Genomic DNA, 50,609 nt, shown 5'->3' with positions numbered 1-50,609 from the left:
ACCCGCCCCCACCCGCGCGGCCCGGCCCCCGCACCCGACACCGCCACCCCCGCCCCCGCGGACGCGGAACCGAGCGCGCCACGAGCCGGCACCCTCCCGGAACCGTCAGCCCTGCCCGCCGGGACTCCGGCGCCCGCGGCCGACGCGCCGGTGGACGCCGCACCCGGTACCGGGGCTCCCGCGGCCGGCCCCGCCGCCACCCGCGCCCCGGACGACGGCCCGGCCCGGCCGCGCTCACCCGGCGACAACGGCCGCCACGGCCCCCCGTCACCGTTGCCGCCGCGCGGCAGCGATCACCCCGCACCCTCGACACCGGTCCGACCCCCCGACACCCGGCCCCCACGCCCGGCCCCGGTCCCGCAGGCCGAGGGCAGCCCTGCCCGGCCGCCGGCCCCCGGGGGCCCGGAGCGCAACGGCAGCCCCGGGTCGCGGTCCTCCGTGCCTCCGGCAGCCCGCACCGCGCCGGGACTCCGTATCGAGGGGCTCCTCCTCGGTCTCGCCTCGGGCGACGCCGCCGGGTGGCCCGCCGCCCGTCACCGCGCCGCCCGCATGCCCGAGTGGACCCGCCGCCTCACCCGCGAGCTGGACACCTTCGCCGAGCAGAACGCCACCACCACCCTCCCGGTCCCCATCGCCCTCAACCAGCCACCGGAGCCCCTTCGGCTCGGCCCCTCCGACGACGCCGAGTGGGCGGTCTTCACCGCGGAGACCCTGCTGACCGCGGCCGGAGACCTCTTCCGTGCGCTCCCTCCCGCACGGCGCATGTGCGCGGCCGTCGATCTGGCCTGGAACTCCCTCGCCGCCGAGATCGCCGCCGCCGCCGACCGCGCGCCGGAGGTCGAGTCCGCCGTGCTCCCGCTGCGCGCCCGCATCTCGGTGCGTGCCGGGCTCGGCAACCTCGCCACCGGACTGCGCCCGCCCGCCACCGGCCACGACAACCCGCACTACTTCGACGACGCCGCCTGCGTCCGCGCCGCCGTCCTCGCCGTCGCCCACCCCGGGGACCCCCGCGCCGCCGCCGAACTCGCCGAGTTCGACGCCCGCTACACCCAGGACGGCGACGGCGTGCACGGCGCCCGCGCGATGGCCGCCGCCGTCGCCGCGGCCCTGGGCGGCGCACCGGTCGGCGACGCCGTGGAGGCCGCGCTCGGCCAGCTCCCGGACGCGACCGAGATCGGCCGCAACGCCCGGCATGCCACCCGGCTGGCCCGTGCCGCCGGCACCGCTTTCGAGCTGGTGCCGCTGCTGGAGCACCAGATCGTCGACCATGTCTACAGCTACGGCATCGCCGCCGCCGAGACCGTGCCGGTCGCGCTCGCCCTCGCCCTCGCCGCCGGCGGCGAGGTCACCGCGGCGGTGCCGGCCGCCGCGTGCCTGTCGCGGGTGGCCGACTCCGCCCCCGCCCTCGCGGGGGCGCTGACCGGTGCGCTCACCGGAGGCGACGGAGTTCCGGCCACCTGGCGCGACGCCTGCCGCACCCTCGCCGGCTGCGCGCTCCCCCGTCTCGCGGGCACGGACCTGGTGGAACTCGCCGAGCGGCTCGCACACACGGGACTCGCCACCCCGGGTGGACAATTCCGACATGACGACCTTTCCGACCTCACCGACGCCTCCGACCTCGCCGACGTCCCGGAGCACACCGACGTCCCGGACCGGCCCCGCGGCGACGGCCTCGCCCACGCCGCCCACGCTCACGCTCGAGGACCGGATCACCGGTAGCCTCGTCGGGGCCGCCGTCGGTGACGCGCTCGGCGGGCCCGTCGAGGGCTACACCCCCGAGCAGATCGCGGAACGCCACTTCGGCCGCGTCACCGGCATCGTCGGCCCGTGGCACGGCGACGCCTGGCGCACCGCCCGGCCCCTCGCCCCGTACCACAAGGGCGACGGGCACGTCACCGACGACACCCTGATGACGCACGCGCTGATCCGGGTGTACGAAACGGTCCGCGACCACCTCGACGCGTACGCCGTCGCCGACCACCTCGTCCCCGACCTGATCTCCCACCCCCGCTGGATCCCGGAGCTGGAGGCCGAGGCACTGCCGCTGCAGCGGATCTTCCTCGCCGAGAAGTGGCTGGTCACCCGCCTCCACTACGGCCACGCCGACCCGCGCGAGGCCGGTAACGGAAACATCGTCAACTGCGGTGCCGCGATGTACATGGCGCCGGTCGGCCTGGTCAACGCCGCCAACCCGGCCGCCGCCTACGCCGAGGCCCTCGACATCGCCGGCGCCCACCAGTCCTCGTACGGCCGCGAGGCCGCGGGCGTCTTCGCCGCCGCGGTCGCCGAAGCGTGCCGGCCCACCGCGACGCCCGCCACGGTCGTCGACGCGGCGCTCGCCCTCGCGAAGGACGGCACCCGCGCGGCCATCGAAGCCGTATGCGAAGTGGCCGCGCGCCACACCGACTTCGAGGCGGCGCTGCGTCCGCTGCGCGACGCCGTGGCACCCTTCGACACGGTCGGCCCCGACTACCGCTCCCCCTCCCTGGCGGCGCGGCGCCCCTCCCGGCTGCACTCCGTCGAGGAGCTCCCCATCGCCCTCGGCATGCTGCTGGTCGGCGAGGGCGACTACCGCCGTACGGTGCTGGGCGCCGTCAACTACGGCCGCGACTGCGACTCGATCGCCACCATGGCGGGCGCGATCGTGGGCGCGCTGGGCGGCGAGACCGCGGTGCCGGCGCCCTGGGCGAATCAGGTGGCCGAGGCCAGCCGCCTCGACCTGCACGCTCCGGCCGCGGCGCTGGCCGAGGTCACCCGGGAGATCTTCATGCGGGACACGGCCCTGCGCCGCGTCCACGAGACCGCGTTCATCGCGCTCTCGCCCAAGCCCGAGGTGACCCTGTGAGCGTGCGCCTCACCTGGGTCCAGCCGGAGGACCTGATCGGCCACGAACTGCGCCAAGCCGCGGAGGACGGCCGCAACGCCTCGGCCGTCGAGGCGCGCTGGTTCGCGGCCGGCGGCGCCCCGGCGCCGGTCGCGGCGGGTGCCTCCGCGAGCCCGGCGCCCCCGCACCTGCGCGCCCTGGCGGAGCGCCTGCTGGACGAACTGGCCGCGCAGCCGAGCCCGTTGGTCCTGGCAGAACCCACCTCCCTCGCTCTCATCAAGCGCGCCTGCCCCCACTGGCCGGAGCCCTCCTCCGCGCCCAGTCCGGCCCCGCCCGGCACGGCGCCGGGCCCCGCCGCACCATCCGCCGCCCACACCCCCGGCCCGCTGCGGCAGCGCGCCACGCGATCGGGCAAGGCCCCCCGCCCGGACGCCCGCGCCACCCCGGACCAGGGCGCCACCGACCGCGCCGCCATCCCCGGGCTCGGTGAACGGCTGCATGCCGCCTGGCTCGGCCGTGCCGCCGGGTGCCTGCTCGGCAAGCCCGTCGAGAAGCTCCCCCTCCCGGCCATCCGGGCCCTCGCCCGCGCCACCGGCAACTGGCCGCTGACCACCTGGTTCACCGCCAAGGGCGTGCCCCCGGCGCTCGCCGCGGCCCACCCCTGGAACCGCCGGTCCGCCGCCACCTCCCTCGCCGAGAACATCGACGGCATGCCCGAGGACGACGACCTCGACCACGCCCTGCTCGCCCTGCTGCTGCTCAAGCGGTACGGCCCCGGCTTCACCACCGCGGACGTCGCCCGCCTCTGGCTGGACGAACTGCCCGCCGGCCGCGCCTTCACCGCGGAACGCGTCGCCTACCGCAACCTCCTCTCCGGTCTCGAACCGCCGCTCACCGCCACCCACCGCAATCCGTTCCGCGAGTGGATCGGCGCCCGGATCCGCGCGGACGTCCACGGCTGGACCCATCCGGGCGACCCGGCCGCCGCCGCCGAGCAGGTCCACCGGGACGCCACCCTCACGCACACCGCCAACGGCGTGTACGCGGCGATGTTCACCGCGGCGGTCCTCGCCGCCGCGGCCTCCGGCAGCTGTGACGTCCACCAGTCGCTCGCCACCGGCCTGACCGTCGTCCCGCCCGACTCACGCCTCGCCCGGGCCGTCCGCTTCGGGATCGCCACGGCACGCGCCCACGCCGACTTCGACACCGTCACCGACCGCCTCCACACCGCATACGGCGCCTACCACTGGGTACATGCGGTCCCGAACGCCGCCCTCCTCTCCGCCGCCCTCACCCACGCCGACGGCGATTTCACCCTGTCCATCTGCCGAGCCGTCTCCGGCGGCTGGGACACCGACTCCAACGGCGCCACCGCCGGCTCCGTCGCCGGACTGCTCGCCGGACACCCGGACCGGATCCGGGAACGCTGGACCTCCCCCCTGAAGAACCGGCTCGCCACCTCCGTCCGCTCCTTCGACGGTACCGGCTTCGACACCCTCGCCGCCCTCACCCACGACCTCGTCCACCACCCCGACCCCCAGGAGGCACACCGCCCATGACACACATCGCGGTGCTCGGCAGCACCAACATGGACCTGGTCGCCTATGTGCCACGCGCGCCCAAGCTCGGCGAGACGGTCACGGGACGCGAGTTCCGTACGGTCCCCGGCGGCAAGGGCGCCAACCAGGCCGTCGCCGCCGCCCGCGCCGGGGCCGAGGTGTCGATGATCGGCGCCGTAGGCTCCGACGACTTCGGCGCCCGCCTCCGCGCCGCGCTCGAGGGCGCGGGCGTGGACACCGACCTCCTGCGCACCGTCGAGGGGCCCTCGGGAACCGCCCACATCGTCGTGGACGACGAGGGCGACAACGCCATCGTCGTCATCCCCGGCGCGAACGGCACCGTCACCTCCCTCCTCCCCGGCGACGACGCCCTCATCGCCACCGCGGACGCCCTGCTGCTCCAGCTGGAACTCCCCCTCTCCGCCGTCGTCGCGGGCGCCGAAGCGGCACGCCGCCACGGCGTCCGCACGCTCCTCACCCCCGCCCCCGCGCAGCCGCTGCCGCCCGGACTCCTCGCGGCCACCGATCTGCTGCTGCCCAACGAGCACGAGGCCGCGTCCCTCACCGGTGTCGCCGACCCGCACGCCGCCGCGGCCGAACTGCTGCGGCACGTCCCCGAGGTGGTCATCACCCTGGGCGCGGCCGGCAGCCTCTACGCGGCCCGGGGCGCCGCCCCCGTCACCGTCCCGGCCCCGCAGGTCCGGGCCGTCGACACCACCGCCGCGGGCGACACGTTCGCCGGCGCCCTGGCCGTGGCGCTCGGCGAGGGCCGGCCCGTACCGGACGCCCTGGCCTGGGCGTCGTCGGCCGCGGCGCTCTCGGTCCAGCGCCCCGGTGCCTCCTCATCGATGCCGTACCGCCCGGAGATCGACGCCGTATGACCACCACACCTCCCCTCGCGGGTCTCCGCGTCCTCGACCTCGCCACCCTCTTCGCAGGCCCGCTCGCGGCGACCATGCTCGGTGACTTCGGTGCCGACGTCATCAAGGTCGAGCACCCCCGCAAGCCCGACCCGTCCCGGGGCCACGGTCCCGCGAAGGACGGCGTGGGCCTGTGGTGGAAGCTGCTCGGACGCAACAAGCGCACCATCACCCTGGACCTGTCCACCCCCGGCGGCCGCGACACCCTGCTCCGCCTCGCCGCCGCCTCCGACGTGATCATCGAGAACTTCCGCCCCGGCACCCTGGAGCACTGGGGCCTGGGCTGGCCCGAATTGTCGGCCGTCAACGACCGGCTGGTGCTGGCCCGGGTCACCGGCTTCGGCCAGGACGGTCCGTACGCACGCCGCCCCGGCTTCGGCACCCTGGCCGAGGCGATGAGCGGCTTCGCCGCCATCACCGGCGAACCCGACGGCCCGCCCACGCTCCCTCCCTTCGGCCTGGCCGACTCGATCGCCGCCCTGGCCACCTCCTACGCCGTGATGACGGCTCTGCACGCCCGGGCCGCCACCGGTCGCGGCCAGGTCGTGGACATGGCGATCATCGAGCCGATCCTCACGGTGCTGGGCCCCCAGCCGCTCTGGTACGACCAGCTCGGCTACGTCCAGCCCCGTACCGGCAACCGCTCCCGGAACAACGCCCCCCGCAACACCTACCGCGCCGCCGACGGCTCCTGGCTGGCCGTCTCCACCTCCGCGCAGTCGGTCGCCGAACGTGTGATGCGCCTGGTCGGCCGCCCCGACCTGATCGACGAGCCCTGGTTCGCCGACGGCACCACCCGCGCCGAGCACGCCGACGAACTCGATGAGGCGGTGGGCGCCTGGATCGCCCGGCACACCCGCGACGAGGCCATGGCCGCCTTCGAGAAGGCCGAGGCCGCGATCGCCCCGATCTACGACATCCGCGACGTCATGAACGACCCGCAGTACCAGGCGCTGGGGACGCTCGCCGATGTCCCGGACCCGGACTTCGGCACCATCCGTATGCAGAACGTGCTCTTCCGGCTCTCCGAGACCCCCGGCTCCATCCGCTGGTCCGGCCGCCCGCACGGCGCGGACACCGACACCGTCCTCAGCCAGGCCGGCCTGACCCCGGCCGAGATCGGTGCCCTGCGCGCCGAGGGCGCCGTATGACGTCCGGCCCCTCCGCGCCCCTGACCCTGCTGTACGCACCGGGCGACCGCCCGGAGGTGGTGGCCAAGGCCCTGCGGTCCGGCGCCGATGCCGTGATCGTCGACCTGGAGGACGCGGTGGCGCCGGAGCGCAAGGCGTACGCCCTGGACGCCACCGTCGACCTCCTCTCCTCCCCGCAGCCCGTACCCGTCCATGTCCGCCTCCCCGGTGCGCACGACACCGCGCACGACAACGCAGCCATCGCTTCGCTGGCCCCCCTCCCCGGTCTCGCAGCTCTGCGTGTTCCCAAGGTGACACACGGCACTGACATCCACCGGATCGCGGCTCTCGCCCCCGGCGTCCCGCTGTACGCGCTGCTGGAGTCCGCGCTCGGCATCGAGCGTGCCCACGCCGTCGCCACCGCCCACCCGGCCGTCCGCGGCATCGCGATCGGGGAGGCGGACCTCCGCGCCGACCTGGGCGTACGGGACGACCACGGCCTCGACTGGTCGCGCAGCCGGGTGGTGGTCGCCGCCCGCGCCGCCGGGCTGCCGCCGCCCGCGCAGTCCATCCACCCCGACATCCGCGACCTCGACGGCCTGGCGGCGTCCTGCGCCCACGGCCGCGCCCTCGGTTTCCTGGGCCGCGCCGCGATCCATCCGCGCCAGCTCCCCGTCATCGAACGCGCTTACCTGCCCACTTCCACGGAGATCGCGGCCGCGGAGGAGATCGTCGAAGCCGCCGCCACCGGCACCGGCGCGCTCGCCCTGCCGGACGGCCGCTTCGTCGACGCGGCGATCGTCGCGGCGGCCCAACGGACCCTGTCCCTCGCCCGGCGGAGCTGACCGCGTGCACCCGGCCGGCCCGGACCCACCGCACACGCTCGGACCCGGACACGCACGGAGACGGCCGCACACGCACGGAGGCGGCCGCCGGAACCCCCTGGTCCCGGCGGCCGCCTCACCGTGCCGCGCGTCAGCGCTGTCGTGCCGGCCCGTGGCCGGTCAGGCGTCGGCCGCTTCGGCCGCGCCCGGCTTCCGCAACCTGTCGCCCGGCGCCGTGTCCCCGGCCGAATCCACCGGAACGGAACCGGCCGGGTCCGCGGAGTCCGCGGACTCCTGCGCGGTCGTGTCGGCCGTCCCACCGGACTCGTCGCCCTTGGAGCCACCGCCCGCAGTGACCGCCGCCGGCTCCACGACCTCCTCGCGCCCGGGCCGTACCCGGGACGAGACGACGATGTACGCCACGGCCGCGAGGAAGACCAGGATCGCGGTCCACACGTTGAGCCGGACGCCCAGGATGTGGTGCGCCTCGTCGACCCGCATGTACTCGATCCAGCCGCGCCCGGCGCAGTACGCCGCCACATAGAGGGCGAAGGCCCGCCCGTGGCCCAGGGTGAACCGCCGGTCCGCCCAGACGACGAGGAGCGCCACGCCCACGCACCACAGCGACTCGTACAGGAAGGTTGGGTGGTAGAGCCCCGCCTCGCGGTTCACGCCCTCGCTGATCTTCAGCGCCCAGGGCAGGTCGGTCGGCTTGCCGTACAGCTCCTGGTTGAACCAGTTGCCCCAGCGGCCGATGGCCTGGGCGAAGGCGATGCCGGGCGCGATGGCGTCCGCGTAGGCCGGCAGCGGGATGCCGCGGCGCCGGCAGCCGATCCAGGCGCCGACCGCGCCGAGCGCGATCGCGCCCCAGATACCGAGGCCGCCTTCCCAGATCTTGAAGGCGTCGACCCAGTCCTCGCCCTCGCTGAAGTACAGCTGGTAGTCGGTGATGACGTGGTAGAGCCGGCCGCCCACGAGGCCGAAGGGCACCGCCCAGACGGCGATGTCGGCCACGGTGCCGGCTTTGCCGCCCCGGGCGAGCCAGCGCTTGTTGCCGTACCAGACGGCGACGAAGACACCGATGATGATGCAGAAGGCATAGCCGCGCAGTGGGAGCGGTCCGAGGTGGATCACGCCGGTCGACGGGCTCGGGATGTAGGCAAGGTCCATGGCAGGACCGACGCTACCGTGCCGGGCGGGAGACAGGGCGTCCCGCCCGGCAAAGACTCCATAACGAGCCGGTGCCCGGTGGCGCAGGCGGTGACTAGGAGGTGGCCGGCGACGGGGAGGCCGGGGCCGGCGGGGAGGCGGGAGGGGAGGGGAAGGCGGTGCCGGGCTTCTTGCCCTTGTTCGCCTCGGCCACCCACTTCTTCAGGTTCTCCACGGAGATCTGCTCCTTGCCCTTGGTCGGGAAGATCGATTCTCCGTTGAGCAGCACGGTCGGCGTGCCGCGGAAGCCGCCCTCGCTGAACGCCTGGTTCGACTTGTTCACCCAGCTGTCGTGCGTGCCGTCCGACACGCACGAGCGGAAGGCCGGCGTGTCGAGCCCGGGCACCTTCCCGGCCAGCTCGAACAGCTTGTCGTCGTCGGCGAAGGCGTCGTCCGGCTCCGGCGGCTGGTTCTGGTAGAGGACGTCGTGGTACGCCACGAACTTGCCGGCGTCCTGGGCACAGGCCGCGGCGTTCGCCGCGTTCAGCGAGCCGCTGCCGCCCATGTTCCCGTCGATGATCGTGGCCAGGTGGTACTCGACCTTGATCTGTCCGGAGTCGGTCAGTCCGTGGATCGTGTCCCGGACGGCGTTCTCGAACTGGGCGCAGGCCGGACAGCGGAAGTCCTCCCAGATCGTGAGCGTGGACGGGGCGTCGGTGGCACCGACGGGGATGGCCAGCTGGTCCTTGCCGGCCGCGCCGGTGGGCGCCGCGACGGGCCCGGCGCCGGAGCCTTCGCCGTCGTCGCCGGTGTTGGCGGCGATGACACCGGCCACCGCGGCGAGGCCGAGCACTCCGACGACGGCCGCCGACACGAGCAGGGTGCGCCTGCGACGCTCCCGGGACTTCTGCTGCTCGCGTTCGATCTGGAGCCGTTCTCGCGCGCTCCGCTTGCCTGCACTGTTCTTCTCGCTCACGCCCACAGCAACGAACCGGGGAGGCGCGGGCGCGCCTCCCCGGTCCAGATCCACCCGTTCGAGCGACGAACGCCTTATGAGCGCTTCACTCCGCGGGCGAGTTCGCCCGCGAGGTTCCGTACGGCGGCGATGCCGGCCGCGTGGTCGCCGGCGTCGAGCATCCGCTTGACGAACGCCGATCCGACGATGACGCCGTCGGCGAAGGCGGCCACCTCGGCGGCCTGTTCGGCGTTCGACACGCCGAGGCCGACGCACACCGGCAGCTCGGTGGTGGCGCGGGTGCGCCGTACCAGGTCGGCGGCCTCGGCGCCGACGGACTCACGGGTGCCGGTGACGCCCATCAGGGAGGCGGCGTACACGAAGCCGGATCCGGCGCTCGTGATGGTGGCCAGCCGCTCGTCCTTGCTGCTGGGGGCGACGACGAAGACGGTGGCCAGGCCGTGCTTCCCGGCGTGCTCGCGCCACAGGGCCGACTCCTGGACCGGCAGGTCGGGCAGGATGCAGCCGGCGCCGCCCGCCTCGGCCAGTTCGGCGGTGAAGCGCTCGACGCCGTACCGGTCGATGGGGTTCCAGTACGTCATCACCAGGACCGGCTTGCCGGTCGCCTCGTGGGCTTCGCGGACGGTGCGCATCACGTCGGCGATCTTCACCCCGCCGCGCAGGGCGATGTCGTCGGCGGTCTGGATGACCGGCCCGTCGAGCACCGGGTCGCTGTGCGGCAGTCCGACCTCGACGATGTCCGCGCCGCCGTCGAGGACGGCCTTGACGGCCTCGATCCCGCCGTCGACGCTCGGGAAGCCGGCCGGCAGGTACGCGATGAGGGCGGCCCGGTTCTCCGCCTTGGCCCGCTCCAGGGTGTCGCTCAGCAGCTGGATGTTCCCGCTCACTTGGTCTCCCCCCGGGTCTCGGTGCCCCGCTGGATGTCGGTGTCCCGCTGGATCTCCGCGGCGCCGTCCTCGGCGGAGGCGTCGGCCTCGACGGGGGCGGCGTCGGTCTCGTACAGGCCGAAGTAGCGCGCGGCGGTGTCCATGTCCTTGTCGCCGCGGCCGGAGAGGTTGACGACGATCAGGCCGTCCTCGCCGAGCTCCCGCCCGAGCTCCAGGGCGCCGGCCAGCGCGTGCGCCGACTCGATCGCCGGGATGATGCCCTCCGTGCGGGACAGCAGGCGCAGGGCCTGCATCGCCGCGTCGTCGGTCACCGCGCGGTACTCGCCGCGCCCGCTGTCCTTGAGGTACGCGTGCTCCGGGCCGATGCCCGGGTAGTCGAGGCCCGCGGAGATCGAGTACGGCTCGGTGATCTGGCCCTCCTCGTCCTGCAGGACGTAGGAGCGCGAGCCGTGCAGGATGCCGGGCTCGCCGGCGGTGAGGGTGGCGGCGTGCTCACCGGTCTCGACGCCGTGCCCGGCCGGCTCGCAGCCCACCAGGCGTACGGAGGCGTCCGGGATGAAGGCGTGGAACAGGCCGATGGCGTTGGAGCCGCCGCCGACGCAGGCGACGACGGCATCGGGCAGGCGGCCCGCCCGCTCCAGGATCTGGCGGCGCGCCTCGACGCCGATGACGCGGTGGAAGTCGCGCACCATGGCCGGGAAGGGGTGCGGTCCGGCGACCGTGCCGAAGAGGTAGTGCGTGCGGTCGACGTTGGCGACCCAGTCGCGGAACGCCTCGTTGATGGCGTCCTTCAGGGTGCGGCTGCCGGACTTCACGGGGACGACCTCGGCGCCGAGCATGCGCATCCGGGCGACGTTCAGCGCCTGGCGCCGGGTGTCGATCTCGCCCATGTAGATGGTGCATTCGAGGCCGAACAGGGCGCAGGCGGTGGCGGTGGCGACGCCGTGCTGGCCGGCGCCGGTCTCGGCGATGACCCGGGTCTTGCCCATGCGCTTGGTGAGCAGGGCCTGGCCGAGCACGTTGTTGATCTTGTGCGAGCCGGTGTGGTTGAGGTCCTCGCGCTTGAGGAAGACCCGTGCGCCGCCCGCGTGCCGGGCGAACCGGGGCACCTCCGTGAGGGCGGAGGGGCGGCCGGTGTAGTGCACGAGCAGGTCGTCGAGCTCGGCCGCGAAGGCCGGGTCGGCCTTGGCCTTGTCGTACTCGACGGCGACCTCGTCGACGGCGGCGACGAGCGCCTCGGGGATGAACTTGCCGCCGTAGGCACCGAACCAGCCGTCCGCGCTGGGGACCTGGGCGTCGGGGTCGGGGATGAAGAACTCGCTGGGCATGCGACTGCTCCTCACGGGGGCGGGCGCCCCCGGGATGTCTGGGTCAACGGTGGTCACGGTGTGCGCCGACGCCACCGCCTCCGCCCCGTCGCGGGAGCCCCTCACCGGCGTCACCCGGAGCCGGGTGCGCGGAAGTGGTCCCGCCGCACCGGAGGACGTCCGGTGCGGCCCGTCGAGGAGGACGGGCTAGCGGTGGTGCAGGTGGCGCGCGGTGCGCGCACGCCATCGCATGCCGTTGACCTGGCCCGGCTCGTCCCCGATGACGTACCGGACGCGGCGTCCATGCACACGCCGTGCCGGGGCCCGGCAGCCACGCGGTCGGCAGCCGCGGGCGAGCCGGGCGTACGCGTCCGGGAGGGCGCGGGCGGCGCCCGGGAGAACGGTCGCGTACGGCGGGAGCGCGGGGTGCGCGGTCGTGGAGCTCACCGGGCTCGTGCCGGTCCCGGCGTCCGGGCACGCGCGCGTGGCGGCGGCCGGGTCCGCGGTGGCCGTGCAGCCGTCGGCCCGCCGGCGCACCGCACCGGCCGACGGCACCGGGCGCGCGAGCGCGGGGTGCGGTGTCGGCGTGAAGGCGCGGGCGGCGGCGGTCATGGCGGGGTCAGCCCCGTCCGTGCCGCAGGGCGGGGTGGGCGCCGGCGGCGACCAGGTCGGCCACCGCGGCCTTGGGGTCGCGGCCGGTGACGAGCGACTCGCCGACCAGGACGGCGTCGGCGCCCGCGTTGGCGTAGGCGATCAGGTCGTGCGGGCCGCGGATGCCGGACTCGGCGATCTTGACGATGCCCGCCGGGATCTCCGGGACGACCCGCTCGAAGGTGGAGCGGTCCACCTTGAGGGTCTTGAGGTTGCGCGCGTTGACGCCGATGACCCGGGCGCCCGCGTCGACGGCCCGCTCGACCTCTTCCTCGTCGTGGACCTCGACCAGCGGGGTCAGGCCGATGGACTCGGCGCGCTCGATGAGGGATTCCAGGGCGGGCTGGTCCAGGGCGGCGACGATCAGCAGGGCGAGGTCGGCGCCGTACGCCCGGGCCTCCCACAGCTGGTAGGCGGTGACGATGAAGTCCTTGCGCAGGACCGGGATGTCGACCCGGGCGCGAACGGCCTCCAGGTCGGCGAGGGAGCCGCCGAAGCGGCGCTGCTCGGTCAGCACGGAGATGACGGCCGCGCCGCCCGCTTCGTAGTCCGCGGCGAGACCGGCCGGGTCCGCGATCGCGGCGAGCGCGCCCTTGGACGGGCTGGAGCGCTTCACCTCGCAGATCACCTGGACGCCGTCGCCGCGCAGTGCGGCCGCGCCGTCCTTCGCCTGGGGCGCCTTCGCCGCCCGCTCCTTGAGCTCGTCGAGGGAGACCCGCGCCTGCCGCTCTGCGAGGTCGGCGCGTACGCCCTCGATGATCTCGTCGAGCACACTCACGCGAGAGGCCCCCTTCCGGGAGGGTGATGGTGAAGCCGGATCAGTCACCTCGATGGTATCCGGAGGTGGCCCGAGTCTCCGCATCCGGTTGTCGCCACCGCGCTGACCAGTGGCTTCACGGCGCCAGCCCGGAACCGAACGGCAAGTTCCGGACAATGGCGAAAAGCGCCAGGACAGCGCCCAGGGCCCACCCCCAGAAGGGCCCGACGGTGACGCGCACGGGCAGGTCGCGCGCGGCCCGGACCAGCCAGAGGACGATCACGACGGCGAAGACCAGATAGCCGGTGACGGCGAGGGCGTTGGCGCCGAAGGCGGCCGCGAGGTCGCCGTGGACGAAGGCGTGGGCACTGCGCAGGCCGCCGCAGCCGGGGCAGTACAGGCCGGTGAAGCGCAGCAGGGGGCAGACCGGGTAGTGCCCGGGCTCGTTGGGGTCGACGGCGCCCACGTACGCGAAGGCCGCGACGACCGCGGCGAGGGTGCCCAGGGGCGGTGCGAGCCGGCGTACGAGCGGAGGCCGGCCGCGCGACGGCACGTGCCCGGGTGCCGGGGGTGCGCCTCCCGCCGGTGCGCCCGCCGGTGCCGGTCCGGCGGGCGGAGGCCCACCATGTGCGGCAGGGGCTGCGGGCACGGTCCGCGCGGCAGGTCCGGCCTGGGCGGGTTCCGGGCCTTCGGGGGCAGGGTTCGGCATGGCGTCCACTCGGGGATTGTCGCGGGTGGAACGGAAAGGCGCAGCCCGGCCGTGCCGGACCGCGCCTCGTGTCGCGGCTGCCCCCGAACGGGTCAGGAGCGGGCGGCGTGGGCGGTCTCCGGGGTGTGGTCCCTGCGGGCCGCCTCCTCGCGGGCGCGCTCGAGTTCGGGCGACGGCTTCTGGCCGAGTCCGGCGAGCTTCATGGCGCCACCGACGACGCCGCCGAGCAGGATGAGGGCGCTGCCCGCCCAGAAGCCCAGCGGGTTGTTCGCCACCATGAAGGCACCGGCGACGCAGAAGCCGATGAAGGAGATGGTGACACCGGTCCAGGCGGCCGGGGTGTGTCCGTGGTCGCTGCCCGCCATGAATTGCTCCTCGTTGATGTTGCTCTGGTACGGCCCCGCCGGGTGCGGACGCTCTCGCGACATTGTCGCGCACGCGCGCGTGCCGGGTGATCCGGGGTCACCCTCGGGGGCCGGGGCCGGGGCCGGGGCCGGGGTGGCGCTGGGGCCGTGCGCCGGGTGGGGCGGGACGCGTCAGGCGGTGCCGGTCGGGTCCTCGCCGCGGTCCAGGGCCTTCCACAGGTCCTCCGGCCGGTCCGGGTCCGCGGCGGATCGGGCGCCGCGGGCACGCGGGCTGCCGTCGCGCTCGTACCGCCCGGACATGGCGGGCCAGGTCCGGCCGTAGCGCAGCGCCAGCAGTCCGGCGAGCAGGAGCAGCAGCCCGCCGGCAGCCGTGACGTACGGCCAGGCGGTGTGGGTGAGCTCCGCGACGCGGGCCGCGGCGTCGCCGGTGGTCCTCGCGGCCTCGGCGTCGAGCGCCGAACCGTCGGAGGCGCCCAGGTACGAGGCGGCGGCAGCGCCCGCGCCGCTCAGGGCGAGCAGCAGCGAGACGAGGAGCCGGCCCGCCCTGCGTACGGCGAAGACGGCCACCAGGGCCGCCAGGCCCACTATGGCGAGGGCGGTCGGCACACCCGTGACGTCGCCGCCCGCGGCGTCCAGCGGCACGCTGCCGCCGCCCACCGCGACGGTGCCCTCGGACCACGTCTGCCCCGACGCGAGCAGCACGACGGCCGCTCCGACGGCACCGAGGAACAGGGCGGCGGCGAGACTGCGACGGCCGCCGGGGGCGGCCGTCGTCTCGTTCGCGCGCGTGGCACGGGGCTGGGGTACGGATGCGGCACTCACGTACTCCACTATCCCTTACGCCGTCATGCGCCGTTCATCCGGTTCGCGGTGTGCACGGCCCGGAGCACGGCGGCCGCCTTGTTGCGGCACTCGGTGTCCTCGGCGACCGGGTCGGAGTCCGCGACGACACCGGCTCCGGCCTGCACGTACGCGGTGCCGTCGCGCAGGAGGGCGGTACGGATGGCGATGGCGGTGTCGGAGTCGCCGGCGAAGTCGAGGTAGCCGACGCAGCCGCCGTACAGGCCGCGGCGGGAGGGCTCCAGCTCCTCGATGATCTGCATGGCCCGCGGCTTGGGCGCGCCGGACAGGGTGCCGGCGGGGAAGCAGGCGGTCAGCACGTCGAAGGCGGTGCGGCCGGCGGCGACGCGGCCGGTGACGGTGGAGACGATGTGCATGACGTGCGAGTACCGCTCGATCGACATGAAGTCGACGACCTCGACGGAGCCCGGTTCGCAGACGCGGCCGAGGTCGTTGCGGCCGAGGTCGACCAGCATGAGGTGCTCGGCGCGCTCCTTGGGGTCGGCGATGAGCTCGTCGGCCAGCGCCTGGTCCTCCTGGGGGGTGGCTCCGCGCGGGCGGGTCCCGGCGATGGGGTGCACCATCGCGCGGCCGTCCTCGACCTTGACCAGCGCCTCGGGGCTGGATCCCACGACGTCGAAACCGTCGAAGCGGAAGAGGTACATGTAGGGGGACGGGTTGGTGGCCCGCAGGACGCGGTAGACGTCGAGGGCGCTCGCCGTGCAGGGGGTCTCGAACCGCTGCGAGGGCACCACCTGGAAGGCCTCACCGGCCCGGATGCGCTCCTTGATGTCCTCGACGGCTCCCTGGTACGCCTCTCCGCCCCACAGGGCGGTGTACGGCGGCAGCTCGGAGGGCGGCAGGGTGGCGGGCTCGGTGGCCAGGGGCTCGGCGAGGTCGGCGGCCATGGCGTCGAGGCGGGCGACGGCGTCCGCGTAGGCCTCGTCCACACCGGTGTCCAGGTCGTTGTGGTTGATCGCGTTGGCGATCAGCAGGACCGTGCCGTCCCAGTGGTCGAGCACGGCCAGGTCGGAGGTGAGGAGCATGGTCAGCTCGGGCAGCCGCAGGTCGTCGGTGCCGTGCTCGCCGATCCGCTCCAGGCGGCGCACGACGTCGTACCCCAGGTACCCGACCATGCCGCCGGTGAAGGGCGGGAGCTCCGCGGCCAGGTCGCGGGGGGTGTGCAGGGTCCCGACGGTGGCGCGCAGCGCCTCGAGGGGGTCGCCGTCGACGGGTACGCCGACGGGCGGGGTGCCGAGCCAGTGGGCCTGCCCGTCGCGCGCGGTGAGGGTGGCGGCGCTGCGGACACCGATGAACGAGTACCGCGACCAGGACCGGCCGTTCTCCGCGGACTCCAGGAGGAAGGTGCCGGGGCGCTCGGCGGCGAGCTTCCGGTAGAGCCCGACCGGGGTGTCGCCGTCCGCGAGCAGGCGGCGGCTGACGGGGATGACGCGGCGGTCGGCCGCCAGCTTGCGGAAGGTCTCGAGATCCATGGCGCCAGACCCTACTTGCCGAGGGGCAGCACGTCGTCGTCGAAGCAGGTACGGGCGCCCGTGTGGCAGGCGGCCCCCACCTGGTCGACCTTGACCAGGACGGTGTCGGCGTCGCAGTCCAGGGCGACGGACTTGACGTGCTGGACGTGGCCGGAGGTGTCGCCCTTGACCCAGTACTCCCGGCGGCTGCGGGACCAGTAGGTGCAGCGGCCGGTGGTGAGGGTGCGGTGCAGGGCCTCGTCGTCCATCCAGCCCAGCATGAGCACCTCGCCGGTGTCGTACTGCTGGGCGATGGCCGGGACCAGCCCGTCGGGGCTGCGCTTGAGACGGGCGGCGATGGCCGGGTCAAGGTTGCTGGTCATGTCGCCATTGTGCCGTGGTCGCGGCGTCTTCCCGGAGGTGCGTCCACTGGGCGGACCGGCCCCCGCCCCCGTAGGCTGGCGGACATGTCGACCCATGCCAAGCGTGAACGACTTCTGCTCGCCGATCTGTTGGAGGCGGCGGGCCCGGACGCCCTGACCCTGTGCGAGGGGTGGAAGACCCGTGACCTGGCGGCGCACGTGGTGGTGCGGGAGCGCCGCCCGGACGCCGCGGCGGGGATCCTCATCGGGGCACTGCGCGGGCGTCTGGAGCAGGTCCAGGCGGAGTTCGCCTCCAAGCCGTACGAGGAGCTGGTCCAGCTGATCCGTACGGGGCCGCCGCGGATGTCCCCGTACGCGATCAAGCAGGTCGACGAGGGCGCGAACACGGTGGAGTTCTATGTGCACGCCGAGGACGTGCGGCGGGCGCAGCCGGGCTGGACGCCGCGCGAGCTGGACCCGGTCTTCGCGGACGCGCTCTGGTCCCGCCTGGACAAGGCGGCGCGGATGCTGTGCCGCAAGGTCCCGGTGGGCCTGGTGCTGCGGCGGCCGAACGGCCAGACGACGGTGGCGCGGCGGGGCACCCCGGTGGTGACCGTGACCGGGGAGCCGGGCGAACTGACGATGTTCGCGTTCGGGCGGCAGGACTCCGCGCGCGTGGAGGTGGAGGGCGGCAAGGAGGCCGTGGAGCGGCTTCACGGGGCCGGCCAGCTGGGCCTGTGACGGCTGCGGCCGCGCGGCGGCCTCGTCGGGCCCCGGGTCCTCTCCCCAGGGGGCTCGCTCCGTAGCGGCCTCTCCGCCGGGGACCTCCTTCACCGCCCTCGGGGCAGCTCCGCGCGGCGCAGGGGTGCGGAGCTCAGGCCGAGGACGGCTCCTGCCGCGCAGATCGCCGCGCTCGCCGTGAACACGGGCCCGGGGCCCCACAGACCGATGGCCGCGCCGGTGAGCGGGAAGGTCAGCGGGGCGACGCCGAGGCTGAAGACGTGGGCGACGGAGGTGATCCGGCCCAGATGAGCCGGGTCCGCTTCGGTCTGGAGGAGCGCGGAGCACAGGGCGCCGCTGAGCCCGGTGAGCAGACCGATCGCGAGGGCGGTCACCACCGCGGTCTCCAGACGGGGTACGAACGCGAGGGCGGCGATCGCGACCGACCCGGCGGCGAGGGTCCAGGCCAGTACGGAGCCCGCGCGGGGCACCCGGCCCCGCACGGCCAGCAGCAGGGACGCGGCGGCGGAGCCGGTGCCGAACCCCGCGAGGATCCAGCCGATGCCGGCGGCGCCCCAGCCGCGCGCCTCGGCGAGGAGGGCGAGGCCGACGTTCAGCGGCCCGACGAAGCCCAGGTCGCTGAGGGCGATGACGACGACCAGCGGGGCGAGGACACGGTGCCGCCGCAGGGCGCGCAGTCCGTCGGCGAGGTCGCGCGGCACGGTGGTGGAAGGGCGGTCCGCGTCCCCGGGGAGCGGAGCGACGCGGAGGCACGCCAGGAGGGGCAGGGAGAGGGCGAACAGCGCCCCGGCCACGGCGAAGGCGGCGGCGGAGCCGCCCACGGCCACCGCGAGACCGCCCAAGGGGGCGCCGAGGACGAGGGCCACCCGGTGGGCGAGGCCTCGCATGCCCTGGACTCGGGCGAGCTGCCCGGCCGGGGCGATCCGGGGCGGCAGGGCGCCGACGGCCGGCATGAAGAGGGCGTCCACGATGCCGAAGAGCACGGCGAGGGCGGTGAGCGGCCAGAGGCCCGGGGTGGTGAGGAACAGCAGGGCGGCGACGCCGAGCGTGCTCAGGCAACGCGCCGTGTCGCTGAGCAGGACCACGCGGCGGGGCCCGAACCGGTCGGCGACGACTCCCCCGCCCAGCATGAGCAGGGCGCGCGGCAGGGCGCTGACCGCCATGACGACGCCCGCCTGGGCGGGGGTTCCGCTGCGGACCGCGGCCCAGGAGAGGGCCAGGTAGTAGACGCTGTCGCCGAGGGTCGAGGCGGTGTAGGCGCTGATCCAGCGCAGGACGTTGCCGTCACGGTGGGCGGGCGGCCGCGGGCCGGTCGCGGCCGGTCCGGCCGCGGCGGCGCGGCTCGCGGGGCTTTCCGGCACGGGGCCGCCACCGGCGGCACGGCCGGCCGCCACGGAGGTACCGGCGGGACTCTCCGGCGCGGAGCCACCGACGGCGGCGGGGCAGGCCGAGGCGGACGCACCAGCAGCCGGGACACCCGTCGCGGAGGCATCGGTGTCAGGGGATCGGGTCACGGGGCGGTGCCCCGGGCCCGGACCGGGAAGCCGTGGAGGCGCGGGGCGGAGTTCCCGCGCCCTTCGGTGCCGGCGGTCTCCTCGACGGCGCGGTCGCTGATCCGGCGCGGCGCTGGGCTGCTCATGCTGCGGGACCGTAGATCCGCCGGGGAAGGCGCGCAACATCTTTTGCGCTCGGCACGGACCTCTCCGGGTGCACTGGGGAAGGCGCCTCGTGGAGGGCGAGTGAGCCGAAGGGGCGCGGCGGTGTCGAAAGGGAGAACGCCAGGCTGTGAGGAACGAGCAGCCGAGCACGATCGGCCGTCGACACCGACTCGGGCGCCCCGGAGGCGAACCGGGCCTTGGAACCGCCGGTGGGGCGGAGCACCATCGGACGTACGCAGGCCGACCGGAGGACGCACCATGATCAGAATTGCGATGACCAGCGTGTACGTCGACGACGAGGAGAAGGCGCACGTCTTCTACCGGGACGTGCTCGGCTTCGAGACCCGCACGGACCTGGACCTCGGCGGGGCGCGGTTCATCACGGTCGCCGCGCCGGGTCAGGACGTCGAGCTGCTGCTGGAACCCGGGGACAGTCCGCTCGCGCAGCAGTACCGGGCGGGACTGCGCGCGGCCGGGCTGCCGTGCCTCGTGCTCGGGGTCGACGACCTGCGAGCGGAGTACGAGCGGCTGGGCGGCCTGGGTGTGCGGTTCACCCAGGCGCCCACGAAGCAGGGTCCGCTGCTGACGGCCGTGCTGGACGACACCGTCGGCAACCTCGTGCAGCTCGCGCAGCCGGCCGCCTGATCCCCGCGGCCGGCGGCGCGGACGTCAGCGGACCGGGTGGCCGGCCTCGCGCAGCGCGTCCTTGACCTCGGAGATGCGCAGATCGCCGAAGTGGAACACCGACGCCGCCAGGACCGCGTCGGCGCCCGCCGCGATGGCGGGCGGGAAGTCGGCGAGCCTGCCGGCCCCGCCGGAGGCGATCACCGGGACCGTGACGTGCTTGCGCACGGCGGCGATCATCTCGGTGTCGTAGCCGTCCTTGGTGCCGTCGGCGTCCATCGAGTTGAGGAGGATCTCCCCCGCGCCCAGCTCGGCGGCCCGGTGGGCCCACTCCACGGCGTCGATGCCGGTGCCGCGGCGGCCGCCGTGGGTGGTGACCTCGAACGTGCCCTCGGGGGTGCGGCGGGCGTCGACCGACAGGACCAGCACCTGGCGGCCGAAGCGCTCGGCGATCTCCTGGATGAGCTCCGGGCGGGCGATCGCCGCGGTGTTGACGCCCACCTTGTCGGCGCCGGCGCGCAGCAGCTTGTCGACGTCGTCGGCGCTGCGGACGCCACCGCCGACGGTCAGCGGGATGAAGACCTGCTCGGCGGTGCGGCGGACCACGTCGTAGGTGGTCTCCCGGTTGCCGGACGAGGCGGTGATGTCGAGGAAGGTGAGCTCGTCGGCGCCTTCGGCGTCGTACAGCTTGGCCATCTCGACGGGGTCGCCGGCGTCGCGCAGGTTCTGGAAGTTGACGCCCTTGACGACCCGGCCGTTGTCGACGTCCAGGCACGGGATGACTCGGACCGCGAGGGTCATGACGCGGCACCTCCTCGGTACGCCTCGACCTCGACCTCGACGACCAGGCTCGGGTCGACGAAGCCGGAGACGATGATCATCGATGCGGCGGGGCGGACGTCGTCGAACAGCTCCTTGTGGGCGCGGCCCACCTCGTCCACGTCCCGGGCGTGGGTGATGTACATCCGGGTGCGGACGACGTCGGCCGGGCCCAGGCCGAGCTGCTTCAGCGCGGCGAAGGCCACGTTGAAGGAGTTGACCGCCTGCTCGTAGGGGCCGCCGCCGGCGATCTCGCCGTCGACGATGGAGGTGCAGCCGGAGACGAGGACCAGGCCGTTGGGCAGTTCCACGGCGCGGGAGTAGCCGAACTGCTCCTCCCACGGGGCGCCGGTCACCACCTTGCGCACGGACGCGCTCTGTTCGGCCGCGGTCATTCCGCCACCGCCGCGACGGCCGCGAGGGCCTCTTCGAGGGTGAACGCCTTCGCGTACAGCGCCTTGCCGACGATCGCTCCCTCGACGCCCTCGGGGACGAGACCCGCGAGCGCCCGCAGGTCGTCGAGCGAGGAGACACCGCCGGAGGCGACCACCGGCTTGTCGGTGGCGGCGCAGACGTTGCGCAGCAACTCCAGGTTGGGGCCCTGCAGGGTGCCGTCCTTGGCGATGTCGGTGACGACGTAGCGCGCGCAGCCCTCGGAGTCGAGGCGGGCCAGCGTCTCGTACAGGTCGCCGCCGTCGCGGGTCCAGCCGCGGCCGCGCAGCGTGGTGCCGCGGACGTCCAGGCCGACCGCGATCTTGTCGCCGTGCTCGGCGATGACCTTGGCGACCCACTCGGGGGTCTCCAGGGCGGCCGTGCCCAGGTTGACCCGGGTGCAGCCGGTGGCGAGCGCGGCGGCCAGGGAGGCGTCGTCGCGGATGCCGCCGGACAGCTCGACCTTGATGTCCATGGCCCTGGCCACCTCGGCGATCAGCTCGCGGTTGTCCCCGGTGCCGAAGGCGGCGTCGAGGTCGACGAGATGCAGCCACTCGGCGCCCGCCCGCTGCCAGGTCAGGGCCGCCTCCAGGGGAGAGCCGTACGACGTCTCCGTGCCGGACTCGCCATGGACGAGCCGTACGGCCTGGCCGTCCCGGACGTCGACGGCGGGGAGGAGTTCGAGCTTGCTCATCTCAGCTAATCCTCGGTAGGGAGTGGAAGGAGCTAGGGAGCCGGGAAGGGGAGCTGCGGAAGCCGGGCGGCTAGAAGGAGTTCAGCCAGTTGGTCAGCAGCTGGGCGCCGGCGTCGCCGGACTTCTCGGGGTGGAACTGCGTCGCCCACAGGGCGCCGTTCTCGACGGCGGCCACGAACCGCTCGCCGTGCGTGGACCAGGTCACCTTGGGTGCGCGCATGGCGGGGTTGGTGATCTCCAGGCTCCAGTCGCGCACGGCGTAGGAGTGCACGAAGTAGAACCGGCTGTCGGCGTCGAGGCCGGCGAAGAGCTCGCTGTCCCCGGGCGCCTCGACGGTGTTCCAGCCCATGTGGGGCACGACGGGTGCCTTCAGCGGGCCGACCGTGCCGGGCCACTCGTCGAGGCCCTCGGTCTCCACGCCGTGCTCGATGCCGCGGGCGAAGAGGATCTGCATGCCGACGCAGATGCCCATGACGGGGCGGCCGCCGGAGAGCCGGCGCTCCACGATCCAGTCGCCGCGGGCTTCCTTGAGTCCGGTCATGCAGGCGGAGAAGGCGCCCACGCCGGGGACCAGGAGGCCGTCGGCGTTCATGGCGCGGTCGTAGTCGCGGGTGATCTCGACGTCGGCGCCGACGTGGGCGAGGGCCCGCTCGGCGGAGCGGACGTTGCCGAATCCGTAGTCGAAGACCACGACCTTCTTCGAGGTGCTCATCGCGCTCACTCCCAGATCCCCTGGATGCGCAGGACGCCCGCGGCCAGGCACATCGCGGAGGCGATGGCCAGCAGGACGATGACGCTCCTGGGCATCTTCTGCTTGCTGAAGGAGTACACGCCTCCCGCCAGGAAGAGGCCGACCACGATCAGGATGGTCGAGAGGCCCGTCACAGCGCGCCCTTCGTGGACGGAAGGATCCCGGCCGCACGCGGGTCACGCTCGGAGGCGTACCGCAGGGCGCGGGCGAGGGCCTTGAACTGGCACTCCACGATGTGGTGGGCGTTGCGTCCGTACGGCACGTGGACGTGCAGCGCGATCTGGGCCTGCGCGACGAACGACTCCAGGATGTGCCGGGTCATCGTCGTGTCGTAGGAGCCGATCATCGGCGCCATGTTCTCCGGCTCGGTGTGCACCAGGTAGGGGCGGCCGGACAGGTCGACGGTGACCTGGGCGAGGGACTCGTCCAGCGGCACCGTGCAGTTGCCGAACCGGTAGATGCCCACCTTGTCGCCGAGGGCCTGCTTGAAGGCGGCGCCCAGCGCGAGGGCGGTGTCCTCGATGGTGTGGTGCGAGTCGATGTGCAGGTCGCCGTCGGTCTTGACGGTGAGGTCGAACAGACCGTGGCGGCCGAGCTGGTCGAGCATGTGGTCGTAGAACCCGACACCGGTCGACACGTCGACCTTGCCGGTCCCGTCGAGGTCCATCTCGACGACGACGGACGTCTCCTTGGTGGTGCGCTCGACCCGTCCTACGCGGCTCATGAGCTCTGCTCCTTCTTCAGTGCGCGAACCGCATCCAGGAACGCGTCGTTCTCTTCGGGGGTGCCGGCGGTGACCCGCAGCCACCCCGGTACGCCGTTGTCACGGACGAGGACGCCCCGGTCGAGGATCCGCTGCCACACGGCGTGCGCGTCCTCGAACCGTCCGAACTGGACGAAGTTGGCGTCGGACTCGGTCACCTCGTAGCCGGTGGCGCGCAGCTCGGCGACGAGCCGGTCGCGTTCGGCCTTGAGCTGCTCGACGTACCCCAGCAGCGTATCGGTGTGCTCCAGCGCGGCGAGCGCGGTGGCCTGGGTGATCGCCGACAGGTGGTACGGCAGGCGCACCAGCTGTACGGCGTCGACCACGGCCCGGTGCGCGGCGAGGTAGCCCAGGCGCAGCCCGGCGGCGCCGAACGCCTTGGACATGGTGCGGGAGACCACCAGGTTGGGGCGGCCCTCGATCAGCGGCAGGAGCGAGGGGCGGTGGCTGAATTCCACGTACGCCTCGTCGACCACGACCAGGGACGGCCGGGCGGCCTGGGCCGCCTCGTACAGCGTCACCACGGTCTCCGCCTCGACGGCGGTGCCCGTGGGGTTGTTGGGCGAGGTGATGAAGACGACGTCGGGGCAGTGCCGTTCGATGGCGTGCGCGGCGGAGGCGACGTCGATGGTGAAGTCGTCGTTGCGGGGCCCGGAGATCCAGCCCGTGCCCGTCCCGCGCGAGATCAGGCCGTGCATCGAGTACGAGGGCTCGAAGCCGATCGCGAGGCGCCCCGGTCCGGCGAAGGTCTGCAGCAGCTGCTGGATGACCTCGTTGGAGCCGTTGGCGGCCCAGACGTTGGCCCGGCCGACCTCGTACCCGGTGGTCCGGGTGAGGTAGGCGGCCAGTTCCGAGCGCAGCTCGACGGCGTCCCGGTCGGGGTAGCGGTTGAGCGTGCGGGCGGCCTCCCGGACGCGCTCGGCGATGCGTTCGACGAGCGGTTCGGGCAGCGGGTAGGGGTTCTCGTTGGTGTTGAGGCGTACGGGCACGTCGAGCTGCGGCGCGCCGTAGGGGGACTTGCCGCGCAGCTCGTCGCGGATGGGCAGGTCGTCGATGCCGATGGTGTCGGGGGTCACTGCTGCGGCACCTTCCACCCGAACCGGGCCTTGACAGCGGCGCCGTGCGCCGGGAGGTCCTCCGCCTCGGCGAGCGTCACCACGTGGTGGGCGACCTCGGCCAGCGCGTCGCGCGTGTAGTCCACGATGTGGATGCCGCGCAGGAACGACTGGACGGACAGGCCGGAGGAGTGGCAGGCGCAACCGCCGGTGGGAAGGACGTGGTTGGAGCCCGCGCAGTAGTCGCCCAGCGAGACGGGCGCCCACGGGCCGACGAAGACGGCGCCCGCGTTGCGGACGCGCTGGGCCACGGCCGCGGCGTCGGCGGTCTGGATCTCCAGGTGCTCGGCGCCGTACGCGTCGACCACGCGCAGGCCCTCCTCCAGGCCGTCGACCAGCACGATCGCGGACTGCTTGCCGCGCAGCGCGGGCACGATCCGGTCCTCGACGTGCTTGGTGGCGGCGACCTGCGGCTCCAGTTCCTTCTCGACGGCCTCGGCCAGCTCGGCGGAGTCGGTGACGAGGACCGCGGCGGCGAGCGGGTCGTGCTCGGCCTGGCTGATGAGGTCGGCGGCGATGTGCACCGGGTCGGCGGTGTCGTCGGCGAGGACGGCGATCTCCGTCGGGCCGGCCTCGGTGTCGATGCCGATCCGGCCGGTGAAGTACCGCTTTGCCGCGGCGACCCAGATGTTGCCGGGGCCGGTGACCATGTCGGCCGGAGCGCAGGACTCGGTGCCGTACGCGAACATGGCGACGGCCTGGGCGCCCCCGGCCGCGTACACCTCGTCGACGCCGAGCAGGGCGCAGGCGGCGAGGATCGTGGGGTGCGGCAGGCCGCCGTGCTCCTTCTGCGGCGGGGAGGCGAGGGCGATCGACTCGACGCCCGCCTCCTGCGCCGGGACGGCGTTCATGATCACGGACGAGGGGTAGACGGAGCGGCCGCCGGGCGCGTACAGCCCGACGCGCTGGACCGGAACCCACTTCTCGGTCACCGTGCCGCCGGGCACCACCTGGGTGGTGTGCTGGCCGCGGCGCTGCTCGCGGTGGACGATCCTGGTCCGCCGGATCGACTCCTCCAGACCGGCGCGGACGGCCGGGTCCAGCTCCTCCAGCGCGCGCGTGAGCGCGGCGGCCGGGACGCGGACGCGGTCGAGGACCACGCCGTCGAACTTCTCCGCGTAGTCGATCAGCGCCGCGTCGCCCCGATGATGCACGGCCTCGCAGATGGGCCGCACCTTCTCCAGGGCGGCTTCCACGTCGAACTCGGCACGGGGCAGCAGGTCGCGCAGGGCGCCGCCCTTCGGCAGGGCGTCACCACGCAGATCGATTCGTGAGATCACAGGTCAATTCTCGCAGACGGCGTCGCGGAGCCGGACGTCCGTATCACTGGCTGATACACGCCGCAGTGGCGTCTTGTTGTCACACCTGACCGTTAGCGTTCGGTCCGTCACACAGCGGGAAGAACACTCGTACGAAACACGGGGAAGCGGAGGGGGCGGCAGTGACCGAGCCGCACGACGACGATGTGCCGGGCGACCTCAGTCCGACCGAGCTGGGGATGTGGCAGGCGTTCCGGATCGGTGCGACCTACGACCTGACCGTGGGCAACGCACTGCTGGACGATCCGTTCTCGCCTCGCGACTGGCCGCCGGAGCGCAGCGTCCGGGCCCGGGTGGTCGCGCTGCTGCTGCTGGACGGGCCACCGGCGCTGGCCGGGCGGGTCTCGGCGCTGAAGCTGCGCGGGGTGCAGATCACCGGGCGGCTGGATCTGGCGGGCGGCACGATCGCGCCGTACGTGGAGCTGCAGGGCTGCCGGTTCCAGGAGGAGGTGGTGCTGCCCGAGTCCCGGTTCGGCACGCTGCGCATGGTGGGCTGCGCGATACCGCGGCTGGAGGCGGCCCGGCTGCACACGGAGGGCGATCTGCACCTGCCGCGCTGCCGGGTCGAGCGGGGCGTGCGGCTCACGGACGCCCAGATCGGCACGGACCTGCTGATCAACCAGATACACGTCCGGCCGGACTCCCGGGGCCGGGCGATCGTCGCGGACGGCATGTCGGTCGCCCAGGACCTGCAGGCCGAGCTGATCGAGACGTACGGGGAGTTCTCGCTGCGCGGGGCCAAGGTCGGCGTGTCGCTCAGCCTGCGCGGCAGCCGGCTGCGCGGGGCGGAGGGCCGGCGGGCGCTGAACGCGCCGCAACTGAGCGTGGAGCGCACGCTCTACATGACGTACGCGTGGGTGAGCGACTCGACGGGGAACGTGGCGGGCGCTACCCCGCCGGGCGGGCTGGCCACCTTCAACACGCCGATGCGCGGGACCCGCATCCAGCCCTTCGAGTGCCGCGGCGGGGTGCGGCTGGACGACGGCCGGTTCGGTGACGCCGTCGACTTCCACCACGCGCGCTTCCTGCTGTCGTCGGAGCGGAGGGAAGAGCTGTCGCTGCGCCGGATCGTCACCCCGGAGCTGCGGTTCAACAGCGAGCGCCCGGAGGAGGGCCGGGTGGTGCTGAACGGCGCGAAGGTCGTCACGCTGATCGACCTGTCCACCAGCTGGCCGGGCCCGGGCGGGCTGGCGATGGGCGGCTTCGTGTACGAGAACCTCGTACCGTACGGGCACTTCCCGCTCGCCCGCCGTCTGGAGTGGGTGGCGGCGGCGACCCCCGAGTTCGCACCCGAGCCGTACGAGCGCCTGGCGGCGGTGCTGCGCAACAGCGGGGAGGACGCGGACGCCCGGGAGGTGCTGCTCGCCAAGCAGCGCCGGCGGCGCGAGACGCTGCCGCTGGCGGCGAAGCTGTGGGGCTACCTGCAGGACTGGACGGTGGCGTACGGGTACCGGCCGGGGAGGGCGGCGCTGTGGATGGCGGTGCTGTGGGCGGCGGGCACGCTGGCGTTCTCCCGGTGCGACCCGACGGCCATCAAGACGGACGAGCACCCGAACTGGAACGCGGCGCTGTACGCGCTGGACCTGCTGCTGCCGGTGATCAACCTCGGGCAGGACGGGTACTGGCGGCTGGAGGGCCTGTGGCAGTGGGCGTCCGCGGTGCTGATCCTGCTGGGGTGGGTCCTGGCCACCACGGTCGCGGCGGGCGCCTCACGCCTCCTCAGACGCAGCTGATCCGTCGCACGAACAGCCGGTCCACCGTTTTCTTTACGCGGTCTTGGCATTGGGCGGTGCAACCATTCCGCCGCCACCAAAGCTTCACAGCGGCCCTCTGGCCGCGGTTCCCACCTGCGGTTTTCAATGGTCCGCACCATGTCATTGCTCCGTGCCCTGCTCAGCACCGCCCGCGCGGTCCGGCACACCCCGCAGCTCGTCGACGGGCTGCCGCCGGACCACGCCGTGCTGCTCGACGCACCGGACGAGCGGCTCGGCCCGGCGCTGGTCGCCGCCGCCCTGGGCGACCACGCACCGGCCGCCGCGCTCCTCGCCGCCACGCGCGAGGCGGCCGAGTGGGAGAGCCGCGACCGGTACGTGGTGCGGCTGGCCGCGTTCGCGCACCGCCGCGACGCCTGGCTGGGGGGCTGGCTGGCCGACGCGCCGCAGGACCCGGACGCCCTGCTCGTCCGGGCCGAGCTTGCGGTGCGCAGGGCCTGGGAGTCGCCCGCCCGCGCCGAGCGGCTGCGCGAGCTCGGGCCGATGATCGAAGCGGTGGCCGCGGCCGCGCCGCGCGACCCGGTGCCGTGGCGCCTCGCGCTGGACCACGCCCGCGGGACGCAGGCCGCGCCCGCGGCGTTCGAGGCGCTGTGGGAGCAGGCGGTGCGCCGCTCCGCGCACCACTACGGCTGCCATGTGGCGGCGCTCGAGTACCTGTCGGCACAGTGCTGCGCCCGGCGTGACTCGACGCCCGCCGCCCGCCGCTGCGCGTACCGCGAGTGCTTCGACTTCGCCGAGCAGGCCGCCGCCGACGCCCTCCCGGGGTCGCTGATACGGGCGTTGCCGGTACGGGCCGCCTGCACGCAGTTGCTGGCCGGCGGCGGCGCGTCCGCCCCGGCCGAGCGGATCGACGCGGCCGCGGACCTGGCCGCGGAGCTGTCCGCGCGGTACGCGCCGGGCGATCCCTGGCCGGCCGAGGTGCGCAACGTGCTGGCGTACGTGCTGGTCGAGCGTGGGCGGTGGGCCGCGGCACTGGAGCAGTTCCGGCTGATCGGGCCGCACGCCACGTCGTTCCCCTGGGCTTCGTCCGGGGACGATCCGCTCGGCCGGTTCCTCGACGCGCGCGACGGTGCGCGCCGCGAACTGGCTCCGGCCGTCCCTTTGCGCGGACGGGCCGGTCGGGGCCGGAGCGGTGACCATTAGGCTTGGCCGTTGTGACCACCGCTCGCCTGCCCCTCTTCCCGCTGAACGCGGTGCTGTTCCCCGGCCTCGTGCTGCCGCTCAACGTCTTCGAGGAGCGCTATCGCGCCATGATGCGTGAGCTGCTGAAGACCGACGAGTCCGAACCGCGCCGCTTCGCCGTCGTCGCCATCCGCGACGGGCGCGAGGTCGCACCGACCGCGCCCGGCATGCCGGACCAGACCGGGCTGCCGGAGAAGGGGCCCGCCGCCGGGTTCGGCCCCGACCCGATCCAGGCGTTCCACCGGGTGGGGTGCATCGCGGACGCGGCCACCATCCGGGAGCGGTCCGACGGCAGCTTCGAGGTGCTGGCGACCGGCACGCGGCGTGTGAAGGTGTTGTCGGTCGACGCGGACGGTCCGTTCCTGACCGCCGAGCTGGAGGAGCTGGAGGAGGAGCCCGGCGAGGGCGCGGGCGCGCTCGCCGAAGGTGTCCTGCGCGCCTTCCGCACCTATCAGAAGCGGCTCGCGGGCGCCCGTGAGCGCTCGCTGGCGACCGGCGTGGAACTGCCCGACGAGCCGTCGGTCGTCTCGTACCTGGTGGCCGCGGCGGCGGTGCTGGACACGCCCGCCAAGCAGCGGCTGCTCCAGGCGCCGGACACCGCGACGCGGTTGCGGGAGGAGCTGCACCTGCTGCGCTCGGAGACGGCGGTGCTGCGCCACCTGCCGTCGCTGCCGGCGGTGGAGCTGACCCGTACCCCGACGAGCCCCAACTGACCCGAGGGAGCGGACCCGACGTGGCGAAGAAGACCAGGAAACAGGCCGGCGGCACCCCGGCGACGGTCGCCCTGACCGCCGCCGGCACACCGTTCACCCTGCACGCGTACGACCACGACCCGGCGTCGCCCTCGTACGGGGAGGAGGCCGCCGAGGCGCTGGGGGTCTCCCCCGAGCGGGTGTTCAAGACGCTCGTCGCGGACGTGGACGGCGAACTGACGGTGGCGGTCGTACCGGTGGCCGGGCAGCTGGACCTGAAGGCCCTGGCGGCCGCGGTCGGCGGCAAGCGGGCGGCGATGGCGGACCCGGCGGCGGCCGAGCGGACGACGGGGTACGTCCGCGGCGGCATCTCGCCGCTCGGGCAGCGCAAGCGGCTGCGCACGGTCCTGGACGCGTCGGCCGGGCAGCACGCCACGATCTGCATCTCGGCGGGCCGCCGCGGCCTGGAGGTCGAGCTCGCCCCGAAGGACCTCGCCGCCCTCACCAGCGCGGTGCTGGCCCCCATCGGCCGCGCGTAGGTCCTGCCGGACCCGGGCCCGCCGGCCGTCGGCCGGGAGCGCGGCTCGCGTGGCCCGGGCGGCCCCGCGGCTCAGTCCCCGTGCGGAGGCGGCGGGGAGGGCGGCCCGTACAGGTCCCACTCCGGCTCCGGGTCCCGCGGCGCGAAGAGCGCCGTCAGCCCCAGGTGGACGATCATCGCGGCGACCGGCCACGCCAGCAGCGCACCGTGCGCGCCCAGCTCCAGCGGCGCGTCGAAGACCACGCCCTCGCCCACCGCGCGGGCGTGCGCCACCACGTCGTGCGTGGGGCCCAGCAGCGTCCCGATGCCCCAGCCGAGCAGGGAGCCCAGCAGGCCGCCCAGCGCCAGACCGACGACCACCGCGATGCCGCCGTGGCGGCGCGTGCACCAGAACACGATCGCCGCGCTCAGCGCACCGAGGGCCAGCGCGAGCAGCGTGAACGTTCCGTCCGCGCCGACGGCGCTCTCGCCCTCGGTCTCCTTCAGGAACACCGCCTTGCCGTCCGAGATCAGCGGGATCCGCGGCGCCAGCCACAGCCACAGCAGCCCGAGCACCACGCCCGCGACCATCACGCCGAGCAGCACCACGGCCCCCTGCCGCAGCTCCGTGGCGACGTCCGGCGACGCGTCGTCCGCGGCGCCGGAGGCGGCGGAGGCGGCGGAGGGGTACGGCGGCGGCCACGAGGAGTCGTGCGGGGGTGGCTGGTGAGGCGGCGTCAACGGTGCGGTCACCCTGCCATCGTGCCAGGCGCCCGGCGGGCCTGCCTCACCGGACCGCCGCACGCCGGTACGCCCACGTCGCGACGGTCAGTGAGAGGACGCCGACGGCCGCGCAGACCCCGAGGTCGACGCCGACCGCCGCCCAGTCGGGGCGGGCGTCGAAGGTGCGGGCGAGCGCCTCCACCCCGTACGTCGACGGGAGGAGGTCCCGCGCCCAGCCGATCGGCTCGGGCAGCCGGCCGGCGGGCAGCACGCCCAGCAGCAGCGCCGCCGACATCCCGAGCTGGCCCAGCAGCGTGGCGAGTTCCTGCCGCGGCGCGAGCAGCCCGAGCGCCGCGCCGAGCCCGGCGAGCGCCGCCCCGGCGAGCGGCACGACAGCGCCGAGGATCCACAGGTGCGTCAGCGGCAGCTGGAAGAGGACGGACCCGGCGACCGCGGTCACCACCGTCCCCGGCACGGTGAAGGAGGCGTAGGCGCCGGCCGCGCCCAGCACCACCGCGGCGGGCGGCACCGGCAGCGTGGCGTAGTGGTCGAGCCCCCCGCTCGCCCGCAGCTGCCCGAAGTACTGGGCCAGCAGGTTGAGCGCGACGAAGGCGACCACGAGCACGGACGACCCCGCGACGACCGCCCGCGCCTCGGCGCCGCCGTCGACGACGCCCCGCATCAGCACCATGATCCCGACGGACTGGAAGGTGGCGACGAACAGCAGCGGGATACGGGCCACCCGGGCCCGGGACAGCTGTGCCCGGTACACGGCGGCGAGCGCGGGCAGCAGCCGTGCCGTCGGCGCGAGGGGGGCGGCGCCGCTCGCGGCGGGGTCACCGGCCGGCGCGGTGACGACCGCTCCGGGCGACAGGGTGGCCCGTACGGGCAGGATGCTCACCTGATGCTCCTGTTCATGCCTTGACCAGGCCTTTCGCCTCGCCGCCCAGCGCGAGGTACACGTCCTCCAGGCTGGGCGTCGCGACCGTGAAGTCGTCGAGCGCGGCGAACGCCGCGCCGCCGGTCACCGCCGCGACCGCGGCCCGTGCCTCGTCCGGCGCGAGCCGCAGCACCCACCGGCGCCCCTGCTCCTGCGCGGAGGCACGCAGGGCGGCGACCTCCGGGACGTCGAGGGGCGCACGTTCACGCCACACGAGTTCCACCCGTACGTCACCGGCCACCTGCTCCTTGAGCCCGGCCGGGGTGTCGCAGGCGATCACCCGGCCGCGTTCGAGGACGGCCACCCGGTCCAGCACGGTCTCCGCCTCGATGACGTTGTGGGTGACGAGGACGACGGTCGTGCCGTGCTCGGCGCGCCGCCGGTCGACCGCCGCCCACACGGCGCGCCGGGCGACCGGGTCCATGCCGGTGGTCGGCTCGTCGAGGATGAGCAGGGGCCGCTCCCCCACCAGCGCGGTGGCGAAGCAGGCGAGCCGGCGCTGCCCGCCGGACAGCCGCTTCAGGGCGCGCCCGGCGAGCTCGGTCAGGCCCAGCTCGGCGAGGACCGCGTCCCGCTCGGCCCGCGCCTCCCGGGCGGTCAGCCCGCGCAGCCGTCCGGTCGTCTCGGCGGCGAGTGCCACGGTCAGCTCGTCGAGCGCGGTGGACTCCTGCCCGAGGTAGCCGATCAGCCGGGCCGCCCGCTCGGGATGGCGTACGAGATCGTGCCCCAGCATCTCGACGGTGCCGGAGTCGGGCCGCATCAGGCCGGTCAGCTGGCGCACGAGGGTGGACTTGCCGGCTCCGTTGGGGCCGAGCAGGCCGAAGATCTCCCCGCCGCGGACGTCCAGGCTGACCCCGTCGGTGGCGCGCACCTCCGGGGTCGCGGGGGTCCCTCTCCGGGCGCGCGCGGCGGGGTACGTCTTGACCAGGTCCCGCACCACGCACACCGTACTCACGAGGGATGAGCCTAAAGGGTCGGGCTGCCCTATTCGCCCACGGGGGCGTGTTCGGCGGCCGCCCGGACGTCGATCTCCCTCCAGAAGCCGGCCCGGATCGCGTACCGGTCGTGCTCGTCGATCTGGTCGTCCTTGTGCGCGAGCAGGCCGAACCGGGCGGCGTAGCGCAGCAGCTCGCCGTCGATGCGGTGCGGGATGCGGGGGTACATGCTGGACAGTTTCCCGACGTGGCTCTGGTCGGGCAGCCGCTCCATCCAGCGCCGGGCGAAGACCTGCCCGACCTCGAAGGGGTCGCCGCCGACGGTGGTGATGTCCTCCTCGCGGTCGGCCCAGCGCTGCTCGGCGCTGGTCAGCTGGGCGAGGGTGGGCAGGGAGGCCGTCTCGGGCGGCTCGCCGATCTGGCTGCCGGGGCGGTCGACCCAGCCGCGGTCGGAGGACCAGCGCAGGGTGGCGTTGGCGGGTTGGGGGACGGGCGTCTGGGGGTGGCCGGGGCCGCGCAGCCCGGCGAGGTCCTTGGGGGTCGGCACGCCCTTGCCGCCGTTCGGGCCGGAGGGGGTGCCCGATCCGTTGGCGCCGGCGGTGGGCGGGGCGGCGGGGGCCGGCGCCGTCCGGTCCGCGGATCCGTTGCGTACGGCGGCGGGGACGGTCCGGCCGCCGGAGCCGGCCGCGGTGCCGAAGGTCTCCGGGGCGGAGGAGGCGGTGGAGGTGTTCGCGCCGAAGGCCGCGGGGGCGGACTCGGGCAGCGGGGCGGAGAGGATGGCGGCGATCTCGGGGCGCGGGACGGGGGGCGGGGCGCAGACGCCGCCCAGCTCCTTGGCCCGTACCGCCCGGGTGATCCACTCCCGGTCGAGGACGCGTCGTTCGTCGGCCTCGGCGACCAGGTCCTCGGACTGGTTGTAGTCGCCGTCGGCGGCCTGGACCGCCCAGAGGTGGACGGCGACGCCGTGCTCCTTCGCCGACATCAGGCCGGGCAGCAGATCGCCGTCGCCGGTGACGAGCACCACGTCGGAGCAGGCGCGGTTGCGGGCCAGCTCGGTGAGTTCGGCGTGCATCGCGGCATCGACGCCCTTCTGCGCCCAGCGTCCGTCGCTGCGGGTCAGTGCTCCGAGCCGGACGGTGACCCGGGGCATCACGCGGAGCCTGCGGTGTTCGGGCTGGGGTACGCGGTCGGGGGCGCCGTCGAACCAGTAGATCCGCAGCAGGGGCTGGGCCGTGTCGCTTTCGGCGCGTTCGCGCAGGCCCTGGATGAGGGCGGCGTGGTCGACGGTGATCCGGGAGCGGGCCGGTTCCCCGGCAAGGAGGCTGGCGGCGGCGCCCAGCAGGTAGCCGGCGTCCACCAGAACGACGCAGCGGTCCACGTGTTCCACCCTCTTTCGGGAACCTCGGGATCGGAAGTTGCTTCGGTACGTACTACGGGAAGTGCTCGGGGTTTCTTCGAGTCTGCCCGACTGCCGGAGTGTTAACGGCCGGAACTGGATCACCGGCGTGGCGGATCACCCTACGCCCCGCGCCCGGACCGCGACTACGGTCCGCAATGATCCAAAATGCGCGGCAATTATGCGTATGTGAGTCTGAACGCGGCCCTGGCCCCTACACCCCACGGAGGCATCACCATGGCCAAGAACAAGAAGCAGGACCGCAGTCCGATGAAGGCGTCGCCGGCCGAGCGGGGCGCGCAGCAGACGCAGAGCACGTCCATGGAGTCGCAGGCCGAGCAGCGGATGCCGGGCATCGCGCCGACCGACGTCGCCCACAAGGGCCGGCAGAAGCGCTTCGGGCACAACTGAGGTCCCTGACGGCGCCGCGTCAGGCCGTCGTGGTCCGTGACGGCGCCGAGACCGTGTGACGTGCCAGAAGGGGCGCGCCCGTGACGACGGGCGCGCCCCTTCCGCGTGCGACGGGAAGGCCGGTCAGCCGGCCAGGCAGGACGGGCCGAGCAGCACCTTCAGGTCGCCGAAGAGCGCGGGGTCCGGCTGGACGCGGTGCCGGTCGAGCCGCAGCACGGTGGTGGACCGCGGCCCCTGGAGCTTGATCCGTACCTCGGTGTTGCCCTTGTGGTGGCTGAGGATCTCGCCGAGGCGGCTGACCATCGGCGGTGTGACCTTCACCGTGGGGATGGTGAGGACGACGGGCGCGTTGGTGCCGGCCGAGGACAGGTCGGGGACCATGAGCTCCATCGCGACGAGCCGCGGCACGTCCTCGCGCTTGTCCAGGCGGCCCTTGACGAAGACGACCGTGTCCTCGACGAGCTGGGTGGACACCAGCTGGTACGTGGCCGGGAAGAACATGCACTCGATGGAGCCGGCCAGGTCCTCGACGGTGGCGATGGCCCAGGCGTTGCCCTGCTTGGTCATCTTGCGCTGGAGGCCGGAGATGATGCCGCCGATGGTGACGACCGCGCCGTCGGCGTGCTCGCCGCCGGTGAGCTGGGAGATCGCGGCGTCCGTCTTGTCGGACAGCACGTGCTCGATGCCGAAGAGCGGGTGGTCGGAGACGTAGAGCCCGAGCATCTCGCGCTCCTGGGCGAGCAGGTAGGACTTCTCCCACTCGATGTCGGAGAACTCCACGTCGAGGCCGAAGCCCGGTTCGCTGCTGTCCTCGTCGCCCATGCCGCCGAAGAGGTCGAACTGCCCCTCGGCCTCCTTGCGCTTGACCGCCACCACGTTGTCGATCATCGCTTCGTGGTGGGCGACCAGGCTCTTGCGGGTGTGGCCCATGGTGTCGAAGGCGCCGGCCTTGATGAGCGACTCGACGGTGCGCTTGTTGCAGACGACCACTTCGACCTTGTCGAGGAAGTCGGGGAAGGAGCTGTACTTCCCCTTCGACTTGCGGCACTTGATGATCGACTCGACGACGTTCGTACCGACGTTCCGCACGGCGGAGAGGCCGAAGAGGATGACGTCGTCACCCTGGGCGGCGAAGTTCGCCTCGGACTCGTTGACGTTGGGCGGCAGGACCTTGATGCCCATGCGGCGGCACTCGTTCAGGTAGACGGCGGACTTGTCCTTGTCGTCCTTGACCGAGGTGAGCAGCGCCGCCATGTACTCGGCCGGGTGGTTGGCCTTGAGGTACGCGGTCCAGTACGAGACGAGGCCGTATGCGGCGGAGTGCGCCTTGTTGAAGGCGTAGCCGGCGAAGGGGACCAGCACGTCCCACAGCGCCTGGATCGCCTCGTCGCTGTAGCCGTTCTTCTTGGCGCCGGCCTGGAAGATGGTGAAGTTCTTCGCCAGCTCCTCGGGCTTCTTCTTGCCCATGACGCGGCGGAGGATGTCGGCCTCGCCCAGCGAGTAGCCGGCGATGATCTGGGCGGCCTTCTGCACCTGCTCCTGGTAGACGATCAGGCCGTAGGTGACGCCGAGGACCTCCTTGAGCGGTTCCTCCAGCTCCGGGTGGATCGGCGTGATCTCCTGCTGCCCGTTCTTGCGCAGCGCGTAGTTCGTGTGCGAGTTCATGCCCATCGGGCCCGGCCGGTAGAGGGCCGAGACAGCGGAGATGTCCTCGAAGTTGTCGGGCTTCATCAGCCGCAGCAGGGACCGCATGGGGCCGCCGTCGAACTGGAAGACGCCGAGGGTGTCGCCGCGCTGGAGCAGCTCGAAGGTCGTCGGGTCGTCGAGCGGCAGGCTCAGGAGATCGATGTCGATCCCCTTGTTGGCCTTCACCATCTTGACGGCGTCGTCCATGATCGTCAGGTTGCGCAGGCCCAGGAAGTCCATCTTCAGCAGGCCGAGCGACTCGCAGCTCGGGTAGTCCCACTGCGTGATGGTGACGCCGTCGGTGTGCCTGACCCAGACGGGGACGTGGTCGACGATCGGCTCGCTGGACATGATCACGCCGGCGGCGTGGACGCCCATCTGCCGGACCAGGCCCTCGACACCGCGGGCGGTGTCGATGACCTTCTTCACGTCCGGTTCGTTCTCGTACATCCCCCGGACCTCGCCCGCCTCCGAGTAGCGGGGGTGGGAGGGGTCGGTGATGCCGGAGAGCGGGATGCCCTTGCCGAGGACGTCGGCGGGCATGGCCTTGGTGATGCGGTCGCCCATCGCGTACGGGTAGCCCAGCACGCGCGCGGAGTCCTTGATCGCGTTCTTGGCCTTGATCGTGCCGTACGTGCCGATCATGGCGACCTTGTCCTCGCCGTACTTCTCGGTCACGTACCTGATCACCTCGACGCGCCTGCGCTCGTCGAAGTCGATGTCGACATCGGGCATGGAGACGCGCTCGGGGTTCAGGAAGCGCTCGAAGATCAGGCCGTGCGGGATCGGGTCGAGGTCGGTGATGCCCAGGGCGTAGGCCACGATCGAGCCGGCCGCGGAGCCTCGGCCGGGGCCCACCGCGATGCCCTGGTTCTTGGCCCACATGATGAAGTCGGCGACGACGAGGAAGTACCCCGGGAACCCCATCTGGATGATGACGTCCATCTCGTACTCGACCTGCTGCTGGCGGTCCTCCGGGATGCCGCCGGGGAAGCGGCGGTGCATGCCGCGCTGGACTTCCTCCTTGAACCAGCTGACCTCGGTGTGGCCCTCGGGGATGTCGAACTTCGGCATGAGGTCGCGCTTCTCGAACATGCCGGCGGTGTCGACCTGCTCGGCGACCAGGAGGGTGTTGGCGCAGCCCTCCTGCCAGGCGTCCGAGGAGTCGATGGCGTACATCTCGTCGGTGGACTTGAGGTAGTAGCCGGTGCCGTCGAACTTGAAGCGGTCGGGGTCGGAGAGGTTCTTGCCGGTCTGGATGCACAGCAGCGCGTCATGGGCGGAGGCCTCGTGCGCGTACGTGTAGTGCGAGTCGTTGGTGACCAGGGGCGGGATGCCGAGCTTCTTGCCGATCTCCAGCAGGCCGTCGCGGACCCGGCGCTCGATCTCGATGCCGTGGTCCATCAGCTCCAGGAAGTACCGGTCCTTGCCGAAGATGTCCTGGTACTCGGAGGCCGACTTGAGGGCCTCGTCGAACTGGCCGAGGCGCAGCCGGGTCTGGAGTTCGCCCGAGGGGCAGCCGGTGGAGGCGATCAGCCCCTCCGACCATTTGGCGATGGTCTCCTTGTCCATGCGCGGCCACTTCTGCAGCCAGCCCTCCTTGTACGCGTCGGAGGAGAGCCGGAACAGGTTGTGCAGGCCGGTCGCGTTCGCCGCCCAGATCGTCTTGTGGGTGTAACCACCCGAACCGGAGACGTCGTCCCGCTTCTGGTGGGGCTGGCCCCACTGGATCTTGCGCTTGTTCCGGCGCGACTCCGGGGCGACGTACGCCTCGATGCCGATGATCGGGGTGACCCCCGCCTTCTTCGCGGAGTGGAAGAAGTCGTACGCCCCGTGGAGGTTGCCGTGGTCCGACATCGCGATGTGCGTCATGCCCATCTCGTTGCAGGCGTTGAACATGTCCTTGAGCCGCGCGGCACCGTCCAGCAGCGAGTACTGGGTGTGCACGTGAAGGTGCGTGAACGGCGGCTTCGACACGGCTGCGGCCTCCGGGGGTCGGGGATGGGGGACAGCCGGAAGTCTACGTCTCCCCACCGACACCCGGACGCGGCGGCGCGGGTCCCGACGGGGTCCCGGTGCCGCCGCCCGAGGGGCGGCGGGCGGGCACGCGGCGATACGGTCACGCGTTGAGACGGACGGACCACCCGTCCGTTTTGTCATGTACGAAGCCCTGCACGAATCCACGCACGCAACCGTGCGCGCACCGCACCAGGAGGCACCCCGCGATGTCGGTCACCCAGCCCACCGTCGAGGAACGCGGTGAGCAGATCCTCTCCGTCTTCGGCACCGCCTTCGGCGAGCTCCTGGCCGCCGACCCGGCCGCCTTCCGGGTCAAGTTCCGGAAGATGGCCGCCTCGGCCTTCGCCTTCTACCGGGGCACGGCATGCCTCTTCTACGCCGACCTGGACCAGGAGCAGCGGGGCGGGCCGTACCTGGACGAGCGGACGAGCCGGGTCTGGATCCATGGTGATCTGCACGCCGAGAACTTCGGCACGTACATGGACGCCAACGGCCGGCTGATCTTCAACGTCAACGACTTCGACGAGGCGTACGTCGGGCCGTTCACCTGGGACCTGAAGCGGCTGTCGGCCTCCCTGGCGCTGATCGGCTACACCAAGGCGCTGAGTGACGAGCAGATCACCGAGCTGGTGCTGATCTGCGCCGCCGCGTACCGGGAGCGGATCCACGCGCTGGCGAGCGGCGGCGGGCGCGGCGGGGCGGCGGAGCTGCCGCCCTTCACCCTGGACACGGCCCAGGGGCCGCTGCTGGACGCGCTGCGCGTGGCGCGCTCGCTGACCCGGTTCGGGCTGCTGGAGTCGATGACCGAGATCCGGGACTTCGAGCGGCGCTTCGGTTCCGGTGCCGGGACGGTCGAGCTGGACGCGGCGACCCGGTACAAGGTGCTGGCGGCCTTCGACGGCTACCTGGAGACCCTGCCCGAGTCCAGCCTGGCCCGGCCCGACTCGTACCGCGTGAAGGACGTGGTGGGGCGGCGCGGCATCGGCATCGGCTCGGCCGGGCTGCCGTCGTACAACATCCTGCTGGAGGGCAACAGCGACGCCCTGGAGAACGACGTCGTGATCTACATGAAGCAGGCGCAGACGCCCGCGGTGTCCCGCCACGTGACGGATCCCGCGGTGCGCGCGTACTTCCGGCACGAGGGGCACCGCACGGTCATCTCGCAGCGGGCGCTCCAGGCGCACGCGGACCCGTGGCTGGGCTGGACCGAGCTGGACGGGGCGGGGCAACTGGTGGCGGAGGTCTCGCCGTACGCCGTGGACCTGGACTGGTCGGACATCGACGACCCCGAGGAGATCGCGGCGACCGTCGCGGACCTGGGGCGGGCGACGGCGACGATGCACGCGGCGGCGGACGACGAGAGCGGCCACTCCCTGGTGCCGTTCTCCACGGAGCGGGCCATCGACGCGGCGATCGCCGCGGACGAGGAGGGTTTCGGCGCCCTCCTGGTGGACTTCGCGCACCGCTACGGCGCCCGGGCGCGGGCGGACCACCAGATCTTCGTCGACCTGTTCCGCAACGGCCGCATCCCGGGACTGTGAGGGACCGGCCGGCCCCGGCGGGACGGCCGGATCCTTAGGGACCGCTTACCGGCGGACATGGCACACTCTGTCGGCGATGGAAGACATATCCGGGACCCGGCTCAGGGGGCTGCGGGCGGCGCTCTTCACGGCACTCGTCGTGACGCTGTCCGCCGCCTCCCACGTGCTGCTGTCCCGGACGCCGCTGCCCCTCATGACGGTCGCCGCCGTCACGGCCGGAGTGTTCGCCGTGGCGTACGCGCTCGCGGGCGGCGCGGAGCGGGGCTTGTGGCGGATCGCGGGTCTGCTGGTGCCGCTGGAGCTGGCCGCCGACACCGTGTTCACCTCCGGTCAGCACGCCTGTTACGGCCCGGCCGGCGGCCCCGTGGCGGGCTCGCTGCGCGCGGTGGGCGTCGACGTGCTGTGCGGGGGCGCGGTGGGCGGGCCGCTGCCCGCGGTGGCCGGGCCGCCCGGCGGCGCGGCCGGCCTGCTGCACTCCCCCGACCCGGCGCTGCCCTGGCTGCTGCTCGCCGCGCACGTCTCGGTCGGGCTGGTCGCCGCGGCATGGCTGCGCCGCGGCGAGAGCGCGCTCGCCTCGCTGGTGCGGACGGCGGCGGTGTCCGCGTTCCGGCCGCTGCTGGTGGCGGTCGCCGTGGTGGGGACGTTCCGGCGCGCCGTACGGCGGGGCCCGCGCCCTCTGGTCCGCCCGCTCCCCGCCCGGCGCGGGCTCCTCGTGCACTCCGTGGCCCGGCGTGGACCGCCGCCCTGCCCGGCGGCTCTCCCCGCCTGAGCCGAGCAGAGCCTCGCCGGGCGTTCCCGGCAGTCCACCCCTCACCTCACACTTTCCACGGAGAAGTACGACCATGAGTGCACGCAACAGCCAGGCGAACAAGGCGGCGGCCCGCGAGCGGCTGCGCCAGGAGCGCGAGCGTCAGGCCAAGAAGGACAGGATGCGCCGGCAGATCACCGTCGGCGTCTCGGCCCTCGCCGTCCTGGGGCTGGCCGGAGGCATCGGCTACGCGGTCGTGCAGGCGAACAAGCCCTCCCACTGGGAGGCCATGAAGGACGAGAAGAACGTCACGGCACCGAAGAACACCACCGGCGACGACGGCACCACGATCGTCATCGGCAAGCCGGCCGCCAAGAAGACGCTGGAGCTGTACGAGGACTCCCGCTGCCCGATCTGCGCCGTCTTCGAGCAGCAGGTCGGCGAGACCATCGAGAAGGACGTCGACGCCGGCAAGTACAAGATCCGGTACATCGGTGCGACGTTCATCGACAACAGCGACCAGGGCGAGGGTTCCAAGAACGCCCTCTCCGCGCTGGGCGCCGCCCTGAACGTCGGCCCGGAGGCGTTCCTGGACTACAAGGCGGCGCTGTACTCCGCGAAGTTCCACCCGGAGGAGTCGCAGGACAAGTTCGCCAAGGACTCCTACCTGCTGGAGGTGGCGGAGTCGGTGCCCGCGCTGAAGAACAACGCCGCCTTCAAGAAGGACGTGGAGAAGGGCACCTTCGACGCGTGGGCGATGAAGATGTCCGCGTCCTTCGACGACAGCGGGGTCAAGGGCACGCCGACGCTGAAGATGGACGGCAAGACCATCACGGGCGCGGACGGCCAGGGCGCGCCCATGACGGCGGCCGAGTTCACGACGGCGGTCGGCAAGGCCCTCAAGGGCTGACCGGAGCGCGGCCGTCCCAGCAGGTGAGGGCGGTCCGGCGCGGGGGCCACGGGCAGGCGAACTTTCCGGTTTTCGCCTGCCCGTTGGTCGTACTGATCAGTAATGTGATGGTCCGTGACCAGTCGACACATTCCTGCCCCGAGCCGCCGCGCGGTCGTCAAGGCCGCCGCCGCCACCGCGGTCGCCGCTCCCGTCCTCGCCGCCGCCCCGTCCGCCGCCGCGGACACCCGCACGCCCGTCTTCCTCCACGGTGTCGCCTCCGGCGACCCCCTCCCCGACGGCGTCCTGCTGTGGACGCGCGTCACGCCGGCCGCCGACGCGGTGCCAGGGTCCGGCAAGGGCCCGGACGCGGAGGTCAGATGGGAGGTCGCGCAGGACCGTTCCTTCACCGGTGTCGTCGCCCGGGGCACCGTCACGGCGACGGCAGCCACGGACCACACCGTCAAGGTGGACGTAAGAGGCCTGCACCAGGCGACCGACTATTACTTCCGGTTCACCGTGGGGACGGAGGTCTCCCCCGTCGGCCGTACCCGCACCGCCCCGGCCGCCGACGCCGCCGCGCCGGGCATCCGGTTCGGCGTGGTCTCCTGCGCCAACTGGGAGTCGGGCTATTTCTCCGCGTACCGCCACCTCGCCGCCCGCGCCGACCTGGACGCGGTCCTCCATCTCGGCGACTACATCTACGAGTACGGCTCCGGCAGCTACCCGAAGCCGGAGCACGTGGTCCGTCCGCACGCCCCGGTGCACGAGATCGTCACGCTGGCCGACTACCGGCTGCGCCACGCCACCTACAAGTCGGACCCCGACCTGCAGGCGCTGCACGCCGCGCACCCGGTGATCGCGATATGGGACGACCACGAGTTCGCCGACGACACGTGGTCCGGCGGGGCCGACAACCACACCCCCGGCGCGGAGGGCGAGTGGGCGGCGCGCGTCGCGGCGGCCAAGCAGGCGTACTTCGAGTGGATGCCGGTCCGCACCTCCACGGAAGGCACCGTCTACCGGCGGCTGCGCTTCGGCAAGCTGGCCGATCTGCACCTGCTGGACCTGCGCTCGTTCCGTTCGCAGCAGGCGCCGGCGGGCAGCGGCCGGGTGGACGACCCGGACCGCACGATCACGGGGCGCGCCCAGCTGGACTGGCTGAAGTCGGGGCTGGCGGCCTCCGACAGCGCCTGGAAGCTGGTCGGCACATCGGTGATGATCTCGCCGGTCGCCTTCGGCTCCCTGCCGGCCCATCTCCTGGAGCCCGTCGCGGAGCTGCTGGGCCTGCCCGCGGGCGGGCTGGCCGTCAACGCGGACCAGTGGGACGGCTACACCGACGACCGCAAGGAGCTGCTCGCGCACCTCACGGACCGGTCCATCGCCAACACCGTCTTCCTCACCGGTGACATCCACATGGCATGGGCCAACGACGTACCGGTGAAGGCGGCGACGTACCCGCTGTCGCGGTCGGCGGCGACCGAGTTCGTGGTGACGTCGGTGACCTCCGACAACCTGGACGACATCCTCGGGGTGGCGCCCGGCACGGTCTCCATGGTGGCCGCCGGAGCCGTCAAGGCCGCCAACCGCCACGTCAAGTGGATCGACATGGACAACCACGGCTACGGCGTCCTGGACGTGACCGCCGAGCGCGCCCAGATGGACTACTACGTCCTGTCCGACCGGACCCGGCCGGACGCCTCGTCGGCGTGGATCCGCTCATACCGGACGGTGAGTGGAACGCAGAAGGTCGAGCGGGTGTACGCGCCCGTACGCTGAGGCGACCCCTAGGGTCGATTTTCGGCCATCCTGCCGGGTGTTAACGGGAGATCACACGGCCGTCACGGGTGGTGTGTTCGACAGATCGAATACGGACACACCACCCGCCCGCGGTGGCGCATTCGTTACGTGCGCGTCTCAACACCCGGGACGGACCGAAGGATTTCTCCCTGATGTCTTCAATTACTCAACGATTGATTGGGCTTGTTCACTGCTCATCAAGATCTGACATGGCCACGTAATCTCCCCGCGGTGGCGAGGAAGGCCCTCTCCACAACCCCCCGCGAGGAGTCACCATGCGTGCTCTTGCCCGAATATCTCCGCGTATGCACCGCCGTGCACTCGGCACGGCGGTCCTGGCCGGAACCCTGGCCCTCTTCCCGCTCTCCGCCCCGACGGGTGCCGCCGCCGCCAAGGCACCCGCCGCGGCCGCCGCGGAGGAGTGCGCGGACGACGCGGTCACGAGCGCCACCGCGCGCGAAGGCCGTCCCGGAGGCACCGGGCACGCCCACGAGCCCAACGAGGTCACCGACGCCAAGGCCAAGGCCATGGACGCGGACCTGAAGAAGAGACTCGAGGCCGCGCGGGCGAACGGCGCTCGCGGCTTCGCCGCCACCGCCACCACCATCCCGGTCTACTTCCACGTCATCCACGACGGCGAGACCGGCAAGCTCAGCGCGACCGACATCGACCAGCAGCTCGCCGTCCTCAACTCGGCGTTCGGCGGCCAGGGCACCGGCAACGCCGACTCCGGCTTCCAGTTCACGCTGGCCGCCACGGACTACACGAACAACGCGGCCTGGTACAACCTCAGCTCCGGCTCCCCCGAGGAGAAGGCCATGAAGTCGGCGCTCCGCAAGGGCGGGGCGAACGCGCTCAACTTCTACACCGCCAACCTCGGCGGCGGGCTGCTGGGCTGGGCCACCTTCCCGTCCTCGTACCGGTCCAACCCGACGATGGACGGCGTCGTCGTGCTCGACTCCTCGCTGCCGGGCGGGTCGGCCGCCAACTACGACGAGGGCGACACCGGCACGCACGAGGTCGGCCACTGGATGGGGCTGTACCACACCTTCCAGGGCGGCTGCAACGGCAACGGCGACTACGTCTCCGACACCCCGGCGGAGAAGAGCCCGGCGTACGAGTGCCCGACCGGCCGTGACAGCTGCGCCAGCAAGACGGGTGCCGACCCCATCCACAACTTCATGGACTACACCTACGACGCCTGCATGTACCAGTTCACCTCGGGCCAGGTGCAGCGCATGAAGGACCACTGGACCGCCTACCGCGCCGTCTGACGGCCGCACCGCACCGCCGCGGTCACCCGCGGCCGGTCGCTCGCCCGCGGTCGCGCCCCGGCCACCGGACCCGTCCGGCAGCCGGGGCGCACCCCTGTGCCGGCCAGGGCCCTGTCTTCCGGACCTCGCGGGCCTGACCCGGAGGACAGGCCTAGAGGCCCTGCACGAAGTCCACGGCGATCCGGAAGGTCCGCTCGGCGGCGTCCTCGTCGTAGTCCGGCAGGCCGGGGTCCGTGTACAGGTGACCGGCGCCCTGGTAGCGGTAGACCTCGGGGTCCGCGCCGATCTGCCGCATCCTCAGGTACCAGGCGTTCAGCCAGTCGTCCGGTTCGAAGGGGTCCGGAGCGGCGACGTGCAGCTGGACCGGCAGCTCGTCCACCGACGCGTTCGGCGCGATGTCGGACGTGCCGTGCACCAGCAGCAGCCCGCGGGCCTTCTCATCACCGAGGGCCAGCGTCTGGGCGATGGAAGCGCCCAGCGAGAACCCCGCGTACACGAGCCCTCGCTCGGAGTACGGCGCGGCGGCGAGGACCGCCCGCTTGAGCAGCTCCTCCTTGCCGATCCCCTCCTTGATCGCCATGCCCTCCTCCACCGTTCCGGCAGTTTGACCGCCGTAGAGGTCGGGCACGTGCACGTGGTGCCCGGCCGCGCGCAGCCGGTCGGCTGCCGTGTGGACGGCCGGGCGCAGACCGTAGGCCGAGTGGAAGAGCATGATGTCCATCCGGCCATCCTGCCAGCCGTCGTCGGAGTCCCGGACCCATGGAGAACGTACTGCGCCCGTTGACCGTCCTCGGTGGGTCGGTCGTGCTCACGCTGCTCGTCGGCTGGCTGGCCGACGTGCTGCTGCGCCGCATCGACGCCCGGCACCCGGAGACCCCCTTGTGGGACCTGCTGCGCCGCTGCCGCATACCGCTGCAGGTGGTCATGCTCACCGCCCTGCTGCGCGGCTCGTACCGGCAGACCAGGTGGCAGGTCATCGTCTCCCACCAGACCGCCATCGGCCAGGTGCTCGGTCTCGTCCTGATCGGGGCCGGCGCCTGGCTGGTGGTGCGGATCGCCGCCGCCATAGTGGAGTCCAGTTACGCCCGTTACGCGTCCTCCACGCGCGACGCGGCCCGGGTGCGCCGGGTCCGCACCCAGGTGACGCTCATCATGCGGATCGTCACCGCCGTGGTCGGTGTGGTGGCGGTCGCGGCGATGCTGCTGACGTTCCCGGACTTCCGCACGATCGGCACGTCCATGCTGGCCTCCGCGGGCATCATCGGCATCGTCGCCGGTGTCGCCGCCCAGTCCACCCTCGGCAACCTCTTCGCCGGCTTCCAGATCGCCTTCGGCGACATGGTCCGCATCGGTGACACGGTCGTCGTGGACGGCGAATGGGGCGTGGTGGAGGAGGTCACGCTGACGTTCCTGGCCGTACGGACCTGGGACGAGCGCCGGATCACGATGCCCGTGTCGTACTTCACCAGCAAGCCGTTCGAGAACTGGTCGCGCGGCGGCGCCCAGATGACCGGCACGGTCTTCTTCCACCTCGACCACACGGCACCGGTCGGCCTGATGCGCGACAAGCTCCAGGAGATCCTGCACGCCTGCTCCGCCTGGGACGGCCGTGACTGGTCGCTGGCCGTCACCGACACCACGCCCACCACGATCCAGGTGCGCGCGGTGGTGACGGCGAAGGACGCCGACGACATCTGGACCGTGCGCTGCAGCGTGCGGGAGCAGATGGTCGCCTGGCTGTGCCGGGAGCACCCGTACGCGCTGCCGCGCGTCGCCACGGCCACCGCCGCGCCCGCGCCGTCGCCGGACGGGCAGTGGCACGACCACCGGCCCCCGCGGGCGGCGGAGGTCCACAGCAACAACGTCGACGCGTACGTCGTACGGGACGCGGAGCAGAAGCCCGGCGTCCGCACCGGCCGCGGATAGCGGCAGCGGCAGGCGGCTCGCGCCCTGCGGCCTCAGCGAAGGCTGTGGACGTCCAGTTGCCGCAGCACCCGGTCGACGACCTCCGGGTCGGCGCCGGGTTCGCTGCGCGCGGCCAGCACCTCGTGGCGGGCGGCCGACAGCATCTCGTGCTGGATGCGCTGCACCGCCTTGAAGCGCTCCGCCCTCCGGGCCGCCGACGACCGCCGCTCCTCGTCCAGCACGTCCGGGCTGATCCTCACGCCCACCTCGAACGCGATGCGCTGGAGCCGCTCCTGGAGCTCCTCCGGCAGCTCGTCGACCTCCTGGATCTCCTTCAGGCGCCGTTTGGCGGCCCGTGCGGCGCGCAGGGCCAGGCTCCGCTCGAACTCCCGCTCCGTGTCCGTGTCGGCGCGTACGCCGAGCTTCCCGACCAGCCACGGCAGGGTCAGGCCCTGGAAGAGGAGGGTCGCGACGATGACGCAGAAGGCGATGAAGATGATCTCGTCACGCCATGGGAAGGGCGCCCCGTGGTCGTCGCGCAGCGGGACGGCGAGGGCCAGGGCGACCGACGCCACACCCCGCATGCCCGACCACCACATGACGACGGTCTCCCGCCAGCTGACCGGGATGTCCTCGTCGTAGTCCCGCCGCGAGTGCAGCCGCTTGGCCAGCCAGGTGGCGGGCAGCAGCCACCCCAGGCGTACGCCGACGACGCAGGCGGCGACCGCGCCGCCCCAGCCGAGCATCTCCAGCTCCCGTCCCTCGGCCGTGCCGAAGACGTGGTGCAGCTCCAGCCCGATCAGCCCGAACGCGATACCCGTGACCAGGACGTCGACGACCTCCCAGAACGCCCGGCCCGCCAGACGGCCCATCACGTCGTCGGCGTCTGCCGCGTGTTCGGCGAGGTAGAGGGCGATGACGAGGACGGCGAGGACGCCCGAGCCGAGCAGCCGGTCCGCCAGGACGTAGCCGACGAACGGCACCAGCAGGGTGAGCCCGGTCTGCAGGGTGGGGTCACCGAGCATGCCCATCAGCTTGTTGGACAGCCAGCCGAGCGCCAGCCCGACGACGACGGCGACCACGGCCGACAGCGCCAGCTCCCCCACCGCCTCCCCCCAGGAGAACGTTCCGGCGAGCGCCGCCCCGATCGCCACGTGGTACAGCACGATCGCGGTGACGTCGTTGAACAGCCCCTCGCCCTCCAGGATCGACACGAGCCGCCGCGGCAGCCCGAGGGACCCCGCCACGGCGGTGGCCGCGACCGGGTCGGGCGGCGCGACGAGCGCACCCAGCGCGACGGCGGCGGCCAGCGGCAGCCCGGGGACGACAGCGCTCGCGACGGCCGCCACGGCGGCGGTGGTCACGAAGACCAGCGCGACGGCGAGCAGGAAGATGGGCCTCCTGTTGGCGGTGAACTGGCGCCAGGAGGTGCGCTGGACGGCCGCGTACAGCAACGGCGGCAGGACCAGGGGCAGGATGTAGTCGGGCGGGAGCTCGATGTTCGGCACGAAGGGGAGCAGGGCGAGGCCCATCCCGCCGATCGTCATCAGCACCGGTGCGGGCAGGCCCAGCCGTTCCCCGAGGGGCACGGTCACCACCGCGCCCAGCAGCAGCACGAGGAGCAGAGCCAGTTGGTCCACGGTGCGCCCTTCCGCCCGCGAGGACCCGGTCGGAGGGTCCGGTCAGTCCGAGACGATCAGCACCCTCAACCCTGCCACGCGCGTCAGAGCATCCGCCGCATGGCGAGATGCGGCATGCCCGCGTCCTGGAACGGCGTGCCGTAGGCCTCGTACCCGAGCCGCTCGTAGAACCCCAGCGCCTGCGTCTGGGCGTGCAGGTCCACCGCGGTCAGCCCCCGCGCGCGTGCCGCCTCCTCGATGGCGCGCACGAGCGCCACGCCGGCCCCGAGGCCGCGGGCCGCCTTCACGACCGCCAGGCGGCCGAGCGAGCCGACGCCGTCGGCGCCGCCGGTCCTGCCGGCCGCGTCCGGCCCGTGCAGCAGCCGCCCGGTGCCCAGGGCGGTGCCGTCGGAGCGGCGGACGGCCAGGACGTGCACGGCGGTCGCGTCGTAGGCGTCGTACTCGATCTCCTCGGGGACGCCCTGCTCGACGACGAAGACCTCGTGGCGAACGGCGAAGCCCGCCTTCAGGTCCTCGTCGGTCACCGCCTCCCGGACGAGGAAGGGGCTCATGCGCTCTCCGCGGCGATCGTGTCGAGGGCGTGCTGGAGGTCGTCGGGGTAGCTGCTCGCGAACTCCACCCAGCGGCCGTCCGCCGGGTGCTCGAAACCGAGCCGCACCGCGTGCAGCCACTGACGGGTCAGGCGCAGGCGCTTGGCCAGCGTCGGGTCGGCGCCGTACGTCAGGTCGCCGACGCACGGGTGGCGGTGGGCGGACATGTGGACCCGGATCTGGTGGGTGCGGCCCGTCTCCAGCTTGATGTCGAGCAGGGAGGCCGCCCGGTACGCCTCGATGAGGTCGTAGTGCGTCACGGAGGGCTTGCCCTCGGCGGTGACGGCCCACTTGTAGTCGTGGTTCGGGTGGCGGCCGATGGGGGCGTCGATCGTGCCGCTCAGCGGGTCGGGGTGGCCCTGGACGAGCGCGTGGTAGCGCTTGTCGACCGTGCGCTCGCGGAACTGCGCCTTGAGGAGCGTGTACGCCCGCTCCGACTTGGCCACGACCATGAGCCCGGAGGTGCCGACGTCGAGGCGGTGCACGATGCCCTGCCGCTCGGCCGCGCCGGACGTCGAGATGCGGTAGCCGGCCGCGGCGAGGCCGCCGATCACGGTGGTGCCGGTCCAGCCGGGGCTCGGGTGGGCGGCCACGCCGACCGGCTTGACGATCACGACGATGTCGTCGTCGTCGTGGACGATCTCCATGCCCTCGACGGGCTCGGCGACGATCTGCACGGGCGCGGCGGGCGCCGGCATCTCCACCTCGAGCCAGGCACCGCCGCTCACCCGCTCGGACTTGCCGACGACGGCGCCGTCGACGAGCACCTTCCCGGCGGCGGCCAGCTCGGCCGCCTTGGTGCGGGAAAACCCGAACATACGGGCGATGGCGGCGTCGACGCGCTCGCCCTCCAGACCATCGGGAACGGGCAGCGTACGGATCTCGGGAATCGTGCTCACCCGTCGAGTATGCCTTGTCAGTCCTTGTGGACGGTCCCGTCGGGGTCCAGGCCCCGGAACGACAGGATCACGATCAGGAACCCGCCGCACACGATCGCCGAGTCGGCGAGGTTGAAGACGGCGAAGTGCGCGGGGGCGATGAAGTCCACCACCGCGCCCTGGAAGACGCCGGGCGACCGGAAGATCCGGTCGGTGAGGTTGCCGAGCGCCCCGCCGAGCAGCAGACCGAGCGCGATCGCCCACGGCAGGCTGTACAGCTTCCGCGCCAGGCGGATGATCACCACGATCACCGTCGCCGCGATGACCGTGAAGATCACGGTGAAGGCCTCACCGATCCCGAACGCGGCACCCGGGTTGCGCACCGCCTCGAACCGCAGCAGGTCGCCGATCACCTCGATCGGCTCGTGGTGCTCCAGCTTGGCCACCACGACCATCTTGCTGCCCAGATCCAGCAGGTAGGCCACGAGAGCCACGGTGAAGAGCGCGAGGATCCTGCGCCTTCCCCTGGGCCGCTCGACGGGCGTCGCGGCCTCGTCCCCAACATCCGGCGTACCGATGGTGCGCTCCGCCTCTGCCACGTGAGTCCCTCAACCTAGGTGCCTGACTGACCACGAGGGTACGGCACACACGTGCGGGTTCAGCCTCGCCGTTCCTGCTTCTGCTTGTCCTCCACGCAGAGGGTGGCCCGTGGGAACGCCTGCATGCGCGCCTTGCCGATCGGCTTGCCGCACACCTCGCACAGGCCGTACGTCCCCGCGTCGAGCCGCTGGAGGGCGTGCTCGATCTGCTCCAGGGTGGCCCGGGCGTTGGCGGCGAGCGCCATCTCGTGCTCGCGCGTGATGTTCTTCGTACCGGTGTCGGCCTCGTCGTGACCGGCACCGTCCCCGGAGTCCCGCATCAGGCCGGACAGCGCCTCCTCGGAGGCGGCGAGCTCGGCCTGGAGCCGTGCCACCTCGCCCTCCAGCTCGGCGCGGGCCTCCGCGACCTCCTCGGGGCTCCACGGCTCCTCGCCGGGCCGTACGGCCAGCTCCTCGGGCGCCGCACCGGCGATGCCCCGTGCCTGCGGCACCGGCTTCATGGCCCCTGCCGCCTGCGCCGGGGTCACATCCGCGATCTTCTTCGCTGCCACCGTCCTGGCTCCCGTCTTCTCCGCGGCCTGCGCCGCCCCCTCGGCCGCGGGTGCGGCCTTCCGGGCGGCCGCCTTGACCGCCCGCTTCTTCCCGCCCGCCTTCTCGGCCGGCGCCTCGCCCTTCGCGGCCCTTCTCCCCGCGCCGGCCATCGCTTCGCCCTCGCCCGCCTCCGCGGTGACCGTCCCGCCCGCCACCCTCACGGCGGCCACCTTCTCGGCGCCGGCCTTCTTGCCGGGTGCCTTCTTGCCGGGTGCCGTTTCCGTGAGCGCCTC

Annotated in this window: 51 protein-coding genes; 19 read left to right on the top strand and 32 right to left on the bottom strand. The window is 73.2% G+C overall.

Annotation, left to right across the window (positions count from 1 at the left end):
• The first annotated feature begins 438 nt into the window (after nucleotides 1-438).
• From IH00_RS0102115 to IH00_RS0102090, 6 genes are read left to right on the top strand one after another with little or no spacing between them, the layout of a single operon-like run.
• Nucleotides 439-1,719: an ADP-ribosylglycohydrolase family protein gene (locus IH00_RS0102115; protein WP_158827612.1), complete on the top strand. Its 1,281-nt coding sequence runs from the start codon at nucleotides 439-441 to the stop codon at nucleotides 1,717-1,719.
• Entirely contained in the window at nucleotides 1,709-2,845 is a 1,137-nt protein-coding gene (locus tag IH00_RS43740; RefSeq protein WP_234334730.1) for an ADP-ribosylglycohydrolase family protein, read from the top strand. The genes IH00_RS0102115 and IH00_RS43740 overlap by 11 nt, the downstream gene beginning before the upstream one ends.
• A complete protein-coding gene (locus IH00_RS0102105; protein WP_039946022.1) occupies nucleotides 2,842-4,383 on the top strand; it encodes an ADP-ribosylglycohydrolase family protein in 1,542 nt (513 codons plus the stop codon). The genes IH00_RS43740 and IH00_RS0102105 overlap by 4 nt, the downstream gene beginning before the upstream one ends.
• On the top strand, nucleotides 4,380-5,264 hold the full coding sequence (gene rbsK / locus IH00_RS0102100) for a ribokinase (RefSeq protein ID WP_031068898.1): 885 nt from the start codon (nucleotides 4,380-4,382) through the stop codon (nucleotides 5,262-5,264). Before IH00_RS0102105 ends, rbsK begins: the two co-directional genes overlap by 4 nt.
• The gene (locus tag IH00_RS0102095) at nucleotides 5,261-6,454 is read left to right on the top strand and encodes a CaiB/BaiF CoA transferase family protein (protein WP_031068891.1); all 1,194 of its coding nucleotides are present in this window, start codon (nucleotides 5,261-5,263) and stop codon (nucleotides 6,452-6,454) included. The genes rbsK and IH00_RS0102095 overlap by 4 nt, the downstream gene beginning before the upstream one ends.
• Nucleotides 6,451-7,278 carry an HpcH/HpaI aldolase/citrate lyase family protein gene (locus tag IH00_RS0102090; RefSeq protein WP_031068889.1) on the top strand — a complete coding sequence of 276 codons (828 nt, stop codon included), beginning with the start codon at nucleotides 6,451-6,453 and terminating at the stop codon, nucleotides 7,276-7,278. The genes IH00_RS0102095 and IH00_RS0102090 overlap by 4 nt, the downstream gene beginning before the upstream one ends.
• 159 nt (nucleotides 7,279-7,437) lie before the next feature.
• Here the strand turns inward: IH00_RS0102090 and lgt are convergent, their stop codons facing one another.
• The 11 genes from lgt to hisI all read right to left on the bottom strand — a co-directional run bounded on the left by lgt (nucleotide 7,438) and on the right by hisI (nucleotide 16,753).
• The gene (lgt, locus tag IH00_RS0102085) at nucleotides 7,438-8,427 is read right to left on the bottom strand and encodes a prolipoprotein diacylglyceryl transferase (protein ID WP_031068888.1); all 990 of its coding nucleotides are present in this window, start codon (nucleotides 8,425-8,427) and stop codon (nucleotides 7,438-7,440) included.
• A 94-nt stretch (nucleotides 8,428-8,521) separates the two neighbouring features.
• Nucleotides 8,522-9,382, bottom strand: a complete 861-nt coding sequence (locus IH00_RS0102080; protein ID WP_039946029.1) for a thioredoxin domain-containing protein — start codon at nucleotides 9,380-9,382, stop codon at nucleotides 8,522-8,524.
• Between the two features lie 74 nt (nucleotides 9,383-9,456).
• On the bottom strand, nucleotides 9,457-10,269 hold the full coding sequence (trpA, locus tag IH00_RS0102075; protein ID WP_031068886.1) for a tryptophan synthase subunit alpha: 813 nt from the start codon (nucleotides 10,267-10,269) through the stop codon (nucleotides 9,457-9,459).
• Nucleotides 10,266-11,597 (bottom strand): tryptophan synthase subunit beta, encoded by a 1,332-nt coding sequence (gene trpB / locus IH00_RS0102070; RefSeq protein ID WP_052411120.1) that lies wholly within the window; start codon nucleotides 11,595-11,597, stop codon nucleotides 10,266-10,268. The genes trpA and trpB overlap by 4 nt, the downstream gene beginning before the upstream one ends.
• Nucleotides 11,598-11,783: 186 nt before the next feature.
• Nucleotides 11,784-12,023: a tryptophan biosynthesis modulator TrpM gene (gene trpM, locus IH00_RS45365; protein WP_039946027.1), complete on the bottom strand. Its 240-nt coding sequence runs from the start codon at nucleotides 12,021-12,023 to the stop codon at nucleotides 11,784-11,786.
• Between the two features lie 172 nt (nucleotides 12,024-12,195).
• On the bottom strand, nucleotides 12,196-13,005 hold the full coding sequence (gene trpC, locus IH00_RS0102060) for an indole-3-glycerol phosphate synthase TrpC (RefSeq protein WP_031068876.1): 810 nt from the start codon (nucleotides 13,003-13,005) through the stop codon (nucleotides 12,196-12,198).
• 115 nt (nucleotides 13,006-13,120) lie between these two features.
• The gene (locus tag IH00_RS0102055; RefSeq protein ID WP_052411119.1) at nucleotides 13,121-13,693 is read right to left on the bottom strand and encodes a DUF2752 domain-containing protein; all 573 of its coding nucleotides are present in this window, start codon (nucleotides 13,691-13,693) and stop codon (nucleotides 13,121-13,123) included.
• A gap of 92 nt (nucleotides 13,694-13,785) precedes the next feature.
• Nucleotides 13,786-14,058, bottom strand: coding sequence for an HGxxPAAW family protein (locus IH00_RS0102050; RefSeq protein ID WP_039946019.1), 273 nt, complete (start codon nucleotides 14,056-14,058; stop codon nucleotides 13,786-13,788).
• A 171-nt stretch (nucleotides 14,059-14,229) separates the two neighbouring features.
• Complete coding sequence (locus tag IH00_RS0102045) at nucleotides 14,230-14,889, bottom strand: TIGR02234 family membrane protein (RefSeq protein WP_031068870.1); 660 nt, start codon at nucleotides 14,887-14,889, stop codon at nucleotides 14,230-14,232.
• 14 nt (nucleotides 14,890-14,903) lie between these two features.
• Nucleotides 14,904-16,391 (bottom strand): anthranilate synthase component I, encoded by a 1,488-nt coding sequence (locus IH00_RS0102040; RefSeq protein WP_031068868.1) that lies wholly within the window; start codon nucleotides 16,389-16,391, stop codon nucleotides 14,904-14,906.
• 11 nt (nucleotides 16,392-16,402) lie between these two features.
• The gene (hisI, locus tag IH00_RS0102035; RefSeq protein WP_031068866.1) at nucleotides 16,403-16,753 is read right to left on the bottom strand and encodes a phosphoribosyl-AMP cyclohydrolase; all 351 of its coding nucleotides are present in this window, start codon (nucleotides 16,751-16,753) and stop codon (nucleotides 16,403-16,405) included.
• 84 nt (nucleotides 16,754-16,837) lie between these two features.
• On the opposite strand from hisI, the gene IH00_RS0102030 reads away from it, so the two are divergent.
• On the top strand, nucleotides 16,838-17,473 hold the full coding sequence (locus IH00_RS0102030; protein ID WP_031068865.1) for a TIGR03085 family metal-binding protein: 636 nt from the start codon (nucleotides 16,838-16,840) through the stop codon (nucleotides 17,471-17,473).
• 89 nt (nucleotides 17,474-17,562) lie between these two features.
• Here the strand turns inward: IH00_RS0102030 and IH00_RS0102025 are convergent, their stop codons facing one another.
• Together IH00_RS0102025 and IH00_RS44955 are read right to left on the bottom strand one after the other, a co-directional pair.
• Complete coding sequence (locus tag IH00_RS0102025; protein ID WP_031068864.1) at nucleotides 17,563-18,834, bottom strand: MFS transporter; 1,272 nt, start codon at nucleotides 18,832-18,834, stop codon at nucleotides 17,563-17,565.
• 149 nt (nucleotides 18,835-18,983) lie between these two features.
• Complete coding sequence (locus IH00_RS44955; protein WP_267882534.1) at nucleotides 18,984-19,112, bottom strand: hypothetical protein; 129 nt, start codon at nucleotides 19,110-19,112, stop codon at nucleotides 18,984-18,986.
• A 277-nt stretch (nucleotides 19,113-19,389) separates the two neighbouring features.
• Here IH00_RS44955 and IH00_RS0102015 point away from each other — a divergent pair, with 277 nt between their 5' ends.
• Nucleotides 19,390-19,776, top strand: a complete 387-nt coding sequence (locus tag IH00_RS0102015) for a VOC family protein (RefSeq protein WP_031068863.1) — start codon at nucleotides 19,390-19,392, stop codon at nucleotides 19,774-19,776.
• Between the two features lie 24 nt (nucleotides 19,777-19,800).
• On the opposite strand, the gene hisF is transcribed toward IH00_RS0102015, so the two are convergent.
• From hisF to hisD, 8 genes are all read right to left on the bottom strand, one after another.
• The gene (gene hisF, locus IH00_RS0102010) at nucleotides 19,801-20,556 is read right to left on the bottom strand and encodes an imidazole glycerol phosphate synthase subunit HisF (RefSeq protein ID WP_031068862.1); all 756 of its coding nucleotides are present in this window, start codon (nucleotides 20,554-20,556) and stop codon (nucleotides 19,801-19,803) included.
• Complete coding sequence (locus IH00_RS0102005) at nucleotides 20,553-20,969, bottom strand: RidA family protein (protein ID WP_031068861.1); 417 nt, start codon at nucleotides 20,967-20,969, stop codon at nucleotides 20,553-20,555. Before IH00_RS0102005 ends, hisF begins: the two co-directional genes overlap by 4 nt.
• Nucleotides 20,966-21,700, bottom strand: a complete 735-nt coding sequence (gene priA, locus IH00_RS0102000) for a bifunctional 1-(5-phosphoribosyl)-5-((5-phosphoribosylamino)methylideneamino)imidazole-4-carboxamide isomerase/phosphoribosylanthranilate isomerase PriA (protein WP_031068860.1) — start codon at nucleotides 21,698-21,700, stop codon at nucleotides 20,966-20,968. Before priA ends, IH00_RS0102005 begins: the two co-directional genes overlap by 4 nt.
• Before the next feature lie 70 nt (nucleotides 21,701-21,770).
• Nucleotides 21,771-22,412 carry an imidazole glycerol phosphate synthase subunit HisH gene (gene hisH, locus IH00_RS0101995; protein ID WP_031068858.1) on the bottom strand — a complete coding sequence of 214 codons (642 nt, stop codon included), beginning with the start codon at nucleotides 22,410-22,412 and terminating at the stop codon, nucleotides 21,771-21,773.
• A gap of 5 nt (nucleotides 22,413-22,417) precedes the next feature.
• Nucleotides 22,418-22,585 carry a hypothetical protein gene (locus tag IH00_RS43210; protein WP_031068856.1) on the bottom strand — a complete coding sequence of 56 codons (168 nt, stop codon included), beginning with the start codon at nucleotides 22,583-22,585 and terminating at the stop codon, nucleotides 22,418-22,420.
• Nucleotides 22,582-23,175, bottom strand: coding sequence for an imidazoleglycerol-phosphate dehydratase HisB (gene hisB, locus IH00_RS0101985; RefSeq protein ID WP_031068854.1), 594 nt, complete (start codon nucleotides 23,173-23,175; stop codon nucleotides 22,582-22,584). The genes IH00_RS43210 and hisB overlap by 4 nt, the downstream gene beginning before the upstream one ends.
• On the bottom strand, nucleotides 23,172-24,290 hold the full coding sequence (locus tag IH00_RS0101980) for a histidinol-phosphate transaminase (RefSeq protein WP_031068852.1): 1,119 nt from the start codon (nucleotides 24,288-24,290) through the stop codon (nucleotides 23,172-23,174). The genes hisB and IH00_RS0101980 overlap by 4 nt, the downstream gene beginning before the upstream one ends.
• A complete protein-coding gene (hisD, locus tag IH00_RS0101975; protein WP_031068850.1) occupies nucleotides 24,287-25,609 on the bottom strand; it encodes a histidinol dehydrogenase in 1,323 nt (440 codons plus the stop codon). Before hisD ends, IH00_RS0101980 begins: the two co-directional genes overlap by 4 nt.
• A gap of 161 nt (nucleotides 25,610-25,770) precedes the next feature.
• Between hisD and IH00_RS0101970 the strand changes: the two genes are divergently transcribed.
• From IH00_RS0101970 to ybaK, 4 genes are all read left to right on the top strand, one after another.
• The gene (locus IH00_RS0101970; RefSeq protein WP_031068845.1) at nucleotides 25,771-27,381 is read left to right on the top strand and encodes a hypothetical protein; all 1,611 of its coding nucleotides are present in this window, start codon (nucleotides 25,771-25,773) and stop codon (nucleotides 27,379-27,381) included.
• 126 nt (nucleotides 27,382-27,507) lie between these two features.
• Nucleotides 27,508-28,563, top strand: a complete 1,056-nt coding sequence (locus IH00_RS0101965; RefSeq protein ID WP_031068844.1) for a hypothetical protein — start codon at nucleotides 27,508-27,510, stop codon at nucleotides 28,561-28,563.
• An 11-nt stretch (nucleotides 28,564-28,574) separates the two neighbouring features.
• A complete protein-coding gene (locus IH00_RS0101960) occupies nucleotides 28,575-29,315 on the top strand; it encodes an LON peptidase substrate-binding domain-containing protein (protein ID WP_031068842.1) in 741 nt (246 codons plus the stop codon).
• Between the two features lie 20 nt (nucleotides 29,316-29,335).
• On the top strand, nucleotides 29,336-29,833 hold the full coding sequence (gene ybaK / locus IH00_RS0101955; protein WP_031068840.1) for a Cys-tRNA(Pro) deacylase: 498 nt from the start codon (nucleotides 29,336-29,338) through the stop codon (nucleotides 29,831-29,833).
• A 71-nt stretch (nucleotides 29,834-29,904) separates the two neighbouring features.
• Here ybaK and IH00_RS36840 read toward each other — a convergent pair whose 3' ends face one another.
• The 4 genes from IH00_RS36840 to IH00_RS0101935 are packed head-to-tail and all read right to left on the bottom strand — an operon-like array spanning nucleotide 29,905 to nucleotide 33,796.
• A complete protein-coding gene (locus IH00_RS36840) occupies nucleotides 29,905-30,564 on the bottom strand; it encodes a hypothetical protein (RefSeq protein WP_063835288.1) in 660 nt (219 codons plus the stop codon).
• Between the two features lie 34 nt (nucleotides 30,565-30,598).
• Nucleotides 30,599-31,408, bottom strand: a complete 810-nt coding sequence (locus tag IH00_RS0101945) for an ABC transporter permease (protein WP_052411121.1) — start codon at nucleotides 31,406-31,408, stop codon at nucleotides 30,599-30,601.
• Between the two features lie 40 nt (nucleotides 31,409-31,448).
• Nucleotides 31,449-32,429, bottom strand: a complete 981-nt coding sequence (locus IH00_RS0101940) for an ABC transporter ATP-binding protein (RefSeq protein WP_234334729.1) — start codon at nucleotides 32,427-32,429, stop codon at nucleotides 31,449-31,451.
• Nucleotides 32,430-32,458: 29 nt separating this feature from the next.
• Entirely contained in the window at nucleotides 32,459-33,796 is a 1,338-nt protein-coding gene (locus IH00_RS0101935) for an NYN domain-containing protein (RefSeq protein ID WP_031068835.1), read from the bottom strand.
• A gap of 246 nt (nucleotides 33,797-34,042) precedes the next feature.
• On the opposite strand from IH00_RS0101935, the gene IH00_RS42520 reads away from it, so the two are divergent.
• Entirely contained in the window at nucleotides 34,043-34,216 is a 174-nt protein-coding gene (locus IH00_RS42520) for a hypothetical protein (protein ID WP_234334728.1), read from the top strand.
• Between the two features lie 123 nt (nucleotides 34,217-34,339).
• Here IH00_RS42520 and dnaE read toward each other — a convergent pair whose 3' ends face one another.
• Nucleotides 34,340-37,879, bottom strand: a complete 3,540-nt coding sequence (gene dnaE, locus IH00_RS0101925; protein WP_031068834.1) for a DNA polymerase III subunit alpha — start codon at nucleotides 37,877-37,879, stop codon at nucleotides 34,340-34,342.
• 248 nt (nucleotides 37,880-38,127) lie between these two features.
• Between dnaE and IH00_RS0101920 the strand changes: the two genes are divergently transcribed.
• The 5 genes from IH00_RS0101920 (at nucleotide 38,128) to IH00_RS0101900 (ending at nucleotide 44,173) form a co-directional block, all read left to right on the top strand.
• Nucleotides 38,128-39,462 carry a DUF2252 domain-containing protein gene (locus tag IH00_RS0101920; RefSeq protein WP_031068833.1) on the top strand — a complete coding sequence of 445 codons (1,335 nt, stop codon included), beginning with the start codon at nucleotides 38,128-38,130 and terminating at the stop codon, nucleotides 39,460-39,462.
• A 76-nt stretch (nucleotides 39,463-39,538) separates the two neighbouring features.
• Nucleotides 39,539-40,231: a hypothetical protein gene (locus IH00_RS0101915; protein ID WP_031068831.1), complete on the top strand. Its 693-nt coding sequence runs from the start codon at nucleotides 39,539-39,541 to the stop codon at nucleotides 40,229-40,231.
• A 73-nt stretch (nucleotides 40,232-40,304) separates the two neighbouring features.
• Complete coding sequence (locus IH00_RS0101910) at nucleotides 40,305-41,120, top strand: DsbA family protein (protein ID WP_031068828.1); 816 nt, start codon at nucleotides 40,305-40,307, stop codon at nucleotides 41,118-41,120.
• A gap of 114 nt (nucleotides 41,121-41,234) precedes the next feature.
• Nucleotides 41,235-42,878 carry an alkaline phosphatase D family protein gene (locus tag IH00_RS0101905; RefSeq protein ID WP_031068826.1) on the top strand — a complete coding sequence of 548 codons (1,644 nt, stop codon included), beginning with the start codon at nucleotides 41,235-41,237 and terminating at the stop codon, nucleotides 42,876-42,878.
• 326 nt (nucleotides 42,879-43,204) lie between these two features.
• Nucleotides 43,205-44,173 carry a zinc metalloprotease gene (locus IH00_RS0101900; RefSeq protein ID WP_031068824.1) on the top strand — a complete coding sequence of 323 codons (969 nt, stop codon included), beginning with the start codon at nucleotides 43,205-43,207 and terminating at the stop codon, nucleotides 44,171-44,173.
• 151 nt (nucleotides 44,174-44,324) lie between these two features.
• On the opposite strand, the gene IH00_RS0101895 is transcribed toward IH00_RS0101900, so the two are convergent.
• Entirely contained in the window at nucleotides 44,325-44,894 is a 570-nt protein-coding gene (locus IH00_RS0101895) for a dienelactone hydrolase family protein (RefSeq protein WP_031068823.1), read from the bottom strand.
• Between the two features lie 38 nt (nucleotides 44,895-44,932).
• Between IH00_RS0101895 and IH00_RS0101890 the strand changes: the two genes are divergently transcribed.
• Nucleotides 44,933-46,099, top strand: coding sequence for a mechanosensitive ion channel family protein (locus IH00_RS0101890; protein WP_031068822.1), 1,167 nt, complete (start codon nucleotides 44,933-44,935; stop codon nucleotides 46,097-46,099).
• Between the two features lie 32 nt (nucleotides 46,100-46,131).
• Here IH00_RS0101890 and IH00_RS0101885 read toward each other — a convergent pair whose 3' ends face one another.
• The 5 genes from IH00_RS0101885 to IH00_RS38675 all read right to left on the bottom strand — a co-directional run.
• On the bottom strand, nucleotides 46,132-47,718 hold the full coding sequence (locus IH00_RS0101885; protein WP_031068821.1) for a Na+/H+ antiporter: 1,587 nt from the start codon (nucleotides 47,716-47,718) through the stop codon (nucleotides 46,132-46,134).
• Between the two features lie 83 nt (nucleotides 47,719-47,801).
• Nucleotides 47,802-48,269, bottom strand: coding sequence for a GNAT family N-acetyltransferase (locus tag IH00_RS0101880; protein ID WP_031068820.1), 468 nt, complete (start codon nucleotides 48,267-48,269; stop codon nucleotides 47,802-47,804).
• The gene (locus IH00_RS0101875) at nucleotides 48,266-49,207 is read right to left on the bottom strand and encodes an RluA family pseudouridine synthase (protein ID WP_031068817.1); all 942 of its coding nucleotides are present in this window, start codon (nucleotides 49,205-49,207) and stop codon (nucleotides 48,266-48,268) included. Before IH00_RS0101875 ends, IH00_RS0101880 begins: the two co-directional genes overlap by 4 nt.
• A 17-nt stretch (nucleotides 49,208-49,224) precedes the next feature.
• Nucleotides 49,225-49,785 (bottom strand): signal peptidase II, encoded by a 561-nt coding sequence (gene lspA, locus IH00_RS0101870; protein ID WP_031068815.1) that lies wholly within the window; start codon nucleotides 49,783-49,785, stop codon nucleotides 49,225-49,227.
• A 59-nt stretch (nucleotides 49,786-49,844) separates the two neighbouring features.
• The coding region (locus IH00_RS38675) for a TraR/DksA family transcriptional regulator (protein WP_420710848.1) at nucleotides 49,845-50,609 on the bottom strand (765 nt) is incomplete at its 5' end.

Origin of the sequence: Streptomyces sp. NRRL S-118 (genome assembly GCF_000716335.1) — a bacterium.
Taxonomy (GTDB): domain Bacteria; phylum Actinomycetota; class Actinomycetes; order Streptomycetales; family Streptomycetaceae; genus Streptomyces.
Note: the sequence above shows the minus strand (reverse complement) of the source record. Positions and strands in the feature narration are given on the sequence as shown.

Excerpts from the sequence above, each read along its gene's own strand:
- IH00_RS0102005 (WP_031068861.1), bottom strand. The coding sequence starts at position 20,969 with ATGACCGCGGCCGAACAGAGCGCGTCCGTGCGCAAGGTGGTGACCGGC.
- IH00_RS0102050 (WP_039946019.1), bottom strand. The coding sequence starts at position 14,058 with ATGGCGGGCAGCGACCACGGACACACCCCGGCCGCCTGGACCGGTGTC.
- hisI (WP_031068866.1), bottom strand. The coding sequence starts at position 16,753 with ATGACCAGCAACCTTGACCCGGCCATCGCCGCCCGTCTCAAGCGCAGC.
- rbsK (WP_031068898.1), top strand. The coding sequence starts at position 4,380 with ATGACACACATCGCGGTGCTCGGCAGCACCAACATGGACCTGGTCGCC.
- IH00_RS0101880 (WP_031068820.1), bottom strand. The coding sequence starts at position 48,269 with ATGAGCCCCTTCCTCGTCCGGGAGGCGGTGACCGACGAGGACCTGAAG.
- IH00_RS0102015 (WP_031068863.1), top strand. The coding sequence starts at position 19,390 with ATGATCAGAATTGCGATGACCAGCGTGTACGTCGACGACGAGGAGAAG.
- IH00_RS0102055 (WP_052411119.1), bottom strand. The coding sequence starts at position 13,693 with ATGCCGAACCCTGCCCCCGAAGGCCCGGAACCCGCCCAGGCCGGACCT.
- IH00_RS0102095 (WP_031068891.1), top strand. The coding sequence starts at position 5,261 with ATGACCACCACACCTCCCCTCGCGGGTCTCCGCGTCCTCGACCTCGCC.
- IH00_RS0102030 (WP_031068865.1), top strand. The coding sequence starts at position 16,838 with ATGTCGACCCATGCCAAGCGTGAACGACTTCTGCTCGCCGATCTGTTG.
- hisB (WP_031068854.1), bottom strand. The coding sequence starts at position 23,175 with ATGAGCCGCGTAGGACGGGTCGAGCGCACCACCAAGGAGACGTCCGTC.
- IH00_RS0101965 (WP_031068844.1), top strand. The coding sequence starts at position 27,508 with ATGGTCCGCACCATGTCATTGCTCCGTGCCCTGCTCAGCACCGCCCGC.
- IH00_RS44955 (WP_267882534.1), bottom strand. The coding sequence starts at position 19,112 with ATGAGCAGCCCAGCGCCGCGCCGGATCAGCGACCGCGCCGTCGAGGAG.
- IH00_RS0102040 (WP_031068868.1), bottom strand. The coding sequence starts at position 16,391 with ATGGATCTCGAGACCTTCCGCAAGCTGGCGGCCGACCGCCGCGTCATC.
- priA (WP_031068860.1), bottom strand. The coding sequence starts at position 21,700 with ATGAGCAAGCTCGAACTCCTCCCCGCCGTCGACGTCCGGGACGGCCAG.
- hisH (WP_031068858.1), bottom strand. The coding sequence starts at position 22,412 with ATGAGCACCTCGAAGAAGGTCGTGGTCTTCGACTACGGATTCGGCAAC.
- IH00_RS0101910 (WP_031068828.1), top strand. The coding sequence starts at position 40,305 with ATGAGTGCACGCAACAGCCAGGCGAACAAGGCGGCGGCCCGCGAGCGG.
- trpB (WP_052411120.1), bottom strand. The coding sequence starts at position 11,597 with ATGCCCAGCGAGTTCTTCATCCCCGACCCCGACGCCCAGGTCCCCAGC.
- IH00_RS0101895 (WP_031068823.1), bottom strand. The coding sequence starts at position 44,894 with ATGGACATCATGCTCTTCCACTCGGCCTACGGTCTGCGCCCGGCCGTC.
- IH00_RS42520 (WP_234334728.1), top strand. The coding sequence starts at position 34,043 with ATGGCCAAGAACAAGAAGCAGGACCGCAGTCCGATGAAGGCGTCGCCG.
- IH00_RS0101900 (WP_031068824.1), top strand. The coding sequence starts at position 43,205 with ATGCACCGCCGTGCACTCGGCACGGCGGTCCTGGCCGGAACCCTGGCC.
- IH00_RS0101920 (WP_031068833.1), top strand. The coding sequence starts at position 38,128 with ATGTCGGTCACCCAGCCCACCGTCGAGGAACGCGGTGAGCAGATCCTC.
- IH00_RS0102090 (WP_031068889.1), top strand. The coding sequence starts at position 6,451 with ATGACGTCCGGCCCCTCCGCGCCCCTGACCCTGCTGTACGCACCGGGC.
- lgt (WP_031068888.1), bottom strand. The coding sequence starts at position 8,427 with ATGGACCTTGCCTACATCCCGAGCCCGTCGACCGGCGTGATCCACCTC.
- IH00_RS0101915 (WP_031068831.1), top strand. The coding sequence starts at position 39,539 with ATGGAAGACATATCCGGGACCCGGCTCAGGGGGCTGCGGGCGGCGCTC.
- IH00_RS0101890 (WP_031068822.1), top strand. The coding sequence starts at position 44,933 with ATGGAGAACGTACTGCGCCCGTTGACCGTCCTCGGTGGGTCGGTCGTG.
- hisF (WP_031068862.1), bottom strand. The coding sequence starts at position 20,556 with ATGACCCTCGCGGTCCGAGTCATCCCGTGCCTGGACGTCGACAACGGC.